Here is a 57,671-nt window from a genome sequence, read left to right as displayed (position 1 = left end):
TGCGGTACGGCATGGCCGTTTGCAACAGCGCCTCTTCCAGCACGCGCGACTGGGCATTGCTGCGGTAGAGTATCGCGCAGTCATTCAGCGCACCGCCGTTTTCCTGCCAGGTTTTGATGCGGCCGACGACAAAGCGCGACTCGTCGAGTTCGTTGAACGCGCAATAAATGGATATGGGTTCGCCTTCGGCCCCCTCGGTCCACAGGTTTTTACCCATGCGCCCGCCGTTGTTGGCGATCAAGGTATTGGCGGCCTTCAGGATATTGCTGGTCGAACGGTAGTTCTGTTCCAGGCGCACGGTTTGCGCACCGGGGAAATCCTTCAGGAAGCGCTGGATGTTTTCCACCTGAGCGCCGCGCCAGCCGTAAATTGACTGGTCATCGTCGCCGACGATCATCACGTTGCTGTTATTGCCGGACAGCAGGCGGATCCAGGCGTACTGGATGCTGTTGGTATCCTGGAACTCGTCCACCAATACGTTGGTAAAGCGCTCGCGGTAGTGATTGAGGATATGCGGCTTGTTCAGCCACAGCTCATGGGCGCGCAGCAGCAGTTCGGCAAAGTCCACCAGCCCGGCACGGTCGCAAGCTTCCTGATAGGCCTGATAGATACGCAACCAGGTCGCTTCCACCGGGTTGTTATAGGTTTCAACGTGCTGCGGGCGCAGGCCCTCGTCTTTTTTGCCGTTGATGTACCACATCGCCTGACGCGGCGGCCATTGTTTTTCGTCGATATTCAGCGCCTTAACGATGCGCTTCAGCAGGCGAAACTGGTCGTCGCTGTCGAGGATTTGGAAATCCTGCGGCAGATTGGCGTCCATATGGTGGGCGCGCAGCAACCGGTGAGCCAGGCCGTGGAAGGTGCCGATCCACATGCCGCCCTGGCTGGTGCCAATCAGGTGTTCGATACGGTGGCGCATTTCCGCCGCCGCTTTGTTGGTGAACGTCACCGCCATAATCGAATACGGCGAGCAGTTCTCTACCGACAGCAGCCAGGCGATGCGATGTACCAGCACCCGGGTTTTACCGCTGCCCGCGCCGGCCAACACCAACAGGTTGCAGCGTGGCGCCGCCACGGCTTCGCGTTGTTTTTCATTCAGGCTGTCGAGCAGATCGGAAACGTCCATAGGCACCATTAATTGGTAAGGGAAAACGCGCCTGGGACGCGTTTTCCACTGGGAATTTATACAGAGTTCTGGCAGGGATTATAACAATGCTGTCAGCGATGCCAACTGCGAAATCTCAATATGTGGCAGCAGACGGCTGTCCGCGACCTGCATCAGGTTGCGTTGGCGGTCGTTGATCCAGCAGGCCTGCAGGCCTGAGCGCAAGGCCCCGGCAACGTCGGTGGTCAAATCATCGCCAACGTGCAGAATGCGCTCGGCGGGGACCCCTAACCGTTCTGCGGCCAACCGGTACATGTCCTGATAGGGTTTGGCGCGGCCATCCGGCCCGGAACGCAGCACAAACTGGAAGTAACCGTCCAGCCCGCACAGCGCCGGATCGGCATTGCCGTTGGTGATCGCCACCAGCGGGAAACGCTCCCCCAGCGCTTTCAACGTGGCGTGAGTCGCCTCCGGCACCTCGATGCGGCTGCGCCACAACGCAAAGTTCTGCATCGCCGCGTCGGCGCCGACGGCAGCCTCGGCATCCCGCAGCCCCTGACGGCTCAGCGCCAGATGAATAGCGCGCCAGCGCCACTGGGTGACGTCGTGATAAATCTCCGGATCCTGCTCGCGCAGCTCCTGGCGAAGGCGATGAAAATCCGCCGACTGCAAGTGATTCAACCCAGGATGATAATTCTGCAGAAAGGCTACCGACTGCAGCTCGGTCTGCCTGATCACCGGGCGGTTGTCGTACAGCGTGTCGTCCAGATCGAAGGTCAGCGCCGCCAGCGGGCGCAGAGGACGATAGAAATGCATCAGGATTTCCCCCGTTTGGCGCGCGGATGCGCAGCATCGTACACGTTCGCCAGATGTTGAAAGTCGAGGTGGGTATAGATTTGGGTGGTGGTGAGGTTGGCGTGGCCGAGCAGTTCCTGCACAGCACGCAGGTCACCGCTCGACTCCAGCATATGGGTCGCAAACGAATGGCGCAGCTTGTGCGGATGAATATGGCTGTTAACGCCCTGCTTGACGCCCCACTCGGCAAAACGCTTTTGCACGTTGCGGGTCGAGATGCGTTTTCCCTGATTGGACAGGAACATCGCGTCGTCTGTCGGGCCGAACAGGTCACGCATCGCCAACCAGTGCTCCAGCCAGGTAACGGCGGTGCGACCAATCGGCAGTTTGCGTTCTTTGCTGCCCTTGCCCAGCACCCAAATATCACCGGCGGCCAGATCGACATGACGGCAATCCAGCCCCACCAACTCCGACAGACGCAACCCGGCGCCGTACATCACCTCCAGCATGGCGCGATCGCGCACCGCCAGCGGATCGTTAAGATCGATATTCAACAGCTGATTCACTTCATCGACATCGATATTTTTCGGCAGATGACGACCGCTGCGTGGCGTTCGGATACCTTTGGCGGGATTGGCGACCAACGCGCCCTGGCTAACCTGCCAGTCGAGGAAGCTGCGCAACGCAGACAAGCGCAGCGCAAGGCTGGAAGACTGCAGGCCCGAGCGTTTACTGCGTGCCGCCAGCATGCGGACTTTGGCGGCGTCCAGCGCCGGCCATTCAGTCACGCCCATCTCCTGCGCCAGCGCCATCAGCGCCTGCAGTTGGCGAGAATAGCTGAGCTGAGTGAGCGGGCTGAGCTGACGCTCAACCTTCAGATAGCGCAGGAAAGCGTCCACCGGCTGTTGCAGGCTGGCCGCTACCGGGGTCATGCTCGTTCTATCCAGCGTTCCAGCAGTTCAGGCAGCATGCGCGCCAACTGATTGAGCATCACGGTGCCCATACCCTGCTGATAGTGTTGCGTATCGCGGCTGCTGAAAATCACCATGCCCAGTTCGCCGTCTTCGCCCAACATCGACAACGCGACCGAGCCAACCAGCTTGGCCTGCGGCAGCAGCAACAACAGCTCGGGGCCATTCAGGCTACCGAGGAAATGCTGTTGGTCACCCAGGCGCTGAATACGCAGCGGTTCAAACGACGAACGCGTCAGGGCAAGATGGGTGAAGTCGGAAGGCGCGCCGATTTTCCAGCTTTCGGAAAACAGGCGGATGTTGGCGCCGGCCAAACCGAAACCACGCGCCCAGCGTTGCAGGCGGTTGAGCATGTCTTGCAGACTGCTGGCGGTCGCCAGATTGGCCTGCAGATGCAGCAAGCTGGCAAACAGCGTTTCATTGGCGCTGGCCTGCTCCATCAGCAGGGTGATCTCTTCTTCGAGCCGGCCAATATGGTTGCGCTGGCGCGCCAGATGCCACTCGACCAGCGACACGGTTCCGCGAACGGGATGGGGGACGCGCATCTGTTCAACCAAACGCGCATTGCGAATAAAGAAATCCGGGTTTTGCAGCAAAAACTGCATTACGGCGTCGTCATCAAGCTCAATGCCCGTGACAGCCTGGTCCTCAACACTCTTCATAGATGAATAAATCCGTCATATACATGGGTTGCCGGACCGGTCATAAACAGCGGGTTGCCCGGCCCTTTCCAGCGAATATGCAGACTGCCGCCCGGCAGTTCTACATGCACCTCTTCTGACAGCAATTCTTGTTGAATCCCCACTGCCACTGCCGCACAGGCTCCGCTGCCGCAGGCCTGCGTTTCACCGGCGCCGCGCTCATAGACCCGCAGCTTGATGTGTTCACGACTGACGATTTGCATAAAACCGATATTGGCCCGTTCCGGGAAGCGCTCATGCCCTTCCAGCACTGGCCCAAGCAGCTCTACCTTGGCGGTTTTTACATCATCCACCTGTAAAACACAATGCGGATTGCCCATCGACACCACGCCGCACAGCACCGTATGTTCCGCCGCACGCATGATGTATGTCCTTTCCTCTTTGGTGGCGCGAAACGGCACCGCCTGAGGATCAAAATTCGGTTCGCCCATATTCACGCACACCAGATCGTCGTCGGTGACGCTGAGCACCATGCGCCCGGTTTGGGTGCTAACGCGGATGTCGCGTTTGTTGGTCAGCCCTTTCAGCCGCACAAAACGGGCGAAACAGCGGGCGCCATTACCGCACTGCGCCACTTCACTGCCGTCGGCGTTGAAAATGCGGTAGTGGAAATCAAGTTCCGGATCGTAAGGCGGTTCTACCACCAGCATCTGGTCAAAGCCAACGCCCAAGTGCCGATCGGCCAATCGGCGGATCAGTTCAGGTGAAAAATAGACATTCTGTGTAACGGCATCGACCACCATAAAGTCGTTGCCCAGACCGTGCATTTTGGAGAACTGCATATCATACTCCGCTATCTGGACGCGCTATCCGTCTTGGGTTTGCGGCGACGCCCCGCCACCGCAAATCAGGTGTTACTGGTCGCTCATCGACGGTTTTTGCTGAGAGACAGAGGTTTCCTGCTGATTTTTCTGTACCTGATCGCCCGTTTGTACCGGCGGAGTGGCCGATTTCTGGCTACCAGGTTCGGCCGGTGGGAAATACAGCGGGCCTTTCAGACCGCAGCCGGAGAGCCCGACAAGCAGAACTGCCATCAGCGCATAGCGTAGTTGTTTTTTCATTTGCATTAATGCCTGTAATTCATGCGTCCAAGATCTCTATAATCGCAGGTGGATCATGAAAAGCAATAGGAATTGATTATGAACGACAGTGAGTTTCACCAGTTGGCTGACCAACTGATGCTTAATATTGAAGAGACACTGGACGATTTTGACGGCGATGCGGACATCGATTACGAAACTAACGGCGGCGTAATGACGTTAAGTTTCGAAAATGGCACCAAAATTGTGATCAACCGTCAGGAGCCGTTGCATCAGGTGTGGCTGGCAACCAAAACCGGCGGCTATCACTTTAACTACCGGGACGGCGCCTGGTTCTGCGATCGCAGCGATCGCGGGTTCTATCCGTTGCTCAGCGAAGCGGCCAGCGCACAGGCCGGCGAAGACGTGCATTTTGCCTGATAAGCCGCTGATTCCGTAGGGCCTGCCCTACGGAATCAATGCAACTGGAATTGCTGCTTCAGCGGCTGAGCGGCACCATCGGCCAGAGTAACGCACAGGCTCGACAGGACATTGCTGCGGAACGGGATCACCTGGGTACGATCATCCAGCTGAACTATCTGGTAGAACTGCGGCAGGTTGAAGTTGATAAAGCTGGAACCGTAAGTGAAGCGATCGTGTGAAGAAGAATAGAAACGGCTCACGTCACGCACCAACTCCTCTTTACTGCCTTCACAATGGTGGTAAACCTCCACCCGGTTAGACTCATCCAGAATATAGATGTTAAAGCCTTTATCGTCCGACGTGTCTTCGAAGAAGAACTGAATGATCCCCTCACTGGCGAAACCATCCACTACCGGCGGCAAGTGCACTTGATCGGTTTCCACTTTGATCGACAGGCCGTGCAATTTGTTGTTGGAAATGGCGCCGTAGAATTCCACCGCGTTTTCCAGCTTTTGCACCGATACGCTCAGGCGCTCAAAGAACAGGCCCCAGGTCTGGCCAGCGACGCGCACCGCTTTGAAACGACCCGGTTCCAGGCGGGTGCTGGACAGACGCAGCTCTATGCATTCCGACACCAGTTGCTGTATGCGGGTACGGATAAGACCACGCAGATGCTGGCTGTAGCAGAACACTTCCACCGATTCCGGGGGCGCGGCGTCCTGATGCATTTTACCGAGAATGGTCTTCAGCGCTTCCAGCACCGATTGCTCACCGCTGAAATGCAGGGTACGCACTTCGTTCCATGAGTTGCGGTACAGCAGATCGATACTGCCCACCAGGCATTGCTGCTGCTGGCCAAAGCTGAACACGTCGAGCTTGCGGAAATCGAAATGCACCACCTGGTTGCGGAAGGCGGCGGTTGGATCGTTTTCCAGATTGACGATAATCGCCAGATGGCGAATTTCACACGGGCTGTACAAAGCTTTCGGTGTCGGCGCCGCCAGGCGCAGCGGGAAGTGATGCGATACGTCGGCTACCAGTTCCTGCAGTTTGGCCGTGTCGCACAGGTTGCCGCTCTTGATGTGCAGGCGGGTCTGCGGCGTCAGCAGGCCGTTGAAATAGGCCCAGGCCACCAGCTTGTTCAGGTAGCGGTTATATTCCAGCGGTTGGTGGCTGACGATGGAATCCATCGCCGGCGCCTGATTGTACAGATACCAACCGGTGCGGTTGGCGCGGCCAATCGGCACATGAATAAAGGTTAAGTCGTTTTCCGACAGGTCCGGTGAGATCTGCGGATTCACCAGCGTTACCTTGCCGGGCAGGGCTTCAAACGCCGCATACAGCTTGCGGGTAAGCACACCGATATCCTGCGGGCTGGCGCTGACGCTGAGGTTGTTACGGCGCGCGAAGCGGATCAGGTTGCGGTAACTCTGCATCATCGCATCCAGCAGCTCGTTGTGCGCTTCACGCACGCGCTCGATCTTCCAATTGGCGCGGTTATCCAGGATAGCCAGGCGCTCTTCGTCCCAGCCCCATTCGCTGACCAACTGGCTAAGGATTTCGCGGCGCCAACCAACGCAGGCGTTAGCGCGCGACAGTTTTTCACAGACTTTCAGATAGAAACAGCGGCGGACGAGATCGAGGCGGGTGGTGTCGTTGATTTGGTTCAGATAATGCGTGACGCGTTCGAGCATCATGCAGTAGGAGTCAAGCCCGAAGCAGACGATCTCGCCTTCATGCAGGCGGTGTTTAATGTCCATCGCCAGCAGTTGGGTATTCGGGTATTCCCAGGAATAGGCTTCCAGCAGCAAGGTCTTCAGCACGGCCTTGTAAGGCGAATCGATGCTCTTGTACAACTGCCACAGGCTGGCGCCAAAATATTCTTCCGCCGACAATGTGCTCAGGCCGCCGAGATCCAGCCATTCGTTCGGCGTCAACGCGCCTTGCGAATACAGCGACAGCACATACTCATCGTAATGCGCTTCTTCTTCGCCCGGCACCATGTTCCACAAAATACGTTTGCCGGCCAGGCGCACCGCGGTGCGGTAAAACTCGTCCAGCAGCAGGATATGTTGTGTGGATCCGCAGTTCTCGCCACCCAGGCTGCCGCTTTCGTTATGGCGGAAGCGGTTTTCATCGATCAGGAAGAAGCTGACTTCTACGCCCATCGATGCCGACCATTTTTCCAACAGGCTGCATTTTTCCTGCAGACGGCTACGCTCTTCGTTATCCAGCCAGGACTGATGGCACACCCAGATGTCGAGATCCGAGCTGCAGCTTTGGCCGATAGACGAAGTGCTGCCCATGGAGTAAACGCCGGTAATCGGCAGCTCACCGCTGGCCAGCTTGTCAAACGGGCTGCCCCATTTGTCTTCTAAATCGTTGAGGTAATCTTGCTGGATTTCATCAGGCGTGTAGAGGCAAACGCCGTGGGGAACGTTACCGTTCAGATAGCCCGGCATCAGTGGGTGATGGTGGTGCAGTAAGGTAGGCAGCAGACTGTATACCCGTTGAAACGCGGGCTTCATGGCCGCTAGGGCGCGATCGACTCGTAATTGGTTGATCGCATCCAGTCTCTGCTTCAGTGTCTCGATGTAGAGGTACAAGACGTCTCGCCTGATTATCCCGGTGTTTAGAAAAAACCCGTATTCCATAAGCGCCGTTAGTGTTGGAAGAATATTTGGCAACTTATTGTTGGAAACGTGATCAATTTAACACCTTGCTGATTGACCGTAAAGGAGGTAACGCTCCACTATTATTGTAGCGCTTCTCTAAACGATTTACCCGCAGTGTCAACTGCCCCAAAATACATCACACGTCCCGTTGATTCCGTTGTCCTTTCTTCGCCTGTGGCTTCTTGCACTGACAGTTTTCGCACTCAGTGGTAGGATAAACGGCGAATTATAAAAACGGTAACAAGCATGTTAGACAAAATTATTCGAATTGCCACCCGACAAAGCCCGCTAGCACTCTGGCAAGCACATTATGTGCAACAGCGCCTGATGGCCAGCCACCCCGGCCTGCAGGTTGAACTGGTGCCAATGGTCACAAAGGGCGACATTATTCTGGATACGCCGCTGGCGAAAGTCGGCGGTAAAGGCCTGTTTGTTAAAGAACTTGAGTTGGCGTTGCTGGAAGGCCGCGCCGATATCGCCGTCCATTCGATGAAAGACGTCCCGATAGATTTCCCCGCAGGCCTGGGCCTGGTGACCATTTGTGAGCGTGACGATCCGCGCGACGCCTTTGTTTCCAATCGTTTTGCCTCGTTCGATCAGTTGCCGCAGGGCAGCGTGGTTGGCACCTCGAGCCTGCGCCGTCAGAGCCAGTTGCGCGAACGCCGGCCGGATTTGATCGTGCGCGATTTGCGCGGCAACGTCGGTACCCGCCTGGCCAAGTTGGATAACGGTGATTACGACGCCATTATTCTGGCGGTCGCCGGGTTGAAACGCCTGGGGTTGGAGCAACGTATCCGCAGCCCATTGAGCCCCGAAGAGTGCCTGCCGGCCGTCGGTCAGGGCGCGGTGGGCATCGAATGCCGTCTCGACGATGACGCCACCCGTGCGCTGCTCGCACCGCTTAATCACACCGCAACCGATATCCGCGTGCGCGCTGAACGGGCGATGAATACGCGGCTGGAAGGCGGTTGTCAGGTGCCGATCGGCAGCTATGCCGAACTGGAAGGCGACAGCCTGTGGCTGAGAGCCTTGGTCGGCTCACCGGACGGTAGCCAGATGGTGCGCGGCGAACGTCGCGGCCCGGCGGCCCTGGCCGAACAAATGGGCGTTGAGCTGGCGGAAGAACTGCTGGCGCGTGGCGCACGTGAAATCCTGCACGACGTTTATCAGGGAAATCCCTCGGCATGACGATTTTGGTAACCCGCCCTTCTCCTTTTGGAGAACAACTGGTGAGCCGCCTGCGCGCACTCGGCCGGGTTGCCTATCATGCCCCGTTGATCGATTTCGCCCCCGGCCGCGATCTGCCCAAACTGCCGCAGGCGTTGCAGCAACTTAATGATGGCGATCTGGTGTTTGTCGTGTCGCAGCATTCGGTGAACTACGCCAACTCGGTCATTGGCCGCGCCGGGCTGACATGGCCGGCACGTCTGACCTATTATGCCATTGGCCGGGCAACCGGGCTGGCGATGCACCGCATCAGCAGCCTGCCGGTGGAGTACCCGCGCGAGCAGCAGATCAGTGAAACGCTGTTGCTGCTGCCGGCGTTGCAGAAGCTGGATGGCAAGCAGGCGCTTATCCTGCGCGGCAACGGCGGGCGCGAGTTGCTCGGCGACCGGTTGAGCGAGCGTGGCGCCAACGTCAGCTATTATGAATGTTATCAACGCAGCCCGGTGCACTATGATGGTAGTGAGCAAAGCGCCCACTGGCAACGTGCCGGTGTAGATACGCTGGTCGTCACCAGCGGTGAAATGTTACAACAGCTCTATACTTTAGTTCCTGACTACTATCGTTCTTCGTGGCTGTTACGTTGCCGCCTGGTAGTAGTGAGTGAACGCCTGGCTACCCTCGCCCAGGAATTGGGCTGGAGCATGATTCGGGTAGCTGATAACGCCGATAATGACGCGCTGATCCGCGCGCTACAATAAACCTGACTATGGGATGTACCACTATGACGGAACAAAATACCCCATCCGCCCCGGTTGAAGAACCCACCCCAGCGGTTGAGACCTCCCAGCAGCCAGACGCTGACCGCCGCAAAGGGAAAAATACCGGTCCTGTGCTCGGCGCGATCGCTATCGTGCTGGTTATCGCACTGGGCGCGGGCGGCTATTACCACACACATCAGCAGGCGCAACGGCTCATCGCCGCCAACCAAGCTCTGCAGCAACAGCTTGATGGGCTGAAACAGAGCCAGCAGCAGGAAAGAAGCGCGCTGGAAGGTCTGTTGCAACAACAGGGCAAAACGCTGGACGCCGCCGACCGCGAGCAGGCCACTCTGGCCCGGCAGCTTAACGAGCTGCAGGAAAAGGTCGCGACCATCTCCGGCAGCGATGCCAAAACCTGGCTACTGGCGCAGGCCGATTTCCTGGTGAAAATGGCCGGGCGCAAGCTGTGGAGCGATCAGGACGTGACCAGTGCAGCGACGCTGTTGAAAAGCGCCGATGCCAGCCTGGCGGACATGAACGACCCCAGCCTGCTCGAGGTTCGTCGCGCCATCACCGAAGATATCAGCACGCTGTCCACCCTGACCCAGGTCGATTTCGACGGCATCATTCTCAAGACCAATCAGCTGTCTAACCAGGTCGACAATCTGCGTCTGGCGGATAACAACAGCGACGAAGCGCCAATGGATCAGGACAGCAGCGAGCTTTCCAGCTCGATTGGCGAATGGCGGCAGAACCTGACCAAAAGCTGGCACAATTTCATGGCCGACTTTATTACCGTCCGCCGCCGCGATGCCAGCGCCGAACCGCTGCTGGCGCCGAATCAGGACATCTATCTGCGCGAAAATATCCGTTCGCGCCTGCTGGTGGCTGCGCAAGCTATCCCGCGCCATCAGAATGAGACGTACAAACAGTCGCTGGAAACCATCTCCACCTGGGTACGCGCCTACTTCGACACCACCGACCCCGCCACCAAAGCTTTTCTGGAAGAGTTGGATAGCCTGAGCCAGCAGTCGATCTCCATGGACGTGCCGGATCAGTTGAAAAGCCAGCCATTGCTGGAAAAACTGATGCAGACCCGGGTGCGCAATCTGCTGACCCAGTCCCCTGCCGCTCATCAGGAGGGGTAAGCCATGTTACGCGTGCTATTTCTGTTCCTGGTACTGATCGCAAGCGTGGTTGTCGGGCCGATGCTGGCCGGCCATCAGGGCTATGTACTGATCCAGACCGATAACTACAATGTCGAAACCAGCGTCACCGGCCTGGTGATCATGGCAGTCCTGCTCTTTATCGTGCTGCTGGCGATCGAATGGATCCTGCGCCGCATCTTCCGTACCGGCGCCCGTACCCGCGGCTGGTTCCTTGGCCGCAAACGCAGCCGGGCGCGCAAGCAAACCAAAGCTGCGCTGATCAAGCTGGCTGAAGGGGATTACAAGCAGGTTGAAAAACTGCTGACGCGCAATGCCGACCATGCCGAACAGCCGGTAGTGAACTATCTGCTGGCTGCCGAAGCCGCACAGCAACGCGGTGATGATTTCCGCACCAATCAGTATCTGGAGCGCGCCGCCGAGGCCGCCGATACCGATCAGTTACCGGTAGATATCACGCGCGTACGCATTCAACTGGCGCAGGGGGAAAACCATGCGGCACGTCACGGCGTCGATCGTCTGCTGAACCAAGCACCGCGTCATCCGGAGGTCTTGCGTCTGGCAGAGCAGGCTTATCTGCGCACCGGCGCCTTTGCCTCACTGCTGGAAATTCTGCCGTCGATGGGCAAAATCAATTTGCACACCGAAGCTGAGCTGCAAGCGCTGCAACAGCAGGCTTACATCGGCCTGATGAATCAGGCGATGGCGGACGAGGGCAGCGATGGCCTGAAGCGCTGGTGGAAAGATCAGAGCCGTAAAACCCGCCATGAAGTCCCGCTGCAAATCGCGATGGTGGAACACCTGATCGAATGCAATGACCACGAAATGGCGCAGGAAATCGTGCTCGACAGCCTGAAGCGCCAGTATGACGAACGTTTGGTGCTGCTGATCCCGCGCCTGAAGTCCGGCAACCCGGAACAGTTGGAAAAAGCGTTGCGTCAGCAGGTCAAACAACATGGCGCTACACCGCTGCTGAACAGCACGCTAGGTCAGCTGTTGATGAAACACGGTGAATGGCAACAGGCCGCCGACGCATTCCGGGAAGCGCTGAAACAGCGTCCGGATGCCTACGACTACGCCTGGCTGGCTGATGTGCTGGATAAGCTGCACCGTTCGGACGAGGCCGCTCAAATGCGACGTGAAGGGCTAATGCTGACCCTGAAGCATAACGGCGAGTAACACCGGCAATGTATTGTCCTCAAGGCGCGCCCCCTGGTCGCGCCTTTTTTATCCAAGTTGCTTATACCCAAGATAGTTGGAGTCACAGCAAGACGGCAAGCTCACGAATCCCCAGGAGCTTGGTCAACCAAGTGACTGGGGTGAGAGCGCGCAGTCAACGCGGCTGTGGCTTCAAATATGATGGGTATTAGGCAAAAAAAAACACTTGCCGCAGTGGCAAGTGTATAAAAAAGCAATCAGGTCTAGGACAACAGGGGCGGTGCCTCACTCAACGTTATGCCCGGAGTGTGATGTCAGCAGTTGCAAGCAACGCTGTCATCGTTCTGGTGGACAATAGGCACCCTAAATCGGCTCTGCATCATTCCCAGGGTTTATGAAGCCTAAGGCGAACATAAGAGGTGGAATGAGCATCTACAGAATAGATATAGCACAAGCCGTGCCAACTTCTGGAAAATGCGCGCCGGACTTTGCACAAAAACCACTATTCTATTGAATTACAAAACATTTAATTATTTTCACATCGATAGCGCGGTTCGCTCTCCTGCCCCCTTCTCTTGGTCTGTCACAGTTAACTATGTCGCCTTAGAACGACGACTTAAGCCAAAGTAATTTTTATCAAACAAAATCATCATGTTATATGTCTCAACTTGACGACAATGCATGATGCCCATGTCGCTGAAACCCAACGACGTGCCAAAATACGCAGACAGGAAGGACAAGGACAAGGACAAGGACAAGGACAAGGACAAGGACAAGGACAAGGACAAGGACAAGGACAAGGACAAGGACAAGGACAAGGCTGAAGAAAATAGAAAGTGCGGATTACAGAAAGCGAAAAGCCCGTTCATTGCTGAACGGGCTTTTCTGAAAGTGGTCGGCGAGAGAGGATTCGAACCTCCGACCCACTGGTCCCAAACCAGTTGCGCTACCAAGCTGCGCTACTCGCCGATTTCTTGTTGCACATACTACTGAATCTTATCGCTTATGTCTATGTAAATATTAAAATTTATCAGACATTTTGTGTGGTGCGAAGAGAGGGACTTGAACCCTCACGTCCGTAAGAACACTAACACCTGAAGCTAGCGCGTCTACCAATTCCGCCACCTTCGCACAGTCACAAAACAGCTTACAATTCTTCACTTCTCTTAGGAAGTGGGGTGGCTAATGGGACTCGAACCCACGACAACTGGAATCACAATCCAGGGCTCTACCAACTGAGCTATAGCCACCATTACTTCTTAACTTCACGCGGTAATACTACCACCGCAGCTCTTGCACACAAACTTAATGGTGCGCCCGACAGGATTCGAACCTGAGACCTCTGCCTCCGGAGGGCAGCGCTCTATCCAGCTGAGCTACGGGCGCATAGCGCCGTTGCGGGAGGGGATACTACGGATTTAACCCAATCCTGTCTAGTGCTTTTTCGCAGAAATGTTGCGTTTGATTACGCTTTGCTCACTCCCGCGCAGGAAAGCGCTATCCGCAGCCCCTTTTCACCGGTTATTGCTGCATTTCTGCCCGTTTTTCAGCCGGATGATGTTTCTTGTGCATGCCGAAAGCAAAGTAGCACAGGCTAACAGCTGCCAAGAAAATCGCCCCGACCAACAAAGAAATTCGCGTATCCGGGTTAATTCCCATGCCAATCAGCACGCAGACCAGGAAAGCGATGGTCAGATAGTTCACATACGGGAACATCACTGACTTGAAGCTGTGGGTTTTGATCGCTTCTTTATGAGCGCGACGGAAATACAGCTGGCTGATCAGCACCACAAACCACGGCACCATGCCAGGCAGCACGCTGGCGCTGTAGACATAAACAAACACCTGCTGCGGATTCGGAATGAGGTAGTTCAGCCCGGAGCCGACCAGCAGACAGACGATGGTCACGGCAATGCAGTTCACCGGCACGCCGCTGGCGGACAATTTGGTCAACGAAGCGGGCAGTTGACGGTTCTTGGCCAGCGCGTACAGCATGCGGCCACCGCTGTACATGCCGCTGTTGCAGCCGGACAGCGCCGCAGTCAGCACCACGAAGTTAATGATACCGGCGGCGGCAACGATACCGATCTTGGCGAAGGTCAGCACGAACGGGCTGCCGGTAGTCCCGATACCGTTCCAAGGGAAGATAGTGACGATGACAAAGATGGCGCCGACATAGAAGATCAGAATACGCCACAGGATATTGTTAATCGCGCGTTTCAGCGTGACCTGCGGGTTCTTGGCCTCGCCGGCGGTAATGCCGACCAGCTCAACCCCCTGATAGGACGCCACGACAATACACAGCGCGAACAGGAAGCCCTTCCAGCCGCCGGCAAAGAAGCCGCCATGCTGCGTAAGATTGGCAAAACCGATCGGCTGACCGCCGTTGCCAAAGCCAAAGAAGATCACTCCCAGTCCCACCAGAATCATCACAATGATGGTGGTCACCTTAATCATGGCAAACCAGAACTCCAGCTCGCCGTACAGGCGCACCGCCGCCAGGTTGGCCAACGCCACCATCGCCACGGCGATCAGCGCCGGTACCCACTGCGGGATTTCCGGGAACCAGAACTGGACATAGACCCCAATGGCAGTGATTTCGGAAATGCCAACGGCAATCCACATAAACCAATAGCCCCAGGCAGTGAGGTAACCGAAATACGGCCCCATATATTTATGCGCATAAACGGCAAAAGAGCCCGCTACCGGCTCCAGGAACAGCATTTCGCCCATCGATCGCATAATAAAGAACACGAACAGCCCGGCGATGATATAGGCCAACAAGACCGACGGCCCCGCCCATTTCAGCGTGCTGGCCGACCCCATAAACAGACCGACGCCGATGGTGCCACCCAGAGCAATCAGCTCAATATGCCGGGCCTCGAGCCCCCGGTGCAGTCCTTGCGGTTTTTCTTTGTGTGCCATAGATCCTCAATGATGTTTTTTTTGATTGTGTTTGCATGCCGGCCGCTGCCGGTCGTTATTGTTTTTTAATTAAAATAGAGTAAATCATCCCCCGCCGCTTTGGCTGACATCAATGTGTGATCGGGGCGATCTTACGGCGAGAAAAACGTCGTTCAGCACTACCGCACCGGGTGCCAGCGGCTGGGGATAATTTCCGGACGGTATCGTTTCGCATTTTGCTGCTATAAGCAAACCGCAGCTTAAAACTTTATGGAATAAATGAGGGTGGGCTTAGGGTCTGAGGTTATAGAGGTGCGGCTAATACGTCATAAAGCAGGTTATTTGAACAAGCGAATACGTCAGGGCAGCACTAAACACCCCGACGTCGTTATCACATCTTGCCGCGGTAGTAGTAACTCACAAACTTCAGCAGTTTCAACTGACGGCCAATCCGGCTGGGTTGACTGAGCAGCCGGTAGAGCCACTCCAGACCAAGATTCTGCCAAACCCTTGGCGCGCGTTTCACATGACCGGTGAACACGTCGTAGGTCCCGCCTACGCCCATATACAATGCCTGCGGATGCACCTTGCGGCAGTCGCGCATCAGGATTTCCTGTTTCGGCGATCCCATGGCAACCGTCACTATAGCGGCGCCGCTGACGCGGATGCGTTCAAACAGCGCATCGCGCTGTTCAGGCTTGAAGTAACCATCCTGGCTGCCGACCAGGTTCACATTCCACTGGCTGCGCAGCTTCTGCTCGGTTTCCGCCAGTACCGAAGGTTTGCCGCCAATCAGGAACACCGGCGTCCCCTCACGACCGGCACGCTGCATCAGCGCTTCCCACAGATCGGCTCCCGCTACGCGCGACACCTCGGCTCCCGGATATTTGCGGCGGATTGATCGCACCATGCTGATACCGTCGGCATATTTGTATTCCGCTTCGTCCAGCAACGCATGCAACGCAACATCTTCCTCCGCCTTCAGTATCTTTTCTGCGTTCATCGCCACCAGAGTGCCCTGCTTTACCTGGCCGCCGTCAAACAGAAAATCCATGCATTGCGCCATATCGCGAAATCCCCAAAGGCTGAAACCGCGCAGCTCATATTTGGGAACCCTAATCGTTGCTTCCATCGTTATTCTTATCCTTACAGAAGGCCGTCGGCGCGTGGGGAGGATACCGGCGATGCCAGCCTGCGTGAACGCAGCACCCGTGCCTTAATCAAACCAGCAGTGTCAAACAGCCAGTACAGCAATTTCGCCATCAACAGACAGGCACCAAAAATAAGGCAGAAGAACACCACCCGCGAGACAAACGAATCCACGCCTTCCCTCGCCAATACGATAATGTTGAACACCGCGCCAAAGCAGAAACTCTGCAATATGGCCGCCTTGTAGCGGTTAGGCTCGCTTTTGCCCATTTCGTACAGCCAGTCGAACCATTTGATGATCATGCCAACCAGCACGGCACCGACAGGGATGAACAACGCACCGCCCATCACCACCAGCGACCCGATCAGCGTCGGTGAGATCGCCAGGCCGGAATGGTTATCCAGCACTTCCCAGGTGAAGTAGTTGGCGGTATTCAGCACCGTATCCGGACGGCCCGGCCACAGCCAAGCCGGAATGAACACGTAAAAATCACGCACAATCGGCGCCAATCCCTGGAAGTCGATTTTGTCGTAGTTTTGCAGCAACAGCGCCAGGTTTTCCCATGGCGAGAAGGTATCTCGCGTCAGGTAAAGGAAGGTGTAAAACGCTTCAGAGCCACTGACGTCGAGGCTATAACGTTTTAACGCCAGCCAGAACATGCCGACGATGCCGAACACGCCGGCGGCCACCAGCATCCACAGCGAGATCCAGCCGCGGACAATGCCGATAAACAAAAACAGCGAGAAAGCGATGATGATATTGGCGCGGGTGCCGCCGACAATCACGTAGGTCAGGATGCCGAAGGCCACCGTAGCCGCCAAGAAGAAGAACCAGGCACGCAGATCCTGTTTCAGGAAATACACCACCAGCATTGCCGGAATAAAGAAATAGAAGAACCGCTTGAGCGCTACGCCAGATACATCGCTGGAAAAAATCTGGCTATAAGAGTTGAGCTTGAACAGCAGGAAACCGTTTTGCATGAAGAAAATGCCCACGGTACCGATCGCCACCAGCGCCAGCAATATCCAGGTCAGATTGGTTTCCACCCGGTTCATGGTAAATACCGGCTTACGCGGCCGTACGCTGGGCTTACGCAGCCGGGTTTTATAGCTGACGTAATAAATCGCGTAAAACGCGGTAGCGGAGAGAATGGCGTACAGCAAGAACTCGACCGGCACCACCTCGACGTCGAACTGAAACGCCAGCAGACACGTCAGCGGAAAGCCGAAGTAAAACGTCAGCAAGTACAGCAGGGAAAAGAAAACGTTGAAGTTAAAGCGGATACGCCGAAACTCCTGATAAGTCAGCGTAAGAATAAACAGCACGCTGACCAGATAGACGACAAACAATCCGCCAAATTGCGCCAACGTCATGAGCCTTCCCCCGCAGCCAGCGCCAATGCCTGTTGCCAGCCATCGACGTAGTTTGGATTAAAGAAGGCGATCGCCTGTTTATCTACCGACGCCAGTTGGCGCTGCGCCTCGCGCACCACCGCTTCATCCAGCGAATCGCCATAGAACAGTACCGGCAGATGCTGCTCCGCCAAATCCTGCCAGAACGGGTTCTGCCGGCTAAGCACGAACGGCACACCGAACTGAATCAGCAAACACAGGGTACCGATACCCTGCTGGCGGTTAAAAATAAAATAACCGAGATCACATTCGCGCAGGATGTTCAGGTAATCGTCGAATACCACCTGCTGCGTCAGCAACTGCAGGTTCTTGTCGCTGAACCATTGCAGCCCGGCGGTACGCACCTGGTCGATATAGGCGTCGTTGTTGGCCGGATAGCCCATCGGCAGGATCACGCGCACGTCCGCGCCGAACTGCTGGTGGATCGCTTTCAGCGCTTCAACATGACGGTTGGTGCGATCGCCGGAATTCCCTACCAGAATGGTCATGGGTCCGGCCAAGCTCTTCTCCACGCTGATGCCGGTCAGGGCCGGGTCCATTCGCGTTGGAAAATACAACAGGGAGGCCGGCACGCGCGCATGGCGCTGCTGGTAATGGATCACGTCGCCGCGGGTCGCAAATACACGCTCCACCCGCCCTTGCGCGATGCGGCGCAGTACATAGAACAGGCGGAATTTCCAACTGGTGGCGTCCTCGTACAGATCCGCGCCCCAGATATGCCAGCTCACCTGGCGAGCTTTGATTTTACCGCTCAGCAACGCCAGCCACAGCGTAGGATTAAACTGGCCATGCAGGAAGAAACGCTGATTACGATCGGCCTGAGCGCGGGTAATCACCGCCGCCGCCAGGCTTTTTTTATCCGGGAAAGCCTCGATGCTCAACTCGGGAAAATCGCCCAGCGCCGCTACGTCTCTGGCTACTACCATAAAATGGCGTGTCTGTTCGGACGGCAGGCGCTTCGCCAACACGTCGTTGAAGAAACGCAGCACCGTCTGATTGTGATGCGGGATATCAGAACCCAATACGTGAATCAGTATGGTCATACTCGTCTACGATAAAGAAGAAATACGCAGCTACAGAGCGCGAAATACACAATGTAGGTTGCCATGTAAGCCTGCGCCGCACCCAATGCGCCGTGCAGCGGTATCAGCCAGTGCGAAAACAGCGTCAGCAGCAGAAATTGGCTGACTTCCGTCAGAATGTAAAAACGCAGCGATGCCTTGGCGATAACCAGATAGCCAAAGACATAAGCGCCCACCTTCAGTACATCGCCCACCAATTGCCAGGCGAACAGATCGCGCATGGCGACGAACTTGTCCGTGAACAACAACCAGATGGCGAAATCGCGCAGCAGCCAGACGGTGAAACTTGCCGCCGCTACGGCGGGCAGCACAAACTTCAGCGAACGTACGATCTCCTGCGAGATGGCGCTTTTTTCCTTCAGCCGCGACAGCGTTGGCAGCAGGTAGACGGTAAATGAAGCGGTGATAAACTGCAGATAAGCGTCGGAAATGCTGCTGACACCCTGCCAAATCCCCACCTCCTCCCAACTGTAATGGCTGGCCAGCAGGTTACGCATCATCACATAGGCCACCGGCAGCGTCACTGAGGTGATCAGCGCCATAATGGTGAACTTGCCGAGATGACTGGCCAGCGCCTTGTCCCAGGCCAGAGCCAAATAGCTCAGCGGCAGGGTTTTGCGCCGCCACAACAGGAAGCCGGCAGGCAATACCACCAATGCCGGCACCAGCGCCAATCCTGCCAGAGCGCCTTCATAACCGCCCAGTTTAAAGCACAGGTAGTACGCCACCACGCCAATCAGGCTGCCGCCAATCACCGCCAACGCGTTGCCCATCGCATCGCGGTAGCCTTTCAGCACCGCCATAAACAGGTTGGCGTAGGCGATACCCATCTGAATAAAGGCCACCGCACGCACCACGTTCACATACTCGGCGTGACCGAACAGCGCGATGCTGATGGGAACGGCTGCGAATAAAAACACCAGCGCCAACAGCGTGGAGAAGCCCAGCACAATAGTCGACGCCGTGCCGACCGCCAGGCGCAACCGCTGCGGATCCTGATGGTATTCGGCAACGTATTTCGTTATGCCGTTAAAAATCCCGGCACCGGACAACACGCCCAGCACGGTGATCAACTGGCGGAAGTTACCCGCCTGCCCAACACCGCTGGGGCCAAACGCCACCGCCAGCAGCTTCACCACCAATAACCCCACGCCAATTTTTATCAGCGTGGAGCCGGCGGTCCAAATCGATGCTTTTGCCAACGACATATCAGGCGAAGAAACTAAGAATGGTATTGATCACCGTACGCTGATTAACGTCAGACATATTATAGAACAGCGGCAGGCGCACCAGACGCGCGCTTTCCTGGCTGGTGAAGCGGTCTTCACCGGCAAAACGGCCGAAACGATCGCCCGCCGGGCAGTCATGCAGCGGAATGTAATGGAACACCGCCATGATTTCGGCTTCTTTCAGATAACCGATAAACGCCGTGCGGTCTTCAATATCACGCAGTTTGATATAGAACATATGCGCATTCTGCACGCAGTCCGCCGGAATGGTCGGCAAGACGATGCGGCCGGCTTCGGCCAGCGGCAGGAAGCTATCATAATACTTCTGCCATAGCGCCAGGCGGCGCTGGTTGATGCGTTCGGCCGCCTCGAGCTGGCCCCACAGGTACGCGGCCTGCAGATCTGACATCAGATAGCTGGAACCGATATCGCGCCAGGTGTACTTGTCAACCTGACCGCGGAAGAACTGGCTACGGTTGGTGCCTTTCTCGCGAATGACTTCCGCCCGGTCGATCAGCGCCGGATCGTTAATCAGCGTGGCGCCGCCCTCACCGCCTGCGGTGTAGTTTTTGGTTTCGTGGAAGCTGAAACAGCCAATATGGCCGATGGTGCCGAGCGCTTTGCCCTTATAAGTGGCCATCACACCCTGTGCGGCATCTTCCACCACGTACAAATTGTATTTTTTCGCCAGCGCCATGATGGTGTCCATCTCGCAGGCCACGCCGGCGTAATGAACCGGCACAATGGCGCGGGTCTTATCGGTGATCGCCGCTTCGATTTTGCTCTCATCGATGTTCATGGTGTCCGGACGCAGATCGACAAACACCACTTTAGCGCCGCGCAGCACAAAGGCGTTGGCAGTTGAAACAAAGGTGAAGCTCGGCATGATCACTTCATCGCCCGGCTGAATATCCAGCAGGATCGCCGCCATCTCCAGCGAGGCGGTACAGGACGGTGTCAGCAATACCTTCGGGCTGCCAAAACGCTGTTCCATCCACTGCTGGCAACGACGGGTAAACCCGCCATCGCCACACAGTTTGCCACTGCCCATTGCAGCCTGCATATACTCAAGTTCGGTGCCAACAACCGGTGGTGCGTTAAATGGAATCATGTTTTCCTCTGTATAACCAATACGAGGTGCTTTCGATAGCGGCACCCTGTCGTTGATAGAGCCGTAACGCGGCGATATTACCGAACTGGGTCGCGACCCGCAGGCGCTGTTGCGACCGACACTCGGCCATTGCTGCGGCCATCAATCGGGAGCCAATCCCTTTACCGGCAGCGCCGGGGAATGCCGCCAGCAGGCCGATTCGCGCCTCCTGGCCACCGATATCACGCAGGCTGACAAACCCTTCAGGCTGTCCGGCTTCGTCCAGCGCCAGCAAGCACTGGTGGTCAAAAGTCCCCAATACCGCTTTTTCTATCCACATGGCATAGAAACGGCCACTGTCATGAACGCCATACCAGGGCGCACGAAAACGGCTGGCGGTAAACACCTTGGCCGCCGCAGCACGCAGCGCCGGAATATCGGCCGGCACTGCCGGACGAATAGCCTGTGGCAGCACTCTGTGGGATGAAGCACATTCCGTGCCGATGTTCAGTACCAGATCGACTTCACCTTCAACCAGTTGGAAACCCAGCCTGGTCAATCCGTCCGCCCAGGCCGTTTGATGTGCAGGAATTTTGGCCTGCACCAGCTCATAGGCGGCCAGATCGGCCTCGGCAAGTGCCGGGGCAGCAGAGGAAAAGTTGATTTTCGCGCTGTTAAGCGCGAAAAACTCGGTTTCCCAGACTAGGGGCTCAATAGTGGCGTGGACGAGCATGCAGCAGATCCAGCAAATACTTGCCGTAACCGGTTTTGGACAATGAGTTGGCAGCGCGCTTCAGGCCTTTGTCGTCCAGCCAGCCATTACGCCAGGCAATCTCTTCCAGACAGGCAATTTTAAAGCCCTGGCGTTTTTCCACCGTCTGCACAAAACTGCTGGCTTCCAGCAGGCTGTCGTGGGTGCCGGTATCCAGCCAGGCAAAGCCTCGGCCCAGCAGCTCGACGGTCAGTTCGCCGCGCTCCAGATACATCTGATTAATGCTGGTGATTTCCAGTTCGCCGCGTTCGGAAGGTTTCACCTGTTTGGCGAACTCCACCACTTGCTTGTCATAGAAGTAAAGGCCAGTTACCGCCCAGTCGGACTTAGGTTTTTTCGGTTTTTCTTCGATCGACAGCGCGCGGAAGTTTTCGTCAAACTCCACCACACCGAAGCGTTCAGGATCCATCACCTGATAGCCGAATACCGTTGCACCTTCGGTACGCGTCGCCACGGTCTTTAATTTAGGGCTGAAAGATTGGCCGAAGAAAATGTTATCACCCAGCACCAGGCAGCAAGAGTCGCCGTTGATGAACTCTTCACCAATCAGGAACGCCTGCGCCAGGCCTTCCGGTTTCGGCTGCGCGGCATAGCTGAGATTCACGCCAAACTGATCACCGTTCCCCAGCAGCCGCTGGAATGAAGGCAGATCTTCCGGGGTGGAAATGATCAAAATGTCGCGTATCCCCGCCAGCATCAGCACTGACATCGGGTAGTAAATCATCGGCTTGTCGTAAATAGGCAACAGCTGTTTGGATACGCCGCGGGTAATAGGATGCAAACGGGTACCGGAACCGCCGGCCAAAATAATGCCTTTCATACTTACTCCAGAATCTACAGGCTGCCTCTCGGGCAGCGCTGCAATAAATTTAGTCGGATAAACCTAAACGCTCACCCGTATAGGAACCGTCCTGAACACGACTCCACCAGGTTTCGTTGTTCAGATACCAGGAAACCGTTTTGCGGATACCGCTTTCAAAGGTCTCCTGTGGGCGCCAGCCCAGTTCCCGATCAATTTTCCCGGCATCTATCGCATAACGCATATCGTGGCCTGGGCGATCCTTGACGTAAGTAATCAGGTCACGGTATTTCTCAATGCCCTGCGGCTTGTTCGGTGCCAGTTCTTCCAGCAAATCGCAGATGGTGTGTACCACCTCAATATTCTTGCGCTCGTTATGGCCGCCGATATTGTAGGTTTCGCCTACCACGCCTTCAGTCACGACCTGGTACAGCGCGCGCGCATGGTCTTCAACATACAGCCAGTCACGTACCTGCGCACCGTCGCCGTACACCGGCAATGGCTTGCCGGCAACGGCATTGAGGATCACCAGCGGGATCAGCTTCTCCGGGAAGTGATACGGACCGTAGTTATTGGAACAGTTGGTGACGATGGTCGGCAGGCCGTAGGTACGCAACCAGGCGCGCACCAGATGATCGCTGGAGGCTTTAGAAGCCGAATACGGGCTGCTTGGCGAGTAAGGCGTGGTTTCAGTAAACAGATCGTCCGTACCGTGCAGATCGCCATACACTTCGTCGGTGGAAATGTGGTGGAAACGGAAATTCTGCTTTCTCTTCGCGTCCAGCGGTTGCCAATAATGGCGGGCCGCCTCCAACATGGTGTAGGTCCCCACCACGTTGGTTTCAATAAATGCCGCCGGGCCGTCGATCGAACGATCGACATGACTTTCCGCCGCCAGGTGCATGATCACATCCGGCTGATATTGGGCAAACACCTTATCCAACGCCGCACGATCGCAGATATCCACCTGTTCAAACGAATAGCGTTCGTTATCGGCAATCACCGAGAGCGACTCCAGATTGCCCGCATAGGTAAGCTTATCGACCACCATGACGCTGTCCTGCGTGGCTTCAATGATATGTCTCACAACCGCGGAGCCAATAAAACCAGCGCCTCCAGTGACTAAAATACGCTTCAACGCCATACTCCTCTTGTATCAACAACCCACGTTTGTTTTATTTCTTCCGGCTTGATCGCTTTGAATTGCTTATGGTCGACCAGCATTACGATCACATCCGCCTGCTGCAAGGCATCGGCCAACGCTTTCAGCGTCACGTGACCGGCCAGAGATTTCGGCAACTGTTCAACATTGGGTTCAACCACCAACGTTTCGCCGACGTGCCAGTCAGCAATCAGATGCGCCACTTCCACCGCAGGGCTTTCACGCAAATCGTCGATATTCGGCTTGAAAGCCAGACCGAAACAGGCAATTTTCACTTCAGAAGCGCGTTTGTCGGTGGCTGCCAGACAGTCGGCAACGGCGGCTTTCACACGGTCAACCACCCACAGCGGTTTCCCGTCATTCACCAGACGCGCGGTATGGATCAGGCGCGCCTGCTGTGGATTTTGCGACACGATAAACCACGGGTCTACCGCGATGCAGTGGCCGCCGACGCCAGGACCTGGCTGCAGAATATTCACCCGCGGATGGCGATTCGCCAGACGGATAAGTTCCCAAACGTTGATACCCTGCTCGGCGCAAATCAACGACAGCTCATTCGCAAAGGCGATATTCACGTCGCGGAAGCTGTTTTCGGTCAGTTTGCACATCTCGGCGGTGCGTGAATTGGTCACCACGCATTCGCCTTCAAGGAAAATCTTGTACAGCTCGCTGGCGCGATCCGAACATTTTGGCGTCATGCCGCCGATAACGCGATCGTTTTGAATCAGCTCAACCATCACCTGCCCCGGCAGCACACGCTCCGGGCAATAGGCGATATTGACATCGGCGGCTTCACCCACCTGCTGCGGGAAGCTGAGATCGCTGCGCGCCTCGGCCAGCCACTGCGCCATCTGTTCGGTCGCTCCCACCGGTGAGGTGGATTCCAGGATAACCAGGTCACCCTTTTTCAGTACCGGCGCCAGTGATTTGGCGGCAGCTTCGACATAAGCCAGATCGGGCTCATGATCGCCTTTAAACGGCGTCGGTACCGCAATCAGAAAAGCATCCGCGGCCAAGGGTTTGGTCACCGCTTGCAGATAACCGCCGTCGACGGCCTCTTTAACCACTTTATCCAGATCGGGCTCAACGATATGAATCGCGCCGCGGTTAATGGTGTCTACCGCATGCTGGTTAACATCTACGCCCACCACTTTTTTCTTGCGCGAGGCAAACGCCGCCGCCGTTGGCAGACCGATATACCCCAGGCCGATAACCGAAATAGTGTTAAAACTCATAGTGTCACCTGATGATTCTTCAAAGCTGCGAGAATACGCTGGCAGGCATGCCCGTCACCGTAAGGGTTATGCGCCCGACTCATGGCGTGATATTCCTTTTCGTCCGTCAACAGCCGGGTCACCGCATCAACAATTTTAGCCACGTTGGTACCGACCAGACGGACCGTGCCCGCATCCACCGCTTCCGGCCGTTCGGTAGTGTCACGCATGACCAGCACAGGCTTGCCCAACGACGGCGCCTCTTCCTGGATCCCGCCGGAGTCGGTCAGGATCATATAAGCGTTAGCCATCAAATACACAAAGGGCAAGTAATCCTGCGGATCGATCAGGATGATGTTATCGATCCCTTTCAGAATACGGTTGACCGGCTCGCTGACGTTCGGGTTGAGATGCACCGGGTACACCACCTGTACGTCAGGATGGGTGCGGGCAATTTCCGCCAGTGCGCTGCAAATCCGCTCAAACCCGCCGCCAAAGCTTTCGCGGCGGTGGCCGGTCACCAGGATCAATTTCTTGCTGGCATCAAGGAACGGGTAGCGCTGCGCCAGGCTGTCATGCAATGCGGCATCGCCCATTACCCGATCGCGCACCCAGAACAGCGCATCGATAACCGTGTTGCCGGTAACGAAAATATGATCGTCCGGCAACAGTTCACGCAGCAGGTTCTGGCGTGAATTTTCCGTCGGTGCAAAATGATACATCGCCAGATGGCCGGTCAGCTTGCGGTTGGCCTCTTCCGGCCACGGCGAGTAAAGATCGCCAGTGCGCAAGCCCGCCTCCACGTGTCCGACCGGGATACGCTGATAAAAAGCCGCCAGACTGGTCGCCAGTGTGGTGGTCGTGTCACCGTGGACCAGCACTACATCCGGCTTGAATTCTTCCAGAACGCCTTTCAGGCCTTCCAAAATACGGCAGGTAATCTCACTCAGTCCCTGGCCGGGCTTCATGATGTTCAGATCGTAATCCGGCACGATTTCAAATAACCGTAATACTTGATCCAACATCTCACGATGCTGTGCCGTTACGCAGACTCTTGATTCAAAGGCTTCATCCTGAGCCAGGGCATGTACCAGCGGTGCCATTTTGATGGCTTCAGGCCTGGTGCCGAAAACAGTCAACACTTTCACAGCGAATCTCTTTTGGTCGGTTAACCGCAGGCATACCTGCGAATTGGGCGTTCGCACGCCCATAAGCGAATTATTATATTATTTTTAATTACGCGGGCGACGCACCAGGGCAATACCTGCGCCAACCAAAGCGCCCATCGCGCCCCACATGATCAACCAGAATACCCGCCGCGGGCTGTCACGTTTTACCGGTTCTTCCGGGGTCCGCAAATAGCGGTAAGTCTGAAATTTCTCATCCAGCGTCGGGCCAACATTCAATGTCGACAGCATCGCACGATTTTGATCGTAATCCAGATCGTAAGTTGGCCCTGACGCCTGCAGCCCTTCCAGACGCGCCTGCAACATAGGTTTCCCCAGCAGGAACAGATCGGAATCCGGCAGTTGTTCGGCCGGCGTGTCGGTTTGAGTCCGGCTGATACCCTGCGTCTCGGCAATTTTCAGCGCCTGCTCAATCGTGTTCAGTTCACGCTTGTAAACCGCCTCCGCCACCGCTTCCTGACGCTTCACCTGCGCGTTCATCGACGTCGTGCGGGCAGCCCATGCGCCCTGAATTTCTTCATTCAGGTGCTGGGCTGCGCGATGGCTGGCAAATGCCACGTACTGGCGCAGCAGGTGATTGGCATCCGCCGCAGTTTCCGCCGTCAGCTTCACGCCGTCGTTGGGTACTTTTTTGTCATCGCGCGGCGTGAACTGAACGTTGTTAATCAGTTCATCAAGCAATGCCGCATCGGCGCGCGCATCACCTTCCTGACGCTGTTTGTAATAATCGCTCTGCAGCCAGAAATCGCGACGCGTATCGTACGCCGCCAGTTGCATAATGAATTCATTATAGGCTTCGTCAGCAATGCCCGGCTGCTCAGTCGAGACCGCCGGCAGAGTGCGCACATCCAGATTACGCAGGAATTGCTGCTGGGAATAATAGCCCCCCAGCGCATTCACCGTTGGCCGATCGGTAATCGCCGCGGCGCTCCATTCCTGTTTCACCAGGTAGGATACGACCAGCGCAACCACAGCGAACAATGCCGCAGTGCCGATAATCCATTGCTTGCCGCGCCACAGGGTACGACACAGGCCGCGGATATCGAGTTCGTTATCCACTGCCGGGATATTCTTGTCAGACGTTGTTTCTGGATTCATCACTGCCCAAAAGCCTCTGGTTAAGATACTTGCTTATTGTCGGTCGAACGCCGTAAGCGGCGCTTGATACGCTTAATGTAACGTGCAACACGCCAGGCGCGTTTGATGCAATAACCGTACAAGAAGAAGGCAAGCAAAAACAATGCCAACATCACCCATTCAGGGACAAAAGTAAGACACTCGCCAAGCACGCCGATTGCCGCCAGCAGCGCTGCCGCCAGGGTAATCAGCACGAAAGCCTGCCGCGGCGTAAAACCTGCACGCATAATCAAATGGTGAATGTGTTGACGATCGGGGGAGAAGGGGCTCATCCCCTTGCGTAAGCGACGGTACATGATCGCAATCATGTCCATCAGCGGAATAGCGATAATCCACAGGGCGGTAACCGGATTGATGGAATGGACTTTACCCTGCGAACTTTGCAGCAACAACCAGATGGCGGTGAAGCCGATCAGCGTACTGCCGGCATCCCCCATAAATACCTTATACCGGCGGCCAAGAATACCGAGGTTAAGCAGGATATAGGGAACGATGGTGGCAATCATCGCGAAGCACCAAAAAGCCAAATCAGAGTGGCCGCTCAGGTACAGCAAAACACCCAGCGCGCCGAAAGAAACGCACGAAAGCCCCCCCAGCAGACCGTCAATGCCGTCCACCATGTTAAAGGCATTAATCGCCGCCCAAACGGCAAACAGCGTGACCAGATAGCCGAAAGGCCCCAACTGCATTTCCCAGTCGCCCAGCACATGGCCGAAACTTCGCAGATAGAGCCCGGCGAAGACCATCATCGCAATGCCGACCAATGCCTGAACCAACGCGCGAATTTTCACGCTGATATCGAAACGATCGTCGAGAGCACCAACGAACACCAATATACCCGCACAGGTGAGGTAAAGTTTACCGTGCGCAATCGTTTGGTCAGAGATAAGGAAGGCAAAGCACAACCCGGCATAAACGGAAATACCGCCGACAAGAGGAATTAACCCCTGATGACGTTTACGGTAATTGGGTTTATCAACCAGGCCAATACGTTTTGCTGCTTTACGGGCAACAAAGAGAAACGCCAAAGAAAACAGGAAAACAAATAGAATTTCAGTACTCATAGTGAGTAAGTTCACAGTTAACAGATCTCTGTAGAAGATAAGGCAGCTTAACACGGGCGACAGGTTGCGCCATGGGATCCCGCTACCTTTCAGTCATTTCCTATGACAACAGCCATTCATTCTTACGCCAATGTGTGTGCCCGCCGTTTCGACAGCAACAAAGCGCGAGCGGCAAAACGCCGACCGCAAATAAGATGAATTCTCAGTAAGTCACAAAAAACTTACATTTCCATTTCTGTTACTTATCGTATCCGCCAAATGCAAAAAACGCCACGACTAGGCGTGGCGTTCTCTGAATTTTTTACTCAATTATGAGCGCATCGTCATTATGAGCGCTTCATCATATCGAAGAATTCATCGTTGGTCTTGGTCATGGCCAACTTGTTAATGAGGAACTCCATCGCATCAATCTCGCCCATTGGGTGAATGATTTTACGCAGGATCCACATTTTTTGCAGTTCTTCAGACGTGGTGAGTAACTCTTCTTTACGGGTACCGGAGCGGTTGTAGTCGATCGCAGGGAATACGCGCTTCTCGGCGATTTTACGCGCCAGATGCAATTCCATGTTGCCGGTACCTTTGAACTCTTCGTAGATAACCTCGTCCATTTTGGAGCCGGTATCTACCAGCGCGGTAGCGATGATGGTCAGGCTACCGCCCTCCTCAACGTTACGTGCCGCACCGAAGAAACGCTTAGGACGATGCAGGGCGTTGGCATCCACACCACCGGTCAACACTTTACCGGAAGCCGGAACCACGGTGTTGTAGGCACGCGCCAAACGGGTGATAGAGTCAAGAAGGATGATAACGTCTTTCTTGTGCTCAACCAGACGCTTGGCCTTTTCGATCACCATTTCCGCAACCTGCACGTGACGGGAAGCCGGCTCGTCAAAGGTAGAGGCGATGACTTCACCCTTCACCAGACGCTGCATCTCGGTCACTTCTTCCGGACGCTCGTCGATCAGCAGTACCATCAGCACACAGTCTGGATGGTTGTAAGCGATGCTCTGCGCAATGTTCTGCAGCAGCATGGTTTTACCGGCTTTCGGTGGAGCAACAATCAGACCACGCTGACCACGGCCAATCGGAGAAGCCAGGTCCAGCACGCGTGCTGTCAGGTCTTCGGTTGAACCGTTGCCACGTTCCATCCGCAGACGGGAGTTGGCATGCAGTGGGGTTAAGTTCTCGAACAGGATCTTGCTGCGGGCGTTTTCCGGTTTGTCGTAGTTGACTTCGTTAACTTTCAACAGGGCAAAATAGCGCTCGCCTTCTTTTGGCGGACGAATCTTACCGGAAACGGAGTCACCTGTACGGAGGTTGAAACGGCGGATTTGGCTAGGGGATACGTAGATGTCGTCGGGGCCTGCAAGGTAGGAACTGTCTCCAGAGCGGAGGAAACCAAATCCATCCTGCAATATCTCCAACACGCCATCGCCGAAGATATCTTCTCCACTTTTCGCATGCTGCTTAAGGATGGAGAAGATAATGTCCTGCTTGCGCATACGGGCAAGGTTTTCCAGCCCCATATTTTCGCCGAGAGTAATCAGCTCAGAAACCGGCGTATTCTTTAATTCGGTAAGATTCATAGTGGTGGGTTCTTAAACTCGGGGTGTGTCTCGAACTTCTATCGTGAATGGTATGGCAGCGTGATACGTGCCTGTTTACTGGACGTTCGACCACCGGGCGCTAGCTGTCAAGGTAAGAAATGGCTTACAGGAGACGCGCGCATTGACGGCTTAAGATCGAAGGTACCTTAAAATTGATTTTGCAAAACCGTTTGATTGCTAAAACACGGGTTGAGTTCATTTTACTTTCAACACCAGTGGTTCAGCACAGAGTATAGCTTTAGATTCAAACTCTTTAGATTTAAAACTTCGGGCAAGTTCTATATGCAGTGTGGCTAAACTTAACACGCTTATTGGCAGGCGTCTAGCGGTGAATTTAAATCCCCGCCAGACGCCTGAATATCCCCATTGTCTCTGAAGCGACAGCGTTGTTGACTGTTGCTTTAAACCCATAGGATATAGGACGTTACGCCCGATTACAGATTCGCGTTAAGGAAATCTTTGAGCTGACCTTTGGACAGTGCGCCCACCTTGGTCGCTGCCACTTCACCGTTTTTGAACAACAACAGCGTCGGGATACCGCGGATACCGTACTTAGGTGCGGTTGCCGGGTTTTGGTCGATATTCAGCTTGGTGATGGTCAACTTGCCTTCGAACTCAACGGCAATTTCATCCAGAATCGGAGCAATCATCTTGCACGGCCCACACCATTCAGCCCAGAAATCGACCAGGATTGCCCCTTCAGCTTGTAGCACGTCGGTGTCGAAGCTGCTGTCAGTCAGGTGAATAATTTTATCGCTCATGTTCTACTCCACAGGATGTATGTCTACCTTGTTGGTGTAGCATTAACCAACCCAAGGTGATTTTATTTCACCGCGTTTATTTCAACGGATGTGCTTTCGTAAAGCAATAGTTAGCTGATATTCTACCACACTATGAGCAAAACACACTTGACCGAACAGAAGTTTTCCGACTTCGCCCTGCACCCGTTAGTCCTTGAAGCCCTTGAAAAAAAAGGGTTTCACCATTGCACGCCTATCCAGGCGTTAGCATTGCCGCTCACGCTCTCCGGGCGTGACGTTGCAGGTCAGGCGCAAACCGGTACCGGAAAGACGTTGGCATTTTTAGCGTCTACTTTTCACTATTTGCTTTCTAACCCGGCGAAACAGGATCGCCAGACCAACCAGCCGCGTGCCTTGATCATGGCGCCAACGCGTGAACTGGCGGTGCAGATCCACTCCGATGCGGAAGCCCTGTCCCAGTCCACCGGCCTGAAACTTGGCCTGGCTTACGGCGGCGACGGCTACGACAAACAGCTGAAAGTGCTGGAAAGCGGCGTGGATATCCTGGTGGGTACTACCGGTCGTTTAATCGATTACGCCAAACAGAACTACATCGATCTGGGCGCGATCCAGGTCGTAGTGCTGGACGAAGCCGATCGCATGTACGATCTGGGCTTTATCAAAGACATTCGCTGGCTGTTCCGCCGCATGCCTGCGGTCGATCAACGCCTGAACATGCTGTTCTCTGCCACCCTGTCCTATCGCGTACGCGAACTGGCTTTCGAGCAGATGAACAACGCTGAATATGTTGAAGTGGAACCGGAACAGAAAACCGGCCACCGCATTCAAGAAGAATTGTTCTACCCGTCCAACGAAGAAAAGATGCGCCTGCTGCAGACGCTGATCGAAGAAGAGTGGCCGGACCGCTGCATCATCTTCGCCAACACCAAGCATCGCTGTGAAGACGTCTGGGGCCATTTGGCGGCCGACGGGCACCGCGTAGGCCTGCTGACCGGCGATGTGGCGCAGAAAAAACGCCTGCGTATTCTGGAAGACTTCACCAAGGGCAACCTCGATATTCTGGTCGCCACCGACGTCGCCGCCCGTGGTCTGCACATCCCGTTGGTTACGCACGTATTCAACTACGATCTGCCTGACGACTGCGAAGACTATGTTCACCGCATCGGTCGTACCGGCCGTGCCGGCGAAAGCGGCCATTCCATCAGCCTGGCCTGCGAAGAGTACGCGCTCAACCTGCCGGCGATCGAAACCTATACCGGCCACAGCATTCCGGTGAGCAAGTACAACAGCGACGCGTTGCTGACTGACCTGCCTGCGCCGAAACGCCTTGCGCGTCCACGCGGCGGCAATGGCCCGCGCCGTAATTCCGCACCGCGTCGCGGTGGCAGCGCGCCACGCAATAACCGTAAACGTCCAGGCTGATAACCATGCTCAGTTCCAGCACGCTCTATGCCGCTATCGACCTCGGCTCCAACAGCTTCCACATGCTGGTGGTACGGGAAGTGGCCGGCAGCATTCAGACCCTGGCGCGCATCAAGCGTAAAGTGCGTCTGGCGGCCGGGCTGGATCAGAACAATCACCTGTCGCATGACGCTATGCAGCGCGGTTGGCAATGCCTGAAACTGTTCTCCGAACGCTTGCAGGACATCCCTCGCGCCCAGATCCGTGTGGTCGCTACGGCCACGCTGCGTCTGGCGTCAAATGCCGATGAATTCCTGCAGACCGCCGAGCAAATTCTCGGTTGTCCGATCCAGGTGATCAGCGGTGAGGAAGAAGCGCGCCTGATTTATCATGGCGTTGCCCATACCACCGGCGGACCGGACCAGCGTTTGGTGGTCGATATCGGCGGTGGCAGTACCGAGTTGGTCACCGGTACCGGCGCTCAGGCCGCCCAGCTATACAGCCTGTCTATGGGCTGTGTCACCTGGCTGGAGCGTTTCTTCAGCGATCGCAATCTGGGGCAGGAAAATTTCGAACGCGCCGAACAGGCCGCACGCGAAATGGTGCGTCCAATAGCACCGCACCTGCGTCAGCACGGCTGGCAAATCTGCGTCGGCGCTTCCGGCACCGTACAGGCGTTGCAGGAAATCATGGTGGCGCAAGGCATGGATGAGCGTATCACCCTGCCCAAGCTGCGCCAGTTGAAACAGCGCGCCATTCAGTGCGGCAAGCTGGAAGAGCTGGAAATCGAAGGGTTGACGCTGGAGCGCGCACTGGTGTTTCCAAGTGGGCTGTCGATCCTGCTGGCGATTTTCCAGGAACTGGGTATTGAAAGCATGATGCTGGCCGGCGGCGCGCTACGCGAAGGGCTGGTTTACGGCATGCTGCATCTGCCGGTTGAACAGGATATTCGCAGCCGTACCATTCGCAATCTGCAACGGCGCTACCTGCTGGATACCGAACAGGCCGAGCGCGTCAGCCAACTGGCTGCCAACTTCTCGCAGCAGGTGAGCAATGAGTGGCAGTTGGACGCACGATGTCGCGAGTTATTGCACAGCGCCTGCCTGATCCACGAAATCGGCCTCAGCGTTGATTTCAAGCAGGCGCCGCAACACGCCGCCTACCTGATCCGTCATCTGGATTTACCCGGTTTCACACCGGCGCAAAAAAAGCTGTTGGCTACGTTGCTGCAAAACCAGAGCAACCCTATCGATCTGCCGCTGCTCAGCCAGCAAAACGCCCTGCCGCCGCGTATGGCGCAACGTTTATGCCGCATTTTGCGGCTGGCCATCATCTTTGCCAGCCGACGCCGCGACGACACGCTGCCTGCGGTGCGCCTGCGCGCCAATAACGATGACGAACTGACGGTGATCCTGCCGTCAGGCTGGCTGGAACAGCACCCGCTGCGTGCAGAGGCGCTGGATCAGGAAAGCCACTGGCAAAGCTATGTGCACTGGCCGCTGATGCTGGAAGAACAACGTTGATATCTCCTTCGTAATTGAAGCTGCAGCGGTGTTGGCTGCTCGCGTTCACCCCGGTCACTTGGCTAACCAAGCTCCCGGGGATTAATGAGCCTCATCCCTGAGGCTCACCCTTCGGGCAAGCGCAAGCGTTGTGCAAATCGGTTCCTGACCGATTTGCACAACGCTTGCGCTTGCCGCCTTGCTGCAACTCCAATTACTTTGGATATATAATCAAATGGCAAGGCATACCTCTTTGGCTATTTCCCTGTTCTCGATTTTTCTAGCAACGCTCTCAGATTTGCAGCTCCCGCCTGCCCTTTTTGCATCCGCTCCTGCGGGCTGACCACCTTACGTTCGCTTTCCCAAGCCAGGTCATCCTGCGGCAGTTCCAGCAAGAAACGGCTCGGTTCCGGCCGCACCAACTCGCCATATTGGCGGCGCTCACGGCACAGCGTAAAAATCAGCTCTTTTTGGGCGCGGGTAATCCCCACATAGGCCAAACGCCGCTCTTCATCGACATTATCCTCATCGATGCTGCTCTGATGCGGCAATAATCCCTCTTCCATCCCCACTAGGAACACATAAGGGAACTCCAGCCCTTTGGAGGCATGCAGCGTCATCAGTTGCACCTGATCCAGCTCTTCATCGCTTTCACCGCGTTCCATCATGTCCCGCAAGGTAAAGCGCGTCACCACCTGGGTCAGCGTCATTGGCTCATCCAGCTCGCTACCTTCGAGCATTTCCGTCATCCAGCCAAACAAGGTGTTGACGTTTTTCATGCGCATTTCGGCGGCTTTCGGGCTGGGTGACGTTTCAAACAGCCAGCTTTCATAATCCACACCGTGGATCAGGTCGCGCACCGCGGCCACCGGCTCACGCTCCGCCAGTTGGGCGATACCGTCCAGCCAATGGGTGAAGCGTTGCAGCGACTCCAGCCCGCGGCCGGTCAGATGCTGGCTCAGGCCCAGATCGAAACTGGCGCGAAACAGGCTTTTGTTGCGCTGATTGGCCCACTCACCCAGCTTTTGCAACGTTGCCGGGCCAATTTCACGTTTTGGCGTATTGACGATACGCAGGAAAGCGCTGTCGTCATCCTGGTTGGTCAGCACGCGCAAATAGGCCAGCAGATCCTTGATTTCCGGCCGCGAGAAAAACGAGGTGCCGCCAGAAATCTTGTAAGGAATACGGTTCTGCATCAGCATTTTTTCAAACAGCCGCGACTGATGGTTACCGCGATAAAGGATCGCATAATCGCCGTAATTGGTTTTCTTCACGAAGTGGTGAGCAATCAGTTCCCCCACGACTCGCTCGGCCTCGTGATCCTCGTTATTCGCAGTCACCACTTTCAGCTCTTCACCGTAGCCCAGCTCGGAAAACAGCCGTTTTTCAAACACGTGCGGGTTATTGGCGATCAGAATATTCGCCGCTTTCAGGATACGTTCGCTGGAGCGGTAGTTCTGCTCCAGCTTGATCACCTGCAGCGCCGGGAAGTCTTCCTTCAGCAACACCAGATTTTGCGGCCGCGCGCCGCGCCAGGAGTAGATCGACTGGTCATCGTCCCCCACCACGGTAAAGCGCGCGCGGTTACCCACCAGCAGTTTTACCAGTTCATACTGGCTGGTATTGGTGTCCTGATACTCATCCACCAACAGATAACGAATACGGTTTTGCCAACGCTCGCGCACTTCTTCATTACGCTGCAGCAGTAAGGTCGGCAACAGGATCAAATCGTCGAAATCCAGCACGTTACACGCCCTCATATGGGCGTGATACAGGCCGTAGCAATGAGCGAACAGCTTGTCGCGCTCGGAGCGTGCCAGCTCCATCGCCTTTTTGGGATCGACCAGATCATTTTTCCAGTTGGAGATAGTGGAAATCAGCTGTGCCACCAGCGTTTTGTCATTCTCCAGCCATTTTTCGGTCAGCTCTTTCAACAACGCCAGCTGATCCTGATCGTCGAACAGCGAGAAGTTGGACTTCATCTCCAGCGCGACGTATTCACGCTTGATGATTTCCAGGCCCAGCGTGTGGAAAGTGGAAATCATCAGCCCGCGCGCTTCTTTGCGCCCCATGGTTTGCGCCACACGCTCTTTCATCTCACGCGCCGCCTTGTTGGTAAAGGTCACGGCGGCGATATGCCGCGCCTGATACCCACAGTTGTGGATCAGGTGAGCGATTTTATTGGTGATGACGCGCGTCTTGCCGGAACCTGCACCGGCCAGCACCAGGCAAGGCCCGGTAACGAATTCGACGGCTTGTTGTTGGCTGGGGTTTAATCGCATGGCGCTTTATTGCTCGACTTTATCACGTGGAAGGGGATTGTAGCAGAAAGCGCCGATGAGATTTAACGGGTATACTCGGCACAATTTCTGTATCGATAAGGCAATACCATGGCAAAGACGGCGTGCGCCCTGCACATTCTGGTAGATAACGAAAAACTGGCCAACGATCTGCTGGCCAAGCTGAAGCGCGGCGTCAGCTTCGACACGCTGGCGCGCAAATATTCAAGCTGCCCGTCAAAGCGCAACGGCGGCGCCTTGGGCGAATTCAATAAGGGCACCATGGTGGCGGCCTTTGATAAAGCGGTATTCAGCATCCCGTTGCTGAAACCTTATGGTCCGGTGAAAACCCAGTTCGGCTACCACATCATCAAGGTACTGTACCGCAACTGAGGGGGCAACCGCCCCCTCCGCTTTTACTGTGCGCTGGTCTCCGGTGCCGGAGCGGTGTCGGTCGGCTTGGCCTCTTCCGTCACCACCGCCGGTGCCGGTGCCATAATGCCGTTATAGGTTTCCTGTAACTGCTTCATGCTCATTTCCGGCTCGCCCTTCGGCTGCATCAATACCAGCGTCGCATCTTGCGAGAGCTGAAGCTTCAGCTCCTGGTTCAGTGCTTCCAGCGTTAATCCGGAGAGGAACTCCTGACGCAGCTTCTGATACTGTTCCGGCGCGATGTCCACAACGCCGCTTTGTTGCGAACGCAGACGCTGGCTCATCAGCACGTCAGTGTCGGTGCGTGCGTAGGTGGCGAACAACTTGCTCAGTTGATCGTTCTTCTGCGCCAACAGGCCGTTAAACTCATCCTGCGACAACCCATTGTTACGCACGCTGGCCAACTCGCGGGCGATAAAGCCCAGGCTGTTGTTCAGATTGTTGTTCGGCGTATCAAGGTGAATGCCGCACTGGCCGCGCTGGTACTGCACGCGGCAATCGAAGCCCAGATGCAGGTTTTTCTGGTCACTCTTTTCCAGCACCTGCTGAAGATGCCAGAACAGCGCCTCGCGGGCGATATCGCTGCGCCAGTAACGGCTAAGGTTCTGCGAATCGCGGATCGGGTGCCATGGCGCGTCCCATATGATCGACAACGTATCCTGCTTCACCTGCTCGCTGATCAGGCTGACCGGCTGCGGCGGCAACGGCGTCAACGTCGGCATGGTGGCCGGCGTTTCACGTTTCCCTTTCAGCGGCGAGAAGGCTTTGTTGATTTGCTCGCCCAGGCTGCGGCTGTCCACTTTACCCACCACATACAGCGTCATCGCATCCGGCGTGTACCATTGCTGGTAGAACTTCTTCAGTTGATCGATATTCACCGGCCGTTTCACCGGCTGGGCCGGATCGTGCGCCAGCAGCGTCGAGCCTTTCAGGCGATAACGCCACCAGGCATCTTTGGGGTTCGGCGGGAAAGTACCGACCGGGTCGACGCTGGAGTTCATCACCGCATGCACGGTATGTTCGTCAATCGCCAGCTTGCCGGTGGTATCGGAAAGCCACGCCAGCGCTTCTTTCAGCAAGTCTGGGCGGTTATTCGGCAGGCTGAGATTATAAAGGGTGAAATCGTAAGAGCTGATCGCCGGCGGCAAAGGCCGCTCGCTGTCCACACTCTGTTGCCACAGCGAGCGCAACTGCGGTGGCGTAAAGCTTTCGCTGCGCGCCAGCGACAGGCGCGGCAGCAGGTGGGCAAAACCAATCTGCTGGGAAGACTCCACCAGCGAGCCGGTATTGACCATCAACCGTAGCTCGACGCGATCGCTAGGTCGCTGCGGCGTATCAAGTATCTGCCATGAAAACCCGTTGTCGAGCTTACCCTGCTGCCAGGCAGGATCGGGTTGTAGTGCTTCAGCCTGCACGCTGCCGTTGGCGGCAGCCAACAACAGCCCACCGACTATAAGATGAATTCTGGTGCCCTGCATGTGAACCCCTACTTAATTACTATCCAATTTCTGTATACAAATGCGGATATTCCATTCACCGGAATATTAGGCTGTGTCGTACAGCCTACAAATACGCCCTGAGTTTCACAGTGGGGCGGAAAGCAGAAAGTGTACCACTCTGTTAGACCGCATGCCTTTGCGGATGTCACTCATTGAAGTGAAAAATAATGGATAGTCGGGTTTTTAATGCAAGAATGAGTTACTCGGGGGAACAAAATGTCACCGGCTACGGCCGCAGCCGGTGATTTGAAGCTAAAATCAGGCAGAAGGCAGTGTTTTATCGGCACCTTCGCCGTGCTTGTTGGACAAGGTGTCTTTCAGCTGTTTTTCATCCAGCTGTTTGCACCATTTCGCTACCACCACGGTTGCCACACCGTTACCGACCAGATTGGTCAGCGCACGGGCTTCGGACATAAAGCGGTCAATGCCCAGAATCAGCGCCAGACCGGCCAGCGGCAGATGGCCCACTGCGGAAATGGTGGCAGCCAACACGATAAAGCCGCTACCGGTCACCCCGGCAGCCCCTTTCGAGGACAGCAACAGCACCACCAGCAGAGTCACCTGATGCACGATATCCATATGGGTATTGGTCGCCTGAGCGATAAATACCGCCGCCATGGTCAGGTAGATCGAGGTGCCGTCCAGGTTAAAGGAATAACCGGTCGGGATAACCAACCCCACCACCGATTTTTTACAGCCCAGCTTTTCCATTTTGTCGAGCATGCGCGGCAGCACCGACTCGGAAGAAGAGGTCCCGAGCACAATCAGCAACTCTTCTTTGATATAGCGAACAAATTTGAAAATGCTGAAACCATTGGCGCGAGCAATGGTGCCAAGCACCACCACCACGAACAGTACGCAGGTAATATAGAAGCAGGCAATCAACTGGCCGAGTTGCAGCAGCGTACCCACGCCATACTTGCCGATGGTGAACGCCATTGCCCCGAACGCCCCCAGCGGCGCCAGGCGCATGATCATATTGATGATGCCGAAAATAACGCGCGAGAAACTGTCGATCACGTTGAAGATCAATTGGCCTTTATCACCCAGGCGATGCAGGGCAAAACCGAACAGCACGGCAAACAGCAGCACCTGCAGAATGTTGCCGCTGGCGAAAGCGCCGATGACGCTGCCGGGAATGATGTCCAGCAGGAACGGAATGATACCCTGCTGCTGAGCCTGTTCGGCGTATACCGCCACCGCTTTGGCGTCCAGCGTGCCCGGATCGATGTTCATCCCCGCACCCGGCTGTACCACGTTGACGATCAGCAGGCCAATCAGCAGCGCCAGGGTGCTGACAATTTCAAAATAGAGCAGTGCGATCGCACCGGTGCGGCCTACGGCTTTCATGCTCTCCATGCCCGCGATGCCGGTCACCACGGTACAGAAAATCACCGGCGCAATGATCATCTTGATCAACTTAACGAATCCATCGCCCAGAGGTTTCATCTGTGCGCCAATCTCAGGATAGAAATGGCCAAGCAGGACGCCCAGCGTAATCGCCGTCAGCACCTGAAAATAGAGGCTCTTAAAGATAGTGATTTTCATATGAACATCCTTTGGGGGGGAAGACACGCACCAGGCGGTAGTCTAGTTATCTCGCCTGTTCATCGCTTGCGCGGAAAATAACACCCACATAACAACATGGAAATAATTTGTTGCAGCCACAGACACATGTTGATACGAATTTAAGAGCTGAAACGCGCCAGCTCGAATGTATGGCGGCGAATTGCGTAACTATTTCTTTGCACTAACGCAAAAGGGGTAGCTGATAATCAACGCTTTTTGGGCAGGATATGCAACGGGCGACGCACGCGCCGCCCGAAGCGAAAGGCGAAGGTGGAGAGCTTAAGCGGGCGGTTGGCAGAACTGCGCTTCAAATTCCGCACGCGGCAACGGACGGGCAAACAGGAACCCCTGACCACTGTAAATACCGTGCTGCAACAGCCAGTCGCGCTGCCCGGCATTTTCGACGCCTTCGGCCATCACCGGCAGATGCAGCACCTCAGAAATCGAACTGACGATACGCACCATCGCGTCATCCGCCGGCAATCCCTGAATAAAACTCTTGTCGATCTTAATCAAATCGATCGGCAGGCATTTCAGGCGGTTAAGGTAATTAAGGCTGGAATACCCCATGCCAAAATCGTCCAGCGCAATCGACAGCCCCAGGTCGTGCAGTTCCCGCAACAGCGCCAACGCACGATCGAGATCGTCAATGCGCACCGTTTCGGTAATTTCCAGCAGCAGCTTGCGCGGATCAATATGATGCTGCGCCAACATGCTCTTCAGGTGTGGGATAAAGTCTTCATGCTGCATCTGGGTGGCGGAAATATTGACCGCCAACGGCAGCGTAATGCCTCTGGTCTGCCAGTCCGCCAGAATGCGGCAGGACTCCTCCAGCACCCAGTTGCCGAGCGGCACAATCACGCCAAGCTCCTCGGCTAACGGAATGACGTCTGCCGGCAGAGTAAAACTGCCGTCGTACTGCTGCCAACGCAGCAGCGCCTCGGCGCCGATCACCGCATTGGACTGCATGTCCATCTGCGGCTGCAAAAACAGGGTGAAGCGGCGTTGCTCAATGGCGTGCAGGATTTCACTTTCCTGCGTCAGGCGCTTTTGGGTGCGTTCCGTCAGGCTTGGCTCAAAGAACAGGATCTGGTTCTTGCCTTCACGATGCGCCGACATCATCGCCGAAGTGGCGCTGCGCAGCAGTTGTTCCGCACTCTCCCCCACATTGAGATAGTGGGCGATACCGATGCTGGCACTTGGCCGCAACGGCATTTCCTGCAGGCTCAGCGGCGCATTGATCTGCGCCATGATGCGGCGCGCCAGCTGCATGGCGTGGAACGGTCGCTCGACGCCTTTGGCCAAAATAGCGAATTCGGTGTTGCTCAGTTGCGCCAGCACGCCGTTCTCATCAAGACATTCACGCAGCTTCTTCGCCAACGCCAGCAACAGCGCTTCGCGCATCGCCGGGTTGAGCACGCCGGAGGCCTCATGCAGCGTCTCAATGCCGATGACCAGCAGGTTAAAGCGATCGGGCCGCAGGCTGGAGGCGATATGCTGTTCCAGCAAGGCGGTAAACAGCGCCTGGTTAGGCAGCCCGGTTACCGGGTGGCGCGTGCTCAGGCGGCTCATCTCGGCATAGGCTTTGGCCAACCGTTGCTGATTGCGATTGTAATTGCGCACCAACAACCCCAGTTCATCGTCCTGGTGCAGGGCCGGCAGCATCAGTTGGTGATAAGGCGCTTCGTCCTGCGAAATATTTTCCAGCTCTTTCGCCATTGCGCGCAGCGGATGCACCATCAGCCGGTTCATACACCAACTGATCGCGACCGACAAAATCAACGCCAGCAGCAAATAGGTCGACAACATGGTCGACAACATGCTGAGAATGAATTGGTACATGCGGAACGAATCGGCCTGCAGCACCAGATAGGCCAGAGGCTGCGGATTGGCAGGCACACGCTCCAGCGAATAGAGCGGAACAGAAATTTGTATCGGCAACTCGAAGAGGCGGGCGATCAACGTAGGCACCGGGCGTTCCGGTGGGAAATTGGCGTGCAATGCCTGGAATTCATTCGGCAGCACGATATCCGCACGGGTCAATATGCCCACCGGCAGCAAGGTGTTCAGCACCCGCTTGGTTTCCGGCACGTCCATGCGCAGCACGGCTTCCGCTAGCGGTTGGCGTACGGAATGAGCAATGTTTTCCAGTTGCTGGGCATAGTCATCCCTGCGCTGCTGCACAAAGTGGAATAACTGGATCACGATAAATATGCAGATCGTCACCAGCGCCACACCGGACACCGTTGCCATCTGTTTAATCGTTAATGAACGCCTGACCCGCAAACCTGCTCTCCGCTAATTCGGGCTGAAATAAAAAAGAGGTTAAGAAGTATCCTAGCCCCCTTCGGACCGGTCCGAGTATACTCGATTGTCTGCCGTTTTTATCTTGCCATACCCATGGCAGAACCAAGAAAACTGCGGGTTTCAGTCTTTTCTTAATCGAAAGGCCCTATCTCGCCCCGGCACATGCGCGCCGGTGGCGGAAAATGGCAGGACGCAGCCTTAACACAGGGTAGCAAAACTACCCTGTGTCCGACACTCCGAATCTGACTGAGCCGGGTTATTTGAAGTCGGCGTAAGGCGTAAGCGGCTGCGGCGGCAAATCGAGGTCGCCCTGCCAGCCCGCCAACGAATAGCGTAGATAAATCAATGCGTGGCTCGGTGTATAATCCTTCGCCTGCTGAATATCAATGCCGGCGCCCAGTGTCCAGTGCGAGCTGAGACGGCGCTCAACAATCGCCCGCAAAGTATAACCAACGCCGGAGGAGGAGCTGCCGTCTTCCACCGCGAACTTGTCCGGCAACGAATCCGGTATCAGCCCCTGCAGCGGATAACGCCGTTGGCTGTTGGTTTTCGAATGGGACAGCGATACCGATCCGCCCAGTTCCCACGACCAGTTCTCGGTACGCTGGCGATAATTTACCGGCACCGCCAGCGACATATATTGCTGCGGGCTGTAATACCCCCCCTGGCCGAGCGAGTAACCGCTCAAATCCTTTTGATAGTGCCACAGCATGGTGTTCAGCCCGACGGTGACGCGGCGGTTATCTTCGTTGATCAGTTTGTAGTAATAACCGGCCATAAACCGCTCGCGCTGGTTATCCTCGACGTTTTTGCCGGTCAGTTGGTGCGCGCTGAGGTCAGCCCAGACACCGTGCGCTTCGCCGCGATCGTAGCTGGCGCTAAGGCTCACCCCGGTGGCACGCACGCCGCCCCAGGTGGTGCCGGTATTCGGATCCTTAGTGCCGCCAAACGCCAGCAGCGAGCTGGAAATCGGCCGGCGCGAAGCCGCCAGCGTCCAGCCAATATGGTTCCAGTCATTGCTGTAGGCCAGCCCGCCAACCCAGTCGACTACCTCAAAGCCCATCGGTGTGGTACCGATGTCCCCTGCCCAACTCTCGTTTTTCCAACCGGCCGCCACGCTGGTGCCGGTGGTTTTCTGACGCTCGTCGCCGCTGCAGCCCTGGGTATTGCAGGTGCCGAAGGTTTCGTAATACTTGCCGCTGCTGTCGGAGGAAAAACTGCCGGCACCCAGTTGCACGGTATCGGTCCGCAGGAAGGCCCGCCCGTCGTACAGCGGCATGTCCACCTGCAACATGGTGTCGTGCGCTTTGTAGTCGGAGATGCCGCCGGTACCGCTGGAACGCCAGTAATCATGATCGAGCGTGACATTGACATCCTGCTGGCGGTACAGATCCGCCGCGTCCGAGCGAATACCGCGCTTGAGCCAGTCGTCACTCGGGTTGTTGCGCGTCAGGTAAGTGTAACTGTCGTTATCCTGCGGCACGGTCGGCGTGATGCCGCCGGCGACCATCGCTTGTTTATAGTCCTGCTGTGCCAATTCCGGCTGCCGTTGTGCACGCTCAATCCGGGCCGCATCGCGGTAAATCAACGCTTTCGCCTGCCCCGCCGGCTCCTGTTGCGCGGCCGTTTTCAGTCGGGTAAAGATATCGCTCGCTTTCTGCGGCTCCCCAACGGCATACCAGGCATTGGCCACCCGCCGCCCGCTGTTGCTGGAAGGTTCCGGCGCCTGCGGTTCAGTTTGCAGGCGCTGGCGCGCCTCGCTGAGTTTGCCCTGCGCCACATAGGCCTCAATCTCACCCAACCGCGCATCCGGGTTGTTCGGCTCACGGGCTCGCACCCGCTGATAGTCGGCCAGCGCGGCATCATATTCACCGCTGGCTAGCGCCCAATCGGCCAACTGAAGATCGATACGGGTATCCGCCGGTTGTCGGCGCAGATAGGCTACCGCGCCAGGTTCGTCGCCTGCGGCGCGCAGCCGTTCGGCCTGTTCCAGCGTCGCCTGCATTTTCAGCCGCTGCGCCAGCTCGCTCATATTGTCGTTCCACTGCGCGGCGGGCAAGGTATTCAGTTGTGCCAATGCCTGCCGGTCGCGATCGCTGCCGGAGAGGTATAATGCATAGGCATAGGCCTGCTGCGGGTTGTCACGCTGTTTCTGCGCCAACCGGCTGAACAAGGCGTCCGCCTGCTGCGGTTGCCCGGCCTGACGCAGCGTCTGCGCATAGTGATAGGTCAGCCAGACGTCATCAGGGTCCATCAACTGGGCGCGGCGGTATTTTTCCGCCGCCTGATGCCATTGCTGCTGCCCGGCCAAGTCGTCAGCCTGCTGCTTAAGCATATCGAGCTGCAGGCCGTCGAGCGTACTGCGCAGCTTGTTTTGCTGGCTGCGCGGCAGGCTATTGAGATAGGCCAGCGCCTTTTCCGGCGACTGACGCTGGTAGATATTCACCAGACCGCGCACCGCACTGCCGTTACCCGGCTCCAGCCTCAGCGCCTGCTGATAATAACGTTCCGCAGCGGCGTCATCTTTACGCGCCACCGCAACGTCACCCAGGCCGAGCGCCGCACTGCTGTCGCGGCCGTCAATCTGGCCCGCCTGCTGGTATTTTTGCTGCGCCAATGCCAGATTGCCGGCTTTCAGCGCCTTGTCGCCTTCGTCAATCGCCAGCCAGTAAGCATTGCTCTTAATCAGGCTCTGCCATTTGCTGCTGTTATTGCCCCCTTTATCGGCCTGCAACGCCTGACGGAACAGGCTCAATGCCTGTGGGCGATTACCGGCGCGTGAATAGGCCTGGCCCAGCGCCCCCAGCACTTCGGCATCATTGGGCGAGGCCGCCAGCGCTTTTCTCAGTTCGGGGATCGCCGCACGGCTGCCGCCCTTGTCCACCTGCGCCAACCCGCGCGCCCGCGCCAGATAGGTGGGATCCGACAACAACGTTTGCTGCCGGGCCAGTTCCTGCCGGGCGCTGACCGCCTGATCGCCGGTTTCAAATACGCCGAGGAATCGGTTGAGGGCCGCCACGCTTTGCGGGCTGACCGGCATGGCTTTGACCTTTTCCAGCCACAGATCGGCGGCATCGCCGCGTCCGGCGGGATCGGCGGCCACTTTTTGCAGTAAATCATAGGCCTGCGCGTCACGATCCTGGCTGAACAGCATCCGCGCCAGCGACATGCGCAGCGGCACGTTACCGGAATAGTGTTGATCCAGCGACTGTAGCTGTTTCAGCGCAGCGGCTTGCTGACCCGGCAGACGGGCAACCAGACGCCAATACTCCACCGCCAGTTCCAACGTTGGCGGATCGCCATGGAACAAATCATCATACTGCGCTTTCGCCTCCGGCAAACGGCCGGCGGTCGCCATCAGCCGCGCCTGTTGCAGTTTTTGGCGGGTTTCCGGCTGGGTCAGCAGCATGTTCATTTCCGCCTGGCGATAAGCGCTGGACTGCGGCGCAATCTGCTTGAGCTTATCCAGTTGCTGCTGTGCCAGCGCCTGATTGCCCTGCCGCAACGCCAGGCGCATGCGCGCTGAAATCACGTCCGGGTTATTCGGATCCATCAGTTCAAGCCGATAAAGCGACTGGCGCACCAGTTCATCCTTGTTACTGGCCTCCCCCACTCGCACCTGTTCCAGCAACCACTGTTCCGGCGCGACGGCTTCCGCCCCCTGCGCCTGCGGCAGCATCGCCAGGCTTAAAGGCACCAGGCCCAGCCAGTTTATTTTGAAGTTACGCATTGGCCGCCCCAGGCGGGTTGAAGTTCACCCTGCCGATTAAAACGATAACGTTGTTGATCCCATCCCTGGCCGAACAGCGTCAAAGAGGCGCTGAAATAGGCATCGTCGCCCGGAGGGTGTTGATTGATGCGTTGACGCTGGGCGTCCAGCGCAGCCGTTTGGTTGGCCAACATCGGCAGCATGGCGGCGGAGAAGCCCACCGGGCCATCGCCGCTGGTTTTACCGCTGGCGGTGTCGGCTTTTTCCGGCGGAACGCCCTGTTGAGCGGTCAATTGCGCCATCGGCAGCAGCTGTTTGATCAATGCGGCTTTATGCTCGTCATCATCCGCCAGCATGCCGGCCCACAGATAAACCCGGATGGCGTCGTAACTGCCGACATCCGGTTTCACGGTATCCGCTTGCCAGCCTTTGCCGGCCTGCCACACCGCCCAATCCGGCGAAAAGCCGTGCGGCGCGGTTTCCAGCAACAGCCGCTGATTGGTTTGCTGCATCGCTCGCCATGGGCCGTTCAATGCGGCGAAACGCGCCAGCAGCTGCGGCGGCAGGTAGCTCGGATTGAGCCGCCAGCGATCTTCCGCCACGAACCCGACCTTGCCCGGCAGCAGCATCAGCCCCAGTCCGGGAATATCGGCCACTTCTTCGCGACCGATACGCTGCAATAGCAGCGTACCCAGAGTTTGATAACGCCTGCTTTTCCACAAACGACTGGCTTCCAGCAGATTGTAGGCAATCCACAGATCGGCATCGGACGCCGTATTCGTGTCCAGCACCGTCCAGCGCTTTTTATCGTCCTCGCCCCACAGCCAGGCGGGTAAATGGGCGCTGAGATCGCCCGCCGCCAGGTTGTTTTCCGTCCATTCCAGCAGCTTGTCGAACGTCGGCCGATCGTTCGCCACCAGAGCGAAAAACAGGCCGTAGCTCTGCCCTTCCGAGGTGGTGATGCGGTTCGGGCTGCTGGGGTCGATCACCCGTCCTTCCTCGCTGATGTAAAACTGTTTGTACTGTTGCCAGGCCGGCCACTCGCAGGCCGCCGCCGCGCTGAATGCGCACAGCAGCAGCATGCCGAACGTCAGGCGTTTCAGCGTTGCGAACATGGCGATTAATCCCGATCTTCAGGCGACAGGCGACGGCGGCTAAAGGCCTTCAGGCCACGCCACAGCATCAGCGCCAGAATCACCACCACCGCCACCGCAATCACCGCCAGCAACACCGGATGGGTCGACAACGCGTGCCAGATGCGCTCCCACCACGGCAGGTGACCGACATAATAAACGTCGCCCACGCGCAGGCTGTTCACCCCCGATTCGCGGATCACCGCCACCGAGCCAAACACCGCCGCACGCTTGCCGCTGTCCAGCAGCGCCGTGTTCAACAGATCATAGCCGCGCGGGCTGTCGGCCAGCAGCGCCACAATGCTGCGCTGATCGTTAAACGGCGACTGCACGCCGATAATCGCCGACATCGCGCCTTCGGAACTGATGGTGGTCTGGCTGTCGGGTTTGGTGTCCTCCGGCAATACATCCATTGTCGGCAGCGGCAACTGACGCGTTGGCTGCTTCACCCAACTTTGGGTGGCGTCCACCAGCAGACTGATTTTTTTGTCGTCCCGCAGTTCAGGCGGGATAGTGCCGATCATCAGAATATCGGCATCGCGATCTTTGGCCTGCGACCAGTCGTCACTCAGCGTCATTGCCAACGCCGGGTAACCGGTTTGGGCGCCGATGATCCCCAGCGCGTTCAGCATGGCGCTGACCTGCGCCGGCTGCGGCTGTTTGTTGACCAGCACCAGCGTCTGCGACAGGTCGGCCAGACGGCTGAACGGGAAACCGGCATTGGCGAAGGCGCGCAGATCCGGCATCGCCATAAAGTGACGGTAACCGGAGAAATCAATGGTCGACGAACCGTCGATGACCGCATGGTTTTGGGTGAACGAATAGGTCTCGCAACGCCCTTCCGCCCCACTGGCCAACAGCGTGGTGTAATCAAAGTCGAAACGCATCTGGTTGCTGGCACCCAACCGCAGCGCCGGAATATTGACGCTCTTGTCGGAGTCGATCAGCCCCTGGGTCAACGGCAGACGCAGTAGCTGAGCGCCCTGTTCGTGTTCCGGCACCAGCGAATAGGCCTGCACGAACTGGTTGTTCAGGCTAACGCTCAGGCGCGAACCGTCCTGAATGCGCGGCGCGGTATAGCGGTATTTCAGGTGCATATCGATGCCGGTGCTGCGGATCAGGAACAGGTCCGGCGGCAGGTTCATGGTCAGCGAGATCGGGCCAGGCTCGATACCGCTGGTTTGCAGCTGTTCGGCGTACTGCTGCAACTCGGCAAAGGTCATTGGCCGATCGGTGCGCACCCAGTTAGGCGCATCGTACGGCTTGCGCGGCGCCAGTTGTTCAACCTTGTCCACCGTGACGTTCTGGCCGCGGAACAGAATGTTGCCCTGCGCAATGCCTTTTACCGCGGTGATCAAATCGTTGTCATCGCGCCCCTGCACCAGCAGCAGTTTGACGTAGGGATTGTCAGGATGGCTGATCATCTCCACCGTTGGCCCGTTGACCGCCGGGTAATCGCGCAGGAAATCCGGGCGCTGTTTATTGGTGGCGAAGACGATGGCGTGCTGGTCCGGCAGCTTGTTATACAACGTCGGGAACGACTGGCCGCGCCACTGCGCCTTGCTGCCGAACCACGAGGCCAGCATACCCGCCGCACGCTGCTGGGTGAGGTCCGGCGAGCCGGCGAACACCATCGGCAACGTCAGCGGCCGGTTGTCGCGGCTGTCCAGGAAAGGCTCCGGGAAATGCGACAGCTCGTTCTTCAGCGGCAGCGTCTGGAAACGCAAATTCAGCGAACTGGATTTGCTGACGTCGAGCCACAGCGTACTGTTGGCCGGGTTTTCGCAGATGTTCTGGTAGTGGCCGACGAACACCAGCCGCACGCGGTTAAAATCGGTAATATAGCGCGGGTCGATCGCCATCTGGATGCGATTCGGCTTGCCGAGCTGTTCTTTGGTGAGGGTGGTCACGCCCATCAATTCGTCATTGAGGTACACCTTGACGTGCGACTCTACCGGGATCAGCGACGGCGAAGGAGTGAACTCCAGATCGAGCGTCGCCTGCGACACCACTTCGTCACTGCGGACGCCGAACTCAACCTGGCCATCCGGCCGGGTGCCGCGCAGGGTAAAGGTCCCCGGCGGCGGCGCTATCTGGGCAAACGGCAATTGCACGTCACGAACCGGCGCATTCGCATCCTGCGGTGCGGCCGCTCCCATTGGTGTGGTGACCGGTGCATCGGCCGGTACATTTACCGGTGGCGCGACGACGGTCGGCGCGGTGGCGGTTTCAGCCTGAGACAGGGTGCTGATGCCTAAGGCCAGGGCGGTAAACCAGGTTATTTTTCTCGTCATCGTATCATCATCAATGTTAGCGCCTGGGAGCCAGGCAAGTGAGCGGGGCGGTTTGCCTATACCACTGTCTCTTTTTGGCTGAAAGCCGGGTTCCTGCCAACACCGTGCGGGATAAATGACGCTATCCACGCAATCATCGTCGTGAATCCGACCAGCAGGCTGCGCACCATCGGCGGCGCATAGTCCGCCATGCGCAGGTAACCCCGGAAGCCCAGCGCCAGAACGTCGCGCAGGCTTTCGATCGGTTTATCTTCAGGGAACCCGTCCTGCCACAGCGCCCAGGTATCGGCGCGGGCAAAGGTGCACTGAATAAAATCAATATGTTCACGGGTAGTGAGTGAGACCATGCGGATCCCCACCTTACTGCCGAAGGCACGCGTGACCACGCACGGGAAGCTGTATTCCTGCTGGCCGCGTTTTAGCAGCAACGACGCCTTGTCGCCGTCTTTCAGCGCATCCGACACGCGCATTTCAATCCCTACCCCGCCGTCGGAATAGTCGCGCAGCGTGCAAGGGAACAGGTGACCATCGGCGCGGGCTATCGCGGCCGGCATGGCAATCTCCACGCGGTGCGCCTGGCGCACCTGCTTGGCCTCTACCGCCACCGCCACCGCGCCGCCGAGAATGGTCATGTTGTACAGCACCCACACCAGGCTGACGATCACCGTCATGACTTCGTCCGTCGGGCCGTAGACCATCCGCCAGGCGCCGAAGATCAGGCCGGCCAGATTGAGCACCACCAGGAACATGTAAGGCCGGGTAATCACCCAATCGACATGCTCCTCTTCTACCAGCCCGCCTTTGGCGGTCACGTTGAATTTACCCTTGTGCGGATTGAACAGCGCCACCGTGGTAGGTCGGGCGATATACCAGGCCAGCACGGTCTCGTAGATCTCGCTCCAGAAAGAGTGACGGTATTTACCCTGGATGCGCGAGTTGGTCAGGCTGGCATGGATCATATGCGGCAACACATAGAGCGCGATCGCCAGCGCAGGGGCGAAAATGATATAGGCGTGCAGCAGCAGGAACGCCAAAGGCGCGGTGAGGAAAATCAACCGCGGAATACCGGACAAGAAGTGCAACATGGCGTTGGCGTAACACAGCCGCTGCGCCAGTTTCAGCCCCTTGCCGAACAGCGGATTATCCAGCCGGAAAATCTGCACCATGCCGCGCGCCCAACGAATGCGCTGGCCAATGTGCGCCGACAGGCTTTCGGTCGCCAGCCCGGCGGCCTGTGGAATACGGATATAGGCCGAGGTGTGCCCGCGACGATGCAAACGCAACGAGGTATGGGCATCTTCGGTGACGGTTTCCACCGCGATGCCGCCTATCTCATCCAGCGCGCTGCGGCGCAGGATGGCGCAAGAACCGCAGAAAAAGGTCGCGTCCCACATATCATTGCCGTCCTGCACCAGGCCGTAGAACAGCGTGCCTTCGTTCGGGGTCTGGCGGAAACGCCCAAGGTTGCGCTCAAACGGATCCGGCGAGAAGAAGTGATGCGGGGTCTGCAACATCGCCAGCTTCTTGTCTTTGAAGAACCAGCCCATGGTCAATTGCAGGAAGGAGCGGGTCGGCACGTGGTCGCAGTCGAAAATCGCCACAAACTCGCCGGTGGCCTGCTTCAGCGCGTTGTTGATGTTACCGGCCTTGGCATGCTCATGGGTCGGCCGGGCGATATATTTCACCCCCACCTCTTCGGCGAAGGCTTTGAATTCCGGTCGGTTGCCGTCATCGAGGAGGTAAATATTGACCTTCTCTTTCGGCCAATCGATACCCAGCGCGGCGTAGATAGTCGGTTTCACCACCCCAAGATCTTCGTTGTAGGTCGGCACCATCAGATCGATCGTCGGCCAGGTCGCGCTGTCGGCAGGCAGCGGCACCGGCTGGCGGTTAAGCGGCCAGACGGTCTGGAAATAGCCCAGAACCAACACCACCCAGGCATAGGTTTCCGCCGCCAGCAACAGCAGGCCGCAGGTCAGGCTGAGCGGATCGTCCCAGTTCAGCGTGGCGGTGTAGCGCCACCAAAGGTAGCGGCAGGAAACGGTCAGCGACAGTACGATCAGCATCAGCCCCGGCAAGCGGCCCGGTACCCGGCGCACCACCATCGCAATGCCCCACAGCAGCACCACAAACACAAACTGCGCCTGCAAATCGAAGGGTTGCGAAATGCACAGCATGGCGAGGATCGCCGCCAGTACGCCGACAATGATAAACAGCACGCGGCGCATGCGCCGGTTCATCTGGCTCAGGCGTTCCACTGAACGCTGCTCCACCCCGGCGCTCTGCAAGCGGTGCGGGAGCATTTGCAACCAGTTGGCGTAACGCAGTTGCAGGCGGTGCCAGCCGGCGAAATAATGACGGCCCATCGGCGCACGGCCGGTACGAAACAGCAGCAGCCAAAGCCCCTGCAACAGATAACGCAGCCCATCCGCAGGGCGCGGGCGGCTGAAGGATAAATGCGGGAACCAATAGGCGCGGCCGGCGCGCACCCGCTGCCAGTCCGGGGATTCAAAACGCAGGAAAACCCAGCCCAACGCCACCAGCAGCGTGGCGAAGAAGGCGCTAAAGGCCGAGGATCCGTTACGGCGGTAGGTTCGATAACGCGTCTGCACCGCCTGATGAACCGGCGGCACCAGCAACAGGCTCATCACCCGGCTCATGGTGCAGCATCCTTGAGATTGATCAGACACCAGTTGGCCAGCGTCAGCACCTCATCGGCAGCCAGACTTTCCGGGCGGTACTCGCCCAACGGCTGCTTTGCCGCCAGCGACTCGGCCATCGCCTCATCGCGGTGGATAACCACCGGCAACAGGCCACCCAGGGTTTGCAACCACAGCTGATGCAAATCTTGCTGCAACTGGCTGGCAGCGAAATAATGGTTAATCAGGAAGCGGCAGCCTTCCGGCAGCGCCTGTTGATGCAGGCGGATCTGGCAGTTGGCGTCCGGGGCGATCAGCACGAAAATGCTGTCTGCCAGCGCCAACGCCTGACGCGCCAGTACGCTATCGTCCGCCGGCACGTCGAGCAGGATCCAGTGGTATTGACCGCCGCCGACCAACTGCGTCAGCCTATCTTGCCAGTGGGCGGGGGATTGCAGATTCAGTCGTTCCGTGGCCGTTAGCCGGCCAAAAGGAAGAAAGTCGAGCTTTTCGCAATAGCGCATGGCGCCCTGCTGCCAGTCGCCGCCGTCCTGCTCCGCACGGGCCCAGCCGCGCTCCAGCTCAAACGGCGTATTAAAATGCAGGCGTAACAGATTATCCGGCGCGAAATCAATCGCCAGCACCGACTCGCCCAACTGTTGTAATGCCCAGGCGAGCGCCGCCGTCACTGACGTTGCGCCCATTCCGCCTCGCAGACCCTGCAGAGCAATCACTGGCATAAACTAGCGACTCCCCGTTGTCTGCGCCAATTCGGCCAACAGCGGCCAGCGCGTCATCATCTGCGTTAATCGTTCCTGACGTGCAATATCGACATAACTTAATGTCGGCAAAGAAAATGCCTCGCTAAGGGCCAGCAGATCATCCTGAGTTTCTGGCGATGCCACCGCATGAAAGCGCGTTAATTGATTATTCATTCTTCCGCCTTTAAAAATAGGCTAATGTTAATTAACTATAGCAACGTAAAAAAAAGACACGGCCAATAAGATGATTCTTAACAGATATTATTACACAGATTGTCAGATTTGTTATTATTGTTCCAAATGATACGATGACTGACTAGCATTACTCAGTTGGCCGCAACGACACTTTCAACGAAAGTAGAAAAATATCCTATGGCGCAATCTTTCTCATTAGGTATTCGGCAGATTTGGGAAGAACTGTCAGTAATGCAGTCCCCGGGGCTCTATTGGGTGAATGTCGACCGTCAAACTGATGCCAGCCTGCTCTGCCAACAAACCCTGGCTGCCCAGGCCGCAACCAGCCAGGTCGCGCTGATCTGCAGTGGAGAAAAACCCGACAAACTGCTGGCTGAACTGGCCTCCCCCGCGCTGAAAAAAATTCCTCTGTACCAGTTACCGGAAAAAAAAGCGGCGCTGACGCATTTCTGCGATGACCTGATGCGCGCCTTAAAACCGCAGAACCGCTTATTAATCCTGCTGGCCCACGCAAGCCTGTGGCAAACCTTCACCACCGAAGAGTTGCGCGATTGGGCCCGCAACACCGGCAACTGGCTGCGTCGGCAAGGGTGTACCCTGTTGATCCTCAGCCATGGCGGCGGCGTGAATAAACTCAAAGGGCAACTCAGCCCCCAGCACCGCATTCTTAACGGCCTGTCCAGCCTGCAGTGGCAGCAAGACAGCGCGCAATATCTGGTTAACTGGTGGTGCACGGGAAACGGCATCAATGCCAACCAGTTGCTAACGCTGTATGTCGGAGAAAACGGCTGGCAGGGTGACGATGACAACCACCAACCTTCACCCACCTCGATACGCAGCGACGAAGGTCTCTATCTGGCCCAGCAAAGCATTCTAGAGGGCGCACCGCCGCTGTCGGCCCACTGGCAACTGTTGGAAAGCAATGAGCAACTGGCTCAGCACGGCATGCTGACGCTCTCGGCGACGCTGATATTTGCGTTGTACCAAAGCGATGAGATCGATGTGCTGGCCCATCAAATTCACAGCCTGCGCCGCCACCGCGGCAACGGGCTGAAAATCGTGGTGCGCGAGATGAGTGCCAGTCTGCGCTACAGCGATGAACGCCTGCTGCTGGCCTGCGGTGCCAACCTGACGGTGCCGCACGTTGCGCCGCTGTCGCGCTTTCTGACCATGCTGGAAGGCATCCAGGGGCAACGCTTCTCACGCCATGTTCCGGCGGATATCGATGCCCTGCTGAACGGCTTGCGACCGCTGCAATTGAAAGGCTATATGCGCCCGGACGACTTCAGCCAGGCGGTCATTTCGCTGATGGAAAACACGCTGCTGCCGGAAGACGGCAAAGGCGTGATGGTGGCGCTGCGTCCTGCGCCGGGGCTGCGCGCCGAGCAGGCGATGACCCTGTGTCATCTGCGCCGCTTCGGTGACGTGATGACCGTGGTGCAAGGGCGGTTGGTGCTGTTTCTCTCCACTTGCCGGATTAACGATCTGGACACCGCGCTGAAATTTATTTTCCGCTTGCCGGTGAGCGAGGCGTTCAGCAATCGCGTGGTATGGCACCAGGACGTGGATATTACTTCAGAAATCAAACGGATGGCGCACAACGCCAATATTCCGTTAGCGCCGCAGGCCACCAAGCCGTCCGCGCAGCGCCAGAGCACCACAGTGGCTGACAGCCCGCAGGAGCGCCGTCAACCGGTGGCCTTCACGTTGACCACCGGCGCACAGGAGAACAAGCATGCTGAACCTTAACGATATCGTGCAGTTGATCCTGCTGTGCGCGATCATTTTTATTCCGCTGGGGTACTTCTTTCACCGCCGTTTCCCGCGCTGGCGTCAATATTGGCAAAACCTGTTTTTATCACCGCGCTATTTAAAATCCTCCGGGTTATGGGTGCGCGAAGGTTCTTCATCTCAGATTAAGCGTAAAAAACAGCCATGAAGCCAAAAAACAACACCCAACCCGATAACTCACTGTGGCGCTACTGGCGCGGGCTAGGCGGCTGGAACTACTACTTCCTGGCCAAATTCGGCCTGCTGTGGTTCGGCTACCTGAATTTCCACCCGCTGCCGAACCTGGTGTTCATGGCGTTCCTGCTGATGCCGATACCAGCGATGCGTCTGCACCGCTGGCGGCACTATGTCGCCATGCCTGTCGGTATCGCCCTGTTCTATTACGATACCTGGCTGCCGGGCATTAACAGCATTCTCAGTCAGGGCTCGCAGTTGACCGGCTTCAGCGCCCAATACCTGCTGGAACTGGTGACCCGCTTTATCAACTGGCAGATGATCGGCGCCGCCTTCGTGATGCTGATTGCCTATCTGTTCCTGGCCCAGTGGGTACGCGTCACGGTCTTCACCGTAGGGGCGCTGGTGTGGCTGAATGTCCTGACCATCGCCGGCCCGGCCGTGTCGCTGTTGCCCGCCAACACCACCGCAGCCACCACCACGCCGGCAACGACGGCGCCGGCCGCAGCAGGCAGCGATAATGCCCCGACCGACAGCGCGCCGCCGACCAGCGCCAACCTGACGGCCTACCTGAATCAGTTTTACGATAGGGAAAAAGCCCGCACCACTGCCTTCCCGGCCACCCTGCCCGCCGACGCTCAGCCGTTTGATCTGCTGGTGATCAACATCTGTTCGCTGGCCTGGGCCGATATGGATGCGGTGAAACTGCAGAATCACCCGCTGTGGTCGAAGATGGACATCATGTTCGATAACTTCAACTCGGCGACGGCCTACAGCGGCCCGGCGGCGATCCGCCTGCTGCGCGCCAGTTGCGGCCAAACGTCCCACCACGATCTCTATCAACCGGTGAATCAGCAATGCTATCTGTTTGATAATCTGGCCAAGCTGGGCTTTAAAGAGCAGCTGATGCTGGACCACTCGGGCGTGTTCGGCAATTTCCTGAAGGAGCTGCGCGAGCAGGGCGACATGCAGGCACCGCTGATGCCGCAAGCCGGTATCGGCAATGAGTTGGCCTCTTTCGACGGCGAGCCGATTTACAACGATCTGGAGCTGCTCACCCGCTGGCTGGATCAGCAACAGAAGGCCGGAGATACCCGCAGTGCGACCTTCTTCAACGTCATTCCGTTGCATGACGGCAACCGTTTCGTCGGCTCGAACAAGAGCGCGGATTATCAACCGCGGGCGCAAAAGCTGTTTGACCAGTTGAATACCTTCCTGGAACAACTGGAAAAATCCGGGCGCAAAGTGATGGTGGTGATTGTGCCGGAACATGGCGCGGCGCTGGTGGGGGACAAAATGCAGATGTCCGGCCTGCGTGATATCCCAAGCCCAAACATTACCCATACGCCGGTCGGCATCAAACTGGTGGGCATGAAAGCTCCGCATCAGGGCAGCCCACTGCAAGTTAAAACGCCAAGCAGCTATCTGGCGCTCTCAGAGCTGGTGTCCCGCCTGGTCGACGGAAAAGCCTTCACCGCGCCGAGCCTAGACTGGCAAGCGCTGACTCAGAATCTGCCGCAAACGCCGGTTATCTCGGAGAATGACAACGCCATCGTGATGCAATATCAGGGTAAACCCTACATTCGCCTCAACGGCGGCGACTGGGTGCCTTATCCGCAATAAGCGCCACGGCCTACCCCGCAGTTCATTCTCAGGCACGCCTTCGGGCGTGCTTTTTTATGGCTTGCAGAATAAAAAGGATGACTGCAGCGCTGAACCGCCAGTAATTAAACGTCGGGCTAATACAGTGCGATGACGGGCATCATGATTTTAACGATACTCCGAATATAAATAATATTTTTTTAGGATTAGGGTAATAAAACCAATATTTATGAATATATCAGAAATAATTATTCAATAAATAAAGTTAATGGCTCCGGTAATTTCCCGAAAAAAAATGCCGGCGTAAATGCCGGCATTATTATTAATTATCAGCGATAACAAAGTTATGCCGCAGGATTTTCATCCTGATCGACTGCAAAACAAGCCACCATCTGGTCGCCGTATTGCTTAAGCTGCGGTTGCAACTGAGTGCATGGCCCGAAGGCACGACGGCAGCGAGCATTGAATGCACAACCTGGCGGCGGATTCATCGGGCTGGGCAGTTCGCCGGTTAGCTTGATACGCTCGCGGCGCATATCCGGATTCAACCGCGGCGTGGCAGACAGCAGCGCCTGGGTGTACGGATGGCGCGGGTTGTTGAAAATGGCGTCTTTACTGCCCTTCTCCACGCAACGCCCGAGATACATCACCATGACCTCGTCGGCAATGTGCTCCACCACCGACAAATCATGCGAGATGAACACATAAGACAGCCCCAAATCCTGCTGCAGGTCCATCATCAGGTTCAGCACCTGCGCACGTACCGACACATCGAGTGCAGACACGGGTTCATCGGCAATCACCACGTCCGGGTTTAGCATCAGCCCACGCGCGATGGCGATACGCTGACGCTGGCCGCCGGAAAACATGTGCGGATAACGATCGTAATGCTCGGTTTTCAGCCCGACCTTCGCCATCATCTCCAGCGCCTTTTCACGGCGCTCCGCGCTGGTCAGCGTGGTGTTGATCTGCAACGGTTCCTCGAGGATCTGTCCAACCTTCTTGCGCGGGTTGAGCGATCCATAAGGATTCTGGAACACAATCTGGATCTTCTGGCGCCGCAGCTTCTCGGCGGTGACGTCCGGCTTCAGCAGATCCTGCCCCTGATAGTACAGTTCGCCGGCCGTCGGCACTTCGATCATCGTCAGCAGTCGGCCCAGGGTTGATTTGCCACAGCCTGATTCGCCCACTACCGCCAACGTTTTACCGCGTTCCAGGGTGAAGGAAACGCCATCCAGCGCCTTGACCAGCCGTTCCGGGGCAAACATCCCCTTCTTGACCGCATAGTGTTTCTTCAGGTCAATCGCCTGCAATAAGGGTTGATTCTGGCTCATACGGTCGGCCTCCCCGCATCATCCAGCGGTGTGTGACATTTAACCTGACGGCCGGGAATGCTGCGCAGTTCCGGCTCCTCTGCGCGGCAACGCTCATTGGCGTACGGGCAGCGCGGATTGAGCAGACACCCGTTAGGGCGATCATATTTGCCCGGCACCACGCCCGGCAGCGAAGCCAGACGCGCCTTGTCGGCGGCGAATTCCGGCAGTGCGCGCAGCAGTGCCTGAGTGTAGGGGTGACGCGGCGCGCGGAAAATCTCTGCGGCCTTGCCGGACTCCACCACCTGGCCGGCGTACATCACGATGATGTGGTGCGCCGCTTCGGATACCAGCGCCAAATCGTGGGTGATCAGCAAGAGCGCCATATTCTCACGCTGCTGCAACTCCAGCAGCAGTTCGATAATTTGCGCCTGGATGGTCACGTCGAGCGCCGTGGTCGGTTCATCGGCAATCAGCAGCTTGGGCCGACAGGCGATCGCCATGGCGATCATTACGCGCTGGCTCATCCCGCCGGAAAGCTGGTGCGGGTACACGTCCAGCCG

At 56.9% G+C, this 57,671-nt stretch carries 45 protein-coding genes and 4 tRNA genes (2 of these 49 running past the window's edge); 11 read left to right on the top strand and 38 right to left on the bottom strand.

The annotated features are described in order from the left end of the window. From uvrD to SERAS12_RS00725, 6 genes are all read right to left on the bottom strand, one after another. Positions 1-1,126, bottom strand: partial view of a DNA helicase II gene (uvrD, locus tag SERAS12_RS00750; protein WP_006318315.1) — the 5' portion only. 1,037 nt of this gene lie to the left of the window's left edge; the window shows 1,126 of its 2,163 coding nt (coding positions 1-1,126); it begins with the start codon at positions 1,124-1,126; its stop codon lies beyond the left edge, outside the window. Between the two features lie 78 nt (positions 1,127-1,204). Next, positions 1,205-1,921 (bottom strand): 5-amino-6-(5-phospho-D-ribitylamino)uracil phosphatase YigB, encoded by a 717-nt coding sequence (gene yigB, locus SERAS12_RS00745; protein WP_013811053.1) that lies wholly within the window; start codon positions 1,919-1,921, stop codon positions 1,205-1,207. Next, on the bottom strand, positions 1,921-2,832 hold the full coding sequence (gene xerC / locus SERAS12_RS00740; RefSeq protein ID WP_013811052.1) for a tyrosine recombinase XerC: 912 nt from the start codon (positions 2,830-2,832) through the stop codon (positions 1,921-1,923). Before xerC ends, yigB begins: the two co-directional genes overlap by 1 nt. Continuing rightward, entirely contained in the window at positions 2,829-3,533 is a 705-nt protein-coding gene (locus SERAS12_RS00735; RefSeq protein ID WP_013811051.1) for a DUF484 domain-containing protein, read from the bottom strand. The genes xerC and SERAS12_RS00735 overlap by 4 nt, the downstream gene beginning before the upstream one ends. After that, complete coding sequence (gene dapF / locus SERAS12_RS00730) at positions 3,530-4,354, bottom strand: diaminopimelate epimerase (protein ID WP_004950915.1); 825 nt, start codon at positions 4,352-4,354, stop codon at positions 3,530-3,532. Before dapF ends, SERAS12_RS00735 begins: the two co-directional genes overlap by 4 nt. Positions 4,355-4,426: 72 nt before the next feature. Further along, positions 4,427-4,633: a lipoprotein gene (locus tag SERAS12_RS00725; protein WP_305808861.1), complete on the bottom strand. Its 207-nt coding sequence runs from the start codon at positions 4,631-4,633 to the stop codon at positions 4,427-4,429. Positions 4,634-4,711: 78 nt separating this feature from the next. Here SERAS12_RS00725 and cyaY point away from each other — a divergent pair, with 78 nt between their 5' ends. Next, positions 4,712-5,032, top strand: coding sequence for an iron donor protein CyaY (gene cyaY, locus SERAS12_RS00720; RefSeq protein WP_006318320.1), 321 nt, complete (start codon positions 4,712-4,714; stop codon positions 5,030-5,032). A gap of 35 nt (positions 5,033-5,067) precedes the next feature. Here cyaY and SERAS12_RS00715 read toward each other — a convergent pair whose 3' ends face one another. After that, a complete protein-coding gene (locus SERAS12_RS00715) occupies positions 5,068-7,620 on the bottom strand; it encodes a class I adenylate cyclase (protein ID WP_041415814.1) in 2,553 nt (850 codons plus the stop codon). 315 nt (positions 7,621-7,935) lie between these two features. Here SERAS12_RS00715 and hemC point away from each other — a divergent pair, with 315 nt between their 5' ends. From hemC to hemY, 4 genes are read left to right on the top strand one after another with little or no spacing between them, the layout of a single operon-like run. Further along, positions 7,936-8,877, top strand: a complete 942-nt coding sequence (hemC, locus tag SERAS12_RS00710) for a hydroxymethylbilane synthase (RefSeq protein WP_013811048.1) — start codon at positions 7,936-7,938, stop codon at positions 8,875-8,877. Beyond that, positions 8,874-9,614 carry a uroporphyrinogen-III synthase gene (gene hemD, locus SERAS12_RS00705; protein WP_004950904.1) on the top strand — a complete coding sequence of 247 codons (741 nt, stop codon included), beginning with the start codon at positions 8,874-8,876 and terminating at the stop codon, positions 9,612-9,614. The genes hemC and hemD overlap by 4 nt, the downstream gene beginning before the upstream one ends. A 23-nt stretch (positions 9,615-9,637) precedes the next feature. Further along, positions 9,638-10,762 carry a uroporphyrinogen-III C-methyltransferase gene (gene hemX, locus SERAS12_RS00700; protein ID WP_013811047.1) on the top strand — a complete coding sequence of 375 codons (1,125 nt, stop codon included), beginning with the start codon at positions 9,638-9,640 and terminating at the stop codon, positions 10,760-10,762. 3 nt (positions 10,763-10,765) lie between these two features. Continuing rightward, positions 10,766-11,959 carry a protoheme IX biogenesis protein HemY gene (hemY, locus tag SERAS12_RS00695; protein WP_013811046.1) on the top strand — a complete coding sequence of 398 codons (1,194 nt, stop codon included), beginning with the start codon at positions 10,766-10,768 and terminating at the stop codon, positions 11,957-11,959. Between the two features lie 871 nt (positions 11,960-12,830). Here hemY and SERAS12_RS00690 read toward each other — a convergent pair. From SERAS12_RS00690 to trxA, 19 genes are all read right to left on the bottom strand, one after another. After that, a tRNA-Pro gene (locus SERAS12_RS00690) sits at positions 12,831-12,907 on the bottom strand. A gap of 75 nt (positions 12,908-12,982) precedes the next feature. Next, positions 12,983-13,069, bottom strand: a tRNA-Leu gene (locus tag SERAS12_RS00685). Positions 13,070-13,112: 43 nt separating this feature from the next. Continuing rightward, positions 13,113-13,188, bottom strand: a tRNA-His gene (locus tag SERAS12_RS00680). 59 nt (positions 13,189-13,247) lie between these two features. After that, positions 13,248-13,324 (bottom strand) — tRNA-Arg (locus SERAS12_RS00675). Positions 13,325-13,459: 135 nt separating this feature from the next. Next, a complete protein-coding gene (locus tag SERAS12_RS00670; protein WP_013811045.1) occupies positions 13,460-14,863 on the bottom strand; it encodes an amino acid permease in 1,404 nt (467 codons plus the stop codon). A gap of 370 nt (positions 14,864-15,233) precedes the next feature. Further along, positions 15,234-15,974, bottom strand: a complete 741-nt coding sequence (wecG, locus tag SERAS12_RS00665; RefSeq protein ID WP_013811044.1) for a lipopolysaccharide N-acetylmannosaminouronosyltransferase — start codon at positions 15,972-15,974, stop codon at positions 15,234-15,236. Between the two features lie 14 nt (positions 15,975-15,988). Continuing rightward, positions 15,989-17,365, bottom strand: coding sequence for an ECA oligosaccharide polymerase (gene wzyE, locus SERAS12_RS00660; RefSeq protein ID WP_013811043.1), 1,377 nt, complete (start codon positions 17,363-17,365; stop codon positions 15,989-15,991). Further along, the gene (locus SERAS12_RS00655) at positions 17,362-18,447 is read right to left on the bottom strand and encodes a TDP-N-acetylfucosamine:lipid II N-acetylfucosaminyltransferase (protein ID WP_013811042.1); all 1,086 of its coding nucleotides are present in this window, start codon (positions 18,445-18,447) and stop codon (positions 17,362-17,364) included. Before SERAS12_RS00655 ends, wzyE begins: the two co-directional genes overlap by 4 nt. Further along, positions 18,444-19,694, bottom strand: coding sequence for a lipid III flippase WzxE (gene wzxE, locus SERAS12_RS00650; protein WP_013811041.1), 1,251 nt, complete (start codon positions 19,692-19,694; stop codon positions 18,444-18,446). Before wzxE ends, SERAS12_RS00655 begins: the two co-directional genes overlap by 4 nt. Position 19,695: 1 nt before the next feature. After that, on the bottom strand, positions 19,696-20,826 hold the full coding sequence (gene rffA, locus SERAS12_RS00645; RefSeq protein WP_013811040.1) for a dTDP-4-amino-4,6-dideoxygalactose transaminase: 1,131 nt from the start codon (positions 20,824-20,826) through the stop codon (positions 19,696-19,698). After that, complete coding sequence (gene rffC / locus SERAS12_RS00640) at positions 20,813-21,538, bottom strand: dTDP-4-amino-4,6-dideoxy-D-galactose acyltransferase (RefSeq protein ID WP_013811039.1); 726 nt, start codon at positions 21,536-21,538, stop codon at positions 20,813-20,815. The genes rffA and rffC overlap by 14 nt, the downstream gene beginning before the upstream one ends. Then, positions 21,516-22,397, bottom strand: coding sequence for a glucose-1-phosphate thymidylyltransferase RfbA (rfbA, locus tag SERAS12_RS00635; RefSeq protein WP_013811038.1), 882 nt, complete (start codon positions 22,395-22,397; stop codon positions 21,516-21,518). Before rfbA ends, rffC begins: the two co-directional genes overlap by 23 nt. A 49-nt stretch (positions 22,398-22,446) precedes the next feature. Continuing rightward, positions 22,447-23,520 carry a dTDP-glucose 4,6-dehydratase gene (gene rffG, locus SERAS12_RS00630; protein WP_174270187.1) on the bottom strand — a complete coding sequence of 358 codons (1,074 nt, stop codon included), beginning with the start codon at positions 23,518-23,520 and terminating at the stop codon, positions 22,447-22,449. Further along, positions 23,511-24,773, bottom strand: a complete 1,263-nt coding sequence (gene wecC, locus SERAS12_RS00625) for a UDP-N-acetyl-D-mannosamine dehydrogenase (protein WP_013811036.1) — start codon at positions 24,771-24,773, stop codon at positions 23,511-23,513. Before wecC ends, rffG begins: the two co-directional genes overlap by 10 nt. Beyond that, the gene (gene wecB, locus SERAS12_RS00620) at positions 24,770-25,900 is read right to left on the bottom strand and encodes a non-hydrolyzing UDP-N-acetylglucosamine 2-epimerase (RefSeq protein WP_041415811.1); all 1,131 of its coding nucleotides are present in this window, start codon (positions 25,898-25,900) and stop codon (positions 24,770-24,772) included. Before wecB ends, wecC begins: the two co-directional genes overlap by 4 nt. Positions 25,901-25,984: 84 nt before the next feature. Then, on the bottom strand, positions 25,985-27,037 hold the full coding sequence (gene wzzE, locus SERAS12_RS00615) for an ECA polysaccharide chain length modulation protein (protein ID WP_041415810.1): 1,053 nt from the start codon (positions 27,035-27,037) through the stop codon (positions 25,985-25,987). 20 nt (positions 27,038-27,057) lie between these two features. Continuing rightward, on the bottom strand, positions 27,058-28,155 hold the full coding sequence (gene wecA, locus SERAS12_RS00610) for a UDP-N-acetylglucosamine--undecaprenyl-phosphate N-acetylglucosaminephosphotransferase (protein WP_143760020.1): 1,098 nt from the start codon (positions 28,153-28,155) through the stop codon (positions 27,058-27,060). 311 nt (positions 28,156-28,466) lie between these two features. Further along, positions 28,467-29,726 (bottom strand): transcription termination factor Rho, encoded by a 1,260-nt coding sequence (gene rho / locus SERAS12_RS00605; RefSeq protein WP_004950874.1) that lies wholly within the window; start codon positions 29,724-29,726, stop codon positions 28,467-28,469. Between the two features lie 455 nt (positions 29,727-30,181). Further along, positions 30,182-30,508: a thioredoxin TrxA gene (gene trxA, locus SERAS12_RS00600; protein WP_013811032.1), complete on the bottom strand. Its 327-nt coding sequence runs from the start codon at positions 30,506-30,508 to the stop codon at positions 30,182-30,184. Positions 30,509-30,640: 132 nt separating this feature from the next. Here trxA and rhlB point away from each other — a divergent pair, with 132 nt between their 5' ends. Both rhlB and ppx read left to right on the top strand, forming a co-directional pair. Next, positions 30,641-31,930, top strand: coding sequence for an ATP-dependent RNA helicase RhlB (gene rhlB, locus SERAS12_RS00595; protein ID WP_004950870.1), 1,290 nt, complete (start codon positions 30,641-30,643; stop codon positions 31,928-31,930). Positions 31,931-31,935: 5 nt separating this feature from the next. Next, positions 31,936-33,432 carry an exopolyphosphatase gene (gene ppx, locus SERAS12_RS00590; RefSeq protein WP_013811031.1) on the top strand — a complete coding sequence of 499 codons (1,497 nt, stop codon included), beginning with the start codon at positions 31,936-31,938 and terminating at the stop codon, positions 33,430-33,432. 236 nt (positions 33,433-33,668) lie between these two features. Here ppx and rep read toward each other — a convergent pair whose 3' ends face one another. Next, positions 33,669-35,693 (bottom strand): DNA helicase Rep, encoded by a 2,025-nt coding sequence (gene rep / locus SERAS12_RS00585; protein WP_013811030.1) that lies wholly within the window; start codon positions 35,691-35,693, stop codon positions 33,669-33,671. Positions 35,694-35,801: 108 nt separating this feature from the next. Between rep and ppiC the strand changes: the two genes are divergently transcribed. Further along, complete coding sequence (ppiC, locus tag SERAS12_RS00580) at positions 35,802-36,083, top strand: peptidylprolyl isomerase PpiC (RefSeq protein ID WP_004950862.1); 282 nt, start codon at positions 35,802-35,804, stop codon at positions 36,081-36,083. Between the two features lie 23 nt (positions 36,084-36,106). Here ppiC and SERAS12_RS00575 read toward each other — a convergent pair whose 3' ends face one another. The 9 genes from SERAS12_RS00575 to bcsR all read right to left on the bottom strand — a co-directional run bounded on the left by SERAS12_RS00575 (position 36,107) and on the right by bcsR (position 52,207). Next, a complete protein-coding gene (locus SERAS12_RS00575; protein ID WP_013811029.1) occupies positions 36,107-37,600 on the bottom strand; it encodes a pitrilysin family protein in 1,494 nt (497 codons plus the stop codon). Positions 37,601-37,879: 279 nt separating this feature from the next. Beyond that, the gene (locus tag SERAS12_RS00570) at positions 37,880-39,169 is read right to left on the bottom strand and encodes a dicarboxylate/amino acid:cation symporter (RefSeq protein ID WP_013811028.1); all 1,290 of its coding nucleotides are present in this window, start codon (positions 39,167-39,169) and stop codon (positions 37,880-37,882) included. A 300-nt stretch (positions 39,170-39,469) separates the two neighbouring features. After that, entirely contained in the window at positions 39,470-41,476 is a 2,007-nt protein-coding gene (gene hmsP, locus SERAS12_RS00565) for a biofilm formation regulator HmsP (RefSeq protein WP_013811027.1), read from the bottom strand. A gap of 277 nt (positions 41,477-41,753) precedes the next feature. Then, positions 41,754-45,227, bottom strand: a complete 3,474-nt coding sequence (gene bcsC, locus SERAS12_RS00560; protein ID WP_013811026.1) for a cellulose synthase complex outer membrane protein BcsC — start codon at positions 45,225-45,227, stop codon at positions 41,754-41,756. Further along, a complete protein-coding gene (bcsZ, locus tag SERAS12_RS00555) occupies positions 45,209-46,321 on the bottom strand; it encodes a cellulose synthase complex periplasmic endoglucanase BcsZ (protein WP_013811025.1) in 1,113 nt (370 codons plus the stop codon). Before bcsZ ends, bcsC begins: the two co-directional genes overlap by 19 nt. A gap of 5 nt (positions 46,322-46,326) precedes the next feature. Next, entirely contained in the window at positions 46,327-48,633 is a 2,307-nt protein-coding gene (bcsB, locus tag SERAS12_RS00550) for a cellulose biosynthesis cyclic di-GMP-binding regulatory protein BcsB (protein WP_013811024.1), read from the bottom strand. 56 nt (positions 48,634-48,689) lie between these two features. Beyond that, the gene (gene bcsA / locus SERAS12_RS00545) at positions 48,690-51,293 is read right to left on the bottom strand and encodes a UDP-forming cellulose synthase catalytic subunit (protein WP_013811023.1); all 2,604 of its coding nucleotides are present in this window, start codon (positions 51,291-51,293) and stop codon (positions 48,690-48,692) included. Further along, on the bottom strand, positions 51,290-52,012 hold the full coding sequence (gene bcsQ / locus SERAS12_RS00540) for a cellulose biosynthesis protein BcsQ (RefSeq protein ID WP_013811022.1): 723 nt from the start codon (positions 52,010-52,012) through the stop codon (positions 51,290-51,292). Before bcsQ ends, bcsA begins: the two co-directional genes overlap by 4 nt. A gap of 3 nt (positions 52,013-52,015) precedes the next feature. Beyond that, the gene (bcsR, locus tag SERAS12_RS00535) at positions 52,016-52,207 is read right to left on the bottom strand and encodes a cellulose biosynthesis protein BcsR (RefSeq protein WP_013811021.1); all 192 of its coding nucleotides are present in this window, start codon (positions 52,205-52,207) and stop codon (positions 52,016-52,018) included. A 198-nt stretch (positions 52,208-52,405) separates the two neighbouring features. Here bcsR and bcsE point away from each other — a divergent pair, with 198 nt between their 5' ends. Genes bcsE through bcsG form a run of 3 tightly spaced genes read left to right on the top strand, consistent with a single transcriptional unit; the run spans position 52,406 to position 55,816 of the window. Further along, the gene (gene bcsE / locus SERAS12_RS00530) at positions 52,406-53,977 is read left to right on the top strand and encodes a cellulose biosynthesis protein BcsE (protein ID WP_013811020.1); all 1,572 of its coding nucleotides are present in this window, start codon (positions 52,406-52,408) and stop codon (positions 53,975-53,977) included. Then, positions 53,964-54,167, top strand: a complete 204-nt coding sequence (gene bcsF, locus SERAS12_RS00525; protein ID WP_013811019.1) for a cellulose biosynthesis protein BcsF — start codon at positions 53,964-53,966, stop codon at positions 54,165-54,167. The genes bcsE and bcsF overlap by 14 nt, the downstream gene beginning before the upstream one ends. Further along, positions 54,164-55,816 carry a cellulose biosynthesis protein BcsG gene (bcsG, locus tag SERAS12_RS00520; protein ID WP_013811018.1) on the top strand — a complete coding sequence of 551 codons (1,653 nt, stop codon included), beginning with the start codon at positions 54,164-54,166 and terminating at the stop codon, positions 55,814-55,816. Before bcsF ends, bcsG begins: the two co-directional genes overlap by 4 nt. 323 nt (positions 55,817-56,139) lie before the next feature. On the opposite strand, the gene dppF is transcribed toward bcsG, so the two are convergent. Together dppF and dppD are read right to left on the bottom strand one after the other, a co-directional pair. Then, complete coding sequence (gene dppF, locus SERAS12_RS00515; RefSeq protein WP_013811017.1) at positions 56,140-57,129, bottom strand: dipeptide ABC transporter ATP-binding subunit DppF; 990 nt, start codon at positions 57,127-57,129, stop codon at positions 56,140-56,142. Next, positions 57,126-57,671, bottom strand: partial view of a dipeptide ABC transporter ATP-binding protein gene (dppD, locus tag SERAS12_RS00510; RefSeq protein WP_013811016.1) — the 3' portion only. Its footprint extends 435 nt past the window's final position; the window shows 546 of its 981 coding nt (coding positions 436-981); its start codon lies beyond the right edge, outside the window; it ends in the stop codon at positions 57,126-57,128. The genes dppF and dppD overlap by 4 nt, the downstream gene beginning before the upstream one ends.

This window comes from Serratia sp. AS12 (assembly GCF_000214195.1).
Classification (GTDB): Bacteria; Pseudomonadota; Gammaproteobacteria; order Enterobacterales; family Enterobacteriaceae; genus Serratia; species Serratia plymuthica.
Note: the sequence above shows the minus strand (reverse complement) of the source record. Positions and strands in the feature narration are given on the sequence as shown.

What these genes read in the sequence shown, in the direction of transcription:
- yigB (WP_013811053.1), bottom strand. Translation starts at nt 1,921, where the DNA reads ATGCATTTCTATCGTCCTCTGCGCCCGCTGGCGGCGCTGACCTTCGAT.
- xerC (WP_013811052.1), bottom strand. Translation starts at nt 2,832, where the DNA reads ATGACCCCGGTAGCGGCCAGCCTGCAACAGCCGGTGGACGCTTTCCTG.
- SERAS12_RS00735 (WP_013811051.1), bottom strand. Translation starts at nt 3,533, where the DNA reads ATGAAGAGTGTTGAGGACCAGGCTGTCACGGGCATTGAGCTTGATGAC.
- dapF (WP_004950915.1), bottom strand. Translation starts at nt 4,354, where the DNA reads ATGCAGTTCTCCAAAATGCACGGTCTGGGCAACGACTTTATGGTGGTC.
- SERAS12_RS00725 (WP_305808861.1), bottom strand. Translation starts at nt 4,633, where the DNA reads ATGAAAAAACAACTACGCTATGCGCTGATGGCAGTTCTGCTTGTCGGG.
- cyaY (WP_006318320.1), top strand. Translation starts at nt 4,712, where the DNA reads ATGAACGACAGTGAGTTTCACCAGTTGGCTGACCAACTGATGCTTAAT.
- hemC (WP_013811048.1), top strand. Translation starts at nt 7,936, where the DNA reads ATGTTAGACAAAATTATTCGAATTGCCACCCGACAAAGCCCGCTAGCA.
- hemD (WP_004950904.1), top strand. Translation starts at nt 8,874, where the DNA reads ATGACGATTTTGGTAACCCGCCCTTCTCCTTTTGGAGAACAACTGGTG.
- hemX (WP_013811047.1), top strand. Translation starts at nt 9,638, where the DNA reads ATGACGGAACAAAATACCCCATCCGCCCCGGTTGAAGAACCCACCCCA.
- hemY (WP_013811046.1), top strand. Translation starts at nt 10,766, where the DNA reads ATGTTACGCGTGCTATTTCTGTTCCTGGTACTGATCGCAAGCGTGGTT.
- SERAS12_RS00670 (WP_013811045.1), bottom strand. Translation starts at nt 14,863, where the DNA reads ATGGCACACAAAGAAAAACCGCAAGGACTGCACCGGGGGCTCGAGGCC.
- wecG (WP_013811044.1), bottom strand. Translation starts at nt 15,974, where the DNA reads ATGGAAGCAACGATTAGGGTTCCCAAATATGAGCTGCGCGGTTTCAGC.
- wzyE (WP_013811043.1), bottom strand. Translation starts at nt 17,365, where the DNA reads ATGACGTTGGCGCAATTTGGCGGATTGTTTGTCGTCTATCTGGTCAGC.
- SERAS12_RS00655 (WP_013811042.1), bottom strand. Translation starts at nt 18,447, where the DNA reads ATGACCATACTGATTCACGTATTGGGTTCTGATATCCCGCATCACAAT.
- wzxE (WP_013811041.1), bottom strand. Translation starts at nt 19,694, where the DNA reads ATGTCGTTGGCAAAAGCATCGATTTGGACCGCCGGCTCCACGCTGATA.
- rffA (WP_013811040.1), bottom strand. Translation starts at nt 20,826, where the DNA reads ATGATTCCATTTAACGCACCACCGGTTGTTGGCACCGAACTTGAGTAT.
- rffC (WP_013811039.1), bottom strand. Translation starts at nt 21,538, where the DNA reads ATGCTCGTCCACGCCACTATTGAGCCCCTAGTCTGGGAAACCGAGTTT.
- rfbA (WP_013811038.1), bottom strand. Translation starts at nt 22,397, where the DNA reads ATGAAAGGCATTATTTTGGCCGGCGGTTCCGGTACCCGTTTGCATCCT.
- rffG (WP_174270187.1), bottom strand. Translation starts at nt 23,520, where the DNA reads ATGGCGTTGAAGCGTATTTTAGTCACTGGAGGCGCTGGTTTTATTGGC.
- wecC (WP_013811036.1), bottom strand. Translation starts at nt 24,773, where the DNA reads ATGAGTTTTAACACTATTTCGGTTATCGGCCTGGGGTATATCGGTCTG.
- wzzE (WP_041415810.1), bottom strand. Translation starts at nt 27,037, where the DNA reads ATGAATCCAGAAACAACGTCTGACAAGAATATCCCGGCAGTGGATAAC.
- rho (WP_004950874.1), bottom strand. Translation starts at nt 29,726, where the DNA reads ATGAATCTTACCGAATTAAAGAATACGCCGGTTTCTGAGCTGATTACT.
- trxA (WP_013811032.1), bottom strand. Translation starts at nt 30,508, where the DNA reads ATGAGCGATAAAATTATTCACCTGACTGACAGCAGCTTCGACACCGAC.
- rhlB (WP_004950870.1), top strand. Translation starts at nt 30,641, where the DNA reads ATGAGCAAAACACACTTGACCGAACAGAAGTTTTCCGACTTCGCCCTG.
- ppx (WP_013811031.1), top strand. Translation starts at nt 31,936, where the DNA reads ATGCTCAGTTCCAGCACGCTCTATGCCGCTATCGACCTCGGCTCCAAC.
- rep (WP_013811030.1), bottom strand. Translation starts at nt 35,693, where the DNA reads ATGCGATTAAACCCCAGCCAACAACAAGCCGTCGAATTCGTTACCGGG.
- ppiC (WP_004950862.1), top strand. Translation starts at nt 35,802, where the DNA reads ATGGCAAAGACGGCGTGCGCCCTGCACATTCTGGTAGATAACGAAAAA.
- SERAS12_RS00575 (WP_013811029.1), bottom strand. Translation starts at nt 37,600, where the DNA reads ATGCAGGGCACCAGAATTCATCTTATAGTCGGTGGGCTGTTGTTGGCT.
- SERAS12_RS00570 (WP_013811028.1), bottom strand. Translation starts at nt 39,169, where the DNA reads ATGAAAATCACTATCTTTAAGAGCCTCTATTTTCAGGTGCTGACGGCG.
- bcsC (WP_013811026.1), bottom strand. Translation starts at nt 45,227, where the DNA reads ATGCGTAACTTCAAAATAAACTGGCTGGGCCTGGTGCCTTTAAGCCTG.
- bcsZ (WP_013811025.1), bottom strand. Translation starts at nt 46,321, where the DNA reads ATGTTCGCAACGCTGAAACGCCTGACGTTCGGCATGCTGCTGCTGTGC.
- bcsB (WP_013811024.1), bottom strand. Translation starts at nt 48,633, where the DNA reads ATGACGAGAAAAATAACCTGGTTTACCGCCCTGGCCTTAGGCATCAGC.
- bcsA (WP_013811023.1), bottom strand. Translation starts at nt 51,293, where the DNA reads ATGAGCCGGGTGATGAGCCTGTTGCTGGTGCCGCCGGTTCATCAGGCG.
- bcsQ (WP_013811022.1), bottom strand. Translation starts at nt 52,012, where the DNA reads ATGCCAGTGATTGCTCTGCAGGGTCTGCGAGGCGGAATGGGCGCAACG.
- bcsR (WP_013811021.1), bottom strand. Translation starts at nt 52,207, where the DNA reads ATGAATAATCAATTAACGCGCTTTCATGCGGTGGCATCGCCAGAAACT.
- bcsE (WP_013811020.1), top strand. Translation starts at nt 52,406, where the DNA reads ATGGCGCAATCTTTCTCATTAGGTATTCGGCAGATTTGGGAAGAACTG.
- bcsF (WP_013811019.1), top strand. Translation starts at nt 53,964, where the DNA reads ATGCTGAACCTTAACGATATCGTGCAGTTGATCCTGCTGTGCGCGATC.
- bcsG (WP_013811018.1), top strand. Translation starts at nt 54,164, where the DNA reads ATGAAGCCAAAAAACAACACCCAACCCGATAACTCACTGTGGCGCTAC.
- dppF (WP_013811017.1), bottom strand. Translation starts at nt 57,129, where the DNA reads ATGAGCCAGAATCAACCCTTATTGCAGGCGATTGACCTGAAGAAACAC.